The following is a 57671-nucleotide window of genomic DNA, read 5'->3' as shown; positions in this document are numbered from 1 at the left end:
ACCATCACCCTGCGTACGTTCCACCCAGGACTCCATCCAGGCACCGCCGCCCCAGCCATAGGAACCGAACAAGGCTACCGGCTTGCCGGACAAGTGCTTTTCGGCATCGGTGAAAACAGGTTCAAAGGAACCTTCCTCCAGCACCTCGTCCCCCATAGCCGGACAGCCGAACAACAGGCCGTCATATTCCGGCGTGGTGGACGCCCTAAAGGATTCCACTTCCAGCAGGCTCACCTCAGCCCCGGCAGCTTTAGCGCCCTCTTCAATGGCCTTGGCCATAGCCTCAGTATTTCCCGTACCTGACCAATAAACAATCGCAACTTTACTCACTGCATATTCCTCCTTATTCACACGGCCTTAACCAAATCCGGCAGGCGTTCCCCTGCCTCCAGCCGCAGACAAAAATCATGGGTGCATTCAGCATACAGTTCAAACAGGGCCCGTGTTTCCCGTTCATTGGCATAAACTTTCCAATAGCCGCTGCACACGAAGTCCTGTCCCTTATGCTGGATAAAACCGGCCACATCTTCCGGCGGATAGCCCAGAAACAGCCCCACCTCGTGCGGAAAGGATTTTCGCAGCTGCATACGCATTTTCAGATACTCCAACTTCCCCATTAAAGTATCATCATCACGATAGCCCAATCTGCCTAAAATCTTCTTCGCCGCCGGCTGTGCCAAATCCTGCCGCAACGCCCCCTCGCGATAAAACAGCAGCAGCACATACTCCTCCCCTTCTGACAAGCGGAAAACAGATATGCCCTTGCAGGTAAAACACTGCTGATAACCGGCCAGCAAAGCCTCAAAATCATCAAACCGGCTCTTTTGAAAGGACAATAGACTCGCCGTCTTAAGCCCCATCAACATCGGCGCCGCATGAAAGCCCAACAGCTGCTCAAATCCCTCACGTCCCAATCACATCACCTCGCAAATGATAAGTATTATCATTAATCCAACAACGTTATTATATTATAAATGATAATCATTTGCAAGTCATAGATTACTGTTTATTTGTTAATGCTTGCTTTATTTTATTTGTGACAGCTCAGTGGGGTGGAGGTGGTAATATCCATATATAATGATTCTTTCGCAGTGACAGGGAACAAGTACATCGATGTTCTTGTTACGGGAGCAACGATTTCGTGGCAATTATCCAAGCCTTTGCTGGGGGCGAACGGGGGAGTGATTTTTCTGCGGGGAGCGACTGCCTGAGCGCAGCGAAGGCCGGCACACTGTAGGACGCAGCTAAGCAACTACACTGAAAGGAGCGCCGTTGGCCTGCCCGGCGCAGGTAACTGGACACTTCTATTTTCCGAGGTGTGTCGTTTAGCGGAGGCAGAAAAATTACTCCCCCGTGAACCCCGTGCACGCATGAACGGGATATTTTTAAGAACTCCTTGACCGTCAAACTGCAAAAAAAATCTGCTGACGCTTTAACATTACGTCAACAGATTTTCTTTTAATTATTTAGCTTTTATGCAGCAATTTCATCTTCACAATCCGTTTCACGGACTCGTTGATTCTCTCTTCGCTGATAACACCTTTTTCCGCCGCGTCCAGCAGCCCGAGATACACATCGGTTTCATGAGGATATTCGTGACACACCAGGGCGATATCGGCACCGGCCTGCACGGCCTGCACGCCGAGGCTGCGGAAGTCGCCGTACTTGGACACTGCCCCCATCTCCAGCGAGTCGGTGATAATTACCCCGTTAAAGCCCAATTCCTGTCGCAGCAGTTTGGTCTGAATCTCGGCTGACAGACTGGCTGTGTGCGTTTTATCCAAAGCCGGATATACCAGATGGGATATCATGACCATGAAATTCTCCGGGCTGTGATTAGCGATAATCTCCTTAAACGGCACTAAATCCTGTGCCAGCAGTTCGTCCTTCGTCGCCGGGATTTCCGAACGCTCAAAATGGGAATCAACCGTTCCCCGGCCAATGCCCGGGAAATGTTTCAAGGTATAGATTTCATGAGCTGACTCATAACCCTGCGCGGCCGCAGCGACAAATTTCGCCACTGTCTGACCATCAGCAGCATACTCGCGGGAATTAGTGCCCACATCAGCCACCGGCGCAAAATTCACATTTATGCCCAGCTCCTTTAAATAAGCCCCCGTCTTTTGCGCCCAGGCCTCGGCCTTGGTATTATCCCCGCCCTGGCCCAGACTTTGGGCCGCAGGCGGTACCTCAATAAAGTCACGGCCGCGGGCTACCGGGCCGCCCTCTTCGTCAATGGCGATGAACAGTGGCACCTTGCCGGCCTGCGCCTGCAGGTCAGCTGTGAATTTTTTTGTCTGTTCGGCTGACTGCAGGTTGCGGTCAAAGAAAATCACGCCGCCAATATGGTACTGATTGAGCATATAACGGCTGTCATCGTTGATTTCCGTGCCATGCACGCCAATCATCACCATCTGCCCCACCTTTTCCGCCAGGGACATGCTGTTTACGATGGCGTCCACCTTGTCATCAAATGTCTCCGGCTTGCTGCTGTCGGCCTCGGATGTTTTGCCGCAGCCGGCCAGCAGCGTGACAGCCAGTGTCAGCACTAAAAACCGTTTGAAAATCCCCATGTTTATCCCCCTTGTCACTCTGCCAGCATGGCCTGATATACATCACGCCGGGACAGGCCTAAAGCCTTGGCCGTCTCGCGCATAGCCGCTTTTTTGTCCAGCCCCTGCGCCATAAAATGCTCACAGCACGCCTTTGGTTCCGCCGGCAGGTCATTTTCCGCCGCCGTCACTTCCCCGGTAAAGCCGGCCGTCACAATCACATATTCTCCCCGCGGGTCATTTTCTGCATAGTGCGCCATGATTTCACTGAGGCTGCCACGCTGGAACTCCTCAAACTTCTTGGTCAGTTCCCGGCCCAAAGCCACCTGCCGGTCACCTAAGACAGCCCGCATGGCCTTTAAGGTTGCCTTCAAATGGTGCGGTGCCTCGTAGAAAATCAGCGTTTCGGGATAGTGTTTTACGCTCTCTAAGACCTCCTGCTGTTTTTTCGCCGTCTTGGGCAGAAAGCCGATAAAGGTAAAGCGCGTGGTATCCAGCCCCGAACAAATCAACGCCGACAGGCCGGCGTTAGCCCCGGGCAGGGGCGTGACCTTAAAGCCGGCCTCTATGGCCAGCTGTGCCAGATGGCTGCCGGGGTCACAAATACCGGGCAGACCGGCGTCGCTGACACAAATCAGGTCATGCCCTTCCTGCATATAGGCGATAAGCTCCGGCCCCTTGGTGAGCTTGTTGTGCTCATGATAACTTGTAAGTTTCGTATGGATATCAAAATGCGTCAGCAGCTGCCGGGTATGCCGGGTATCCTCCGCGGCAATCAGCTCCACTTCGCCGAGCAGCCGCACCGCCCGGTAGGTCATATCCTCCAGATTGCCGATTGGCGTGGCACAAAGGTATAAAGTTGGTATTTTATCGTTCATAATTCACATTCCGTAAATCCGTAAAATCTCATCGGTATAACTGCCGTCAGCACGGTGTACCACGAGCGGCGGCAATACTTTCAGACCGCCGGGGCTGGCACCCACCACGGCCTCGAGCAGCATCATGTTGGGGGCTTTGCCGTCCTTGGGCTGCACCATCTGCAGCCTTTTCACTTCCATCTGATGGTCGTGCAGCGCCACAATGATTTCCCCGAGCCGCTCCGGCAGGTGTACCATGCCGAAGTGGCCGCCAAAGCGCAGGGCAAAGCGCGCCGCCTGCACCACATCTTTGAGTGTAGCTGTAAATTCGTGCCGGGCTCTGGCCACGCCCGTGAGTTTATTGGCCTGCCCCTCGCCCACAGGACGGTAGGGAGGATTGGCCAGCACAACATCAAAAGACTCGGGCTTATAAAGTTCCCTTATAGCGCGGTAGTCCCCTTCCCGGACAAAGATTTTGTCCTCGAGCTCATTGAGCCGGACATTGCGCGCCGCCAGCTCTGCCATGACGGGATTCAGCTCCACCGCGTCCACCCTGGCTACCTCATCAGCGATAAGCAAGGGAATAACCCCGGTGCCGGTGCCCAGTTCCAGCACCTTCTGCCGGGACTTCAAGGACAAAAAATGAGCCAGCAGCACGGCATCCAGGGAAAAGCAGAATTCCTGCGTATTCTGGATGATATGCCGCCCGCTCTTCATCAAATCGTCCAGCCGTTCATTAGCGCCCAGGCTGACTTCTCTCACTGGTGACGCTCCCGGCGGTCACGGCCCTCACGGCGCTCCCGTTTCTCCCTGTTGTCCCGGTTATTGCGTGGCCGGGAATTATGGCGCTTGTCACGATGTTCGCGCCCCTCACGATTTTCCCGATTTTCGCGGTTATCCTTAGCAAACCGCCGGTTATTTTCGCGGCGCGGTCTTTCGTGGCGGGAACCGGACTCACGTGCATCCTCCGTGCTTTCTGCCGGGATATTGTCCTGCGCGTCCTCATAAGCCGCCGTCAGGCTGCTGGCCAGGCTGCTCTCGTCATCGTCCTTTTCGATGACATCTTCCCAGGAGGCCACAATAGTGCGGCCGGAATCCAGCAGAATTGTCGCCGACCGGCGCTGCTGATTGAGGGAAATGACCTTGCCTTCACCTTCCACCGATACTACCCGGCTGCCCTGTGCAGGCGGCTGGATTTTTTTCTGCTGATGGGGGCAGTCACCGCCGCAATAGCAGTCATTTTCATATTTCAGGCAGCACATCAGGCGGCCGCAAATACCGGAAATCTTCGTGGGATTAAGAGACAGATTCTGGTCCTTGGCCATGCGAATGGACACGGGCTCAAAGTCTCCTAAGAAGGAGGCACAGCACAGCGGACGGCCGCAGCCGCCGATACCGCCCATAAACTTGGCCTCGTCACGCACACCTATCTGCCGCAGTTCGATACGGGTACGGAACACCGCCGCCAGGTCCTTGACCAGTTCGCGGAAGTCAATGCGCCCGTCAGCCGTGAAGTAGAAAATGATTTTATTCATGTCGAAGGTGTATTCGACTTCCACCAGTTTCATCGGCAGGCCATGGGCTGCGATTTTTTCCTCGCAGATACCATAGGCCTCCTTTTCCTTCTCCTTGTTGTCGGCCATGCGCTTGATATCCGACTCCGTGGCGATACGGTGTACTACCTTCAATGGGCTGACGATTTTATCGTCGTCCTCCTCACGCGGACCGATAACCGCCTCGCCGCATTCCATGCCCCGGGCAGTTTCCACAATGACCATATCACCTTTTTTTATCTCCAGTTTTCCCGGAGCAAAATAATATATTTTGCCTGCTTTTTTAAAGCGGACACCAATGATTGTCTGCATAAAAATCTCCTGTAAATATATATAAAGCCTTAACGGCAATCAAGCAAACGAATAAAAAAGCCTTCCAGCTGCAGGCGCAGGTTCACATTGCTCTGCAGGCGCCGTGTAAACTCCCGTGTCTCCGCCGCCATGGCAAACAGCTGCCGCTGGGTAAAGGCCGGCAAAAACTCTGCCAGCCGGCCGCGCAGGTCGCGATGATAGAGCAGCTGGCTGTCACCGGCACTGTAGAGAACGAGCAAATCACGCAGCAGCATATTAAAGTAAGCCGCCCATTCTGTCACCCGCTGCCTGTCCCATTCGCCCATGGCCGCCGCCTCCTGCCACAACTGTGTAAGCTGCAGCTCCGGCAGGCTGAGCAAAAAGGCCAGCGCCTTATCTCTAAGTTCCAGACCGCCATCAGCATGCAGTTTCAACGCCCGGCCGATACTGCCGTCCGCCAGGGAGGCCAGTTTCCCGGCCATATCCGGCGCGATTCCCTGCTTTTGCAGCACCGCTGCGACCGTTTCCGCCGGCAGCATGCCAAAACTCAGCGGTATACACCGCGAAACGATGGTATCGAGCAAGGCACTTCTGGCCCGGGCTATCAGGATAAAGGTAACGTCCCCGGCCGGTTCCTCCAGCGTCTTCAGCAGGCTGTTGGCCGCCGCCTCATTCATGGTCTCGGCGTCATCAATCAGCACCACCCGCCGCCCGGCCTGTACTGCTGACCGTGATACCATAACCTGCATGCTGCGCATTTCCTCAATGTGAATAATAGGAGCAGCTTTGCCCTTGGCCTCCGGCACCAGCTCAAAATAATCCGGGTGCGAGCCTAAGTTCACGCCTCGGCAGTTTTCGCAGTGACCGCAGGGTGATTCCTGGCCGCAGAGTATGGCTGCCGCCAGTACCCGGCCGCAGAGTTTTTTGCCTATGCCCTTTTCGCCCACAAAAAGAAGCGCATGGGGCAGGCGTCTCTCCCGGAGCATGGCCCTAAGTTCTGCCTGCTGCGCTTCGTGACCGGCGATTATATCCCAGTTTAACTTTTCCATCACATGTATAAATCCACCAGCATGCCCCGAATGGCGTCATGGCTGGCGATGATATCCAGCTGGTCAGACTGCCCCAGCCGGATTTTTTCTGCCATTTCCTCCAGCTTTTTGTCAATCCTGCGCACCGTCGTGTAGACCTTCTGCCGGCCCATACGGTCCCAGCCGGCCTGGCTGTGCAGCTCATACATGCGGTTGACTGCTTCACCCACAAAATTCTTAATCAAAGTGCGGTAGGATTTCAATTCATCATAGGTGGGAGTTTTGGACAATCTGGCTCCCTGTTCGTCAATTTGCTTTAAGAGTTTATCCAGCTGTTCTGTCGACAGGCTGTCCTCCTGTTCCAACAGTTCCGTGCTAAAATCCGTATCACTTTCTGTGACACGTTCATCCCTGCCCACCAGGCGCGTAAAAGCGGCCTCCTGCGTGCTACGGCTATCAACTTTTAACGGCATATCCTCACCTGCTTTGCAAAATCCACGCCCATTTTCCCATACTTTCTTACTCTAAATTATACCGTTTCGGACGGCTTTATGCAACACAAAAACCGCCTCTGACGAGACGGCTTTCCTGTGTATTGTATGATTAGTTGTTATGACGGAATTTGTGTTTTTCATAATCGGCTTTGATATCCTTCACAGCCTGGTCATGACGTTCCTGTTCCTTCTTCATCTGCTTGTCATATTCCTCGTCGGAAATCTGGCCATATCTTTTCTTATAGCGCAGCGACAGCACATTCTGGCGGTGATTGCGGTCTTCTTCCTGCAGGCGGTGGCTGTACTTGTTGTGCGTGCCATCTTCATAAGCCGCCTCATGCTCAGCAGCCTCAGCAGCCGCTGTAAAAGCTGCCCCTGTGAAACCAAAACTGATTACGCCGGCCAGTGCCATGGCCAAAACTTTTTTGCGGTTTACCATCATTGAAATTCCCCTTCTCCATGCGATTTCTATCTACAGCCTAAATATACAAGCCGTTTACAAGAATCTCATTAAAGACAGGTTAAACTTTGATTAAAAATCAGCAGCGAGCTTGCAGAGGCGGTAACCTGACCCCCACACTGTTTCAATATGTGACATGCCGCCCGTTTCGATTTTCTCGCGCAGCCGTTTTATATGCACCGTCACCGTGGAAATATCCCCGACAGCCTCCTGCCCCCAGAGGGATTCAAAGATTTCCTCCTTGGACAGCACCCTGTCCGGATTGCGCAGCAAAAATTCCAGCAGGTCAAATTCCCGGTTGGGCAGGTGGACTTCCTCACTACCGACAAACACGCGCCGTGCCTGCGGCAGCAGCCGCAAATCACCATGCCGCAGGGCCTCATTCTCCGCCAGCTCATTGTGGCAGCCGGCCAGCCGCCGGTATCTTGCTAAATGTGCCCTGACGCGGGCCACCAGTTCCCCGGGCGAAAACGGCTTGACAATGTAATCATCGGCCCCCATGCCCAGCCCTCTGATAATATCGATATCGTCCTTCCGGGCCGTCACCAGCAAAATGGGAATTTCCTTTTGCTCCCGCACCTGCCGGCAGATGGACAGGCCGTCTACCTCCGGCAGCATTACGTCCAGAATCAGCAGGTCATAATCTCCGGTCAGAGCCTTTTTCAGCCCCGCATTTCCCCGGCCTTCCATATCCACGGCAAAGCCGTTCAGTTCCAGATAGTCCCGTTCCAGCTCGGCAATATCCCGGTCATCTTCCACCAGCAAAATCTTTTCCATGTCCGTCACCTGTTTTAGTCACCTGTCTTATTCACCACCGGCAGTACGATACAAACCACCAGCCCCGTACTGCCTGCTGACCTGCCGTCCTCTGCCCAAATCCGGCCGCCGTGAGCCTCAATAATGCGCTTGCAGATAGCCAGCCCCAGACCGCTGCCCTGCTTGGTTTCCGAACGGGCCATATCCGTACGGTAAAACTCCTGGAACAACCGCGGCAGATTCTCCGCCTGCACCCCGGGGCCATTGTCGGCCAGCCGCAAATGCAGCTCACCCTGCTGGCATTCAGCCTCTATGCGTATTTTCAGCTGTGCCGGCTCAGGGTGATACTTCACCGCATTTTCGATAAGATTTGTCAGGACGCGCTGAATTTCCGTACTGTCTATCTGTACCCATACGCCACCATTTTCCCTAAGCTCCGACTGTAAAGCCAGGACCAGCTCGCCGGCCGGCAAAAGCTGGCGCAGTTCCCCCTCTTTCTGCCGCAGCCAGCCGCCAAATTCCACCTGCCGGAAATTAAAGGGATAGGCCTCCATATTGAGCTTGGAATAAAGGAACAGCCGTTCCAGCAGCCGGCTTATCTGCGCCGTGCCCTCAGCGATTTTACCCAGATAACGTGCGGCCATGGCCTGGTCCTTGGCCACCCCGTCCTGCAATCCTTCCACATAACCGCGGATTACCGTCAGCGGCGTGCGGATATCATGGGAAAGCCCCGCAATCAGCGTGCGCCGTTCCTGCTCGCTTTCCTGCCGGGCCTGTTCCAGTTTCCCCAGCTTGGCCGTCATATCATTGATATTCTGACACAAGGACGCAAATTCCTCATCGCCCACAGGCTTGATACGGTAGTCGTAATTGCGCTGCTCCACCGCCCGGGCTGCTTTTTGCAGGGCCGCGATGGGCTGCAGAATCGTTTGCGACAGCCGGTGCGCCAGCCACATATTTATCAGCAGAAACACCACGAGCCCGGCCAGCAGCAGGCCGCCCAGATAACTGCGGTACAAGCCGCCCAACAGACCGCGCCCCGTCTGAATATCAAAGCTCAGTATGCCCACGACATGATACTCGCGCCCCTCGCGCTGAAACATGTATTTGACAATATTGCTGTCGCGGAAGATAAACACCGCCGAATCATCGACAAAGGCCGCCGGCCGCAGTTCTTCCGCAATCTGCATTTCCTCAAGCTCCGTCAGATTATTGTAGATGGTCACGCCCTTGCCTTCCACCACGGCCAGATGGTAATTATCCCTGGCCATACGTCCGGCCAGCTCCGCAAAATTCTGATACCAGGCCGCGGAATCCCCTACGGGCAGCTGCTCCACCGTCTGCCGGATATCCGCCTGCACCTGGTGAACAACCTGCTTGTCATGGGCCAGATTTCCCAAAGCGCCGAGCTTGGCCTCCTGATAAGATAAATATAAAGCCCCTGCCATCAACAGAATGATGACAAAGGGCAACGCAAACATCATGAAATTAGAAAGAAACAGCCGCCTTCTTATCTGCATGGAAATACTTTTCCTCCACTTTGCCTTTTTTCCCCACAGGCATTTTTACCACGTTATCCCGGGTTTTCAGCTCCGTCAGCACTTCAAAGGCACGCAGGGCTGCAAATAAATCAGCCCGCATGGCCAGACTCTCGTCCATGTCCAGAATCTGCCGTATCTTCTCGTAGCGATAACGCAGGGTGTTCACATGTACATACAGCCGCGCTGCCGTCCGCGTCCAGTTGAAGTCCTCGTCCAGAAGGGCGCGCAAGGTATCCACGAGCTGCGTGTTGAAATTCTTGTCATACTCCATCAGCGGCCCGATGGTCTGACGGCAAAAGCCGGCCAGTTCGGCGCTGCTCTGCCGGAACAGGCTGGTAAAAAGCCCCATGCGGTTAAAGTTCTGCACAAAAGCCTGTTTTCCTGTCACCTGCTGAAAAAAACCTGCCATGCGGGCCTCCCGCAGGCTTTTATAAATATCGCAGAGGCTGTAAGCGCCGCCAATCGCCACGGCCAGGTCACCGCCGCCGATATCGGCAAAATCAGCCTGCCATTCACGCAGCAGTTCCTCCACCTGCCGGTCATGCCCCATAGCCACCAGCATACAGCCCTGACGGTAAGCCACTGGCTGGCTGATAAACAAATGCGCCTCCCGGCGCTGGCGCAGAAACTTTTCCAGCTGCGGCACACTCCCCTGCCCCAACAGCTGACACAGCACCACACAGTAATTTTCCTGCCCCCGGGGCATGCCGGCAACCCTGTCATGTTCATCCTGCAGCAACATCCGATTCAGAAAATTTTCCCACGCCTGCGTTTTCATATATGTCCCTACGCCCTTTCCATAAATATATTTTATCATCGACCACTGTTATATTTATTCTATCAGTTATCTTGCGTGATTCAATAAACAGGTTGGGAAGAATTTATGAACTTTTTATGAACAAAAACCAGGCCCTCCACAGAGAGCCTGGTTTTTGACTGTGTATGATAACTATATATGGAATAAGCTTAGAAGAAGTATTTGAGTTCCGTACGGACAAAGGACTTCGTCGCGTTGGTGGCCTCATCTTTGCCCCAGAAATACTTGGCCCCCAGCTCCACATTTTTGATGGGCGCATAGCAGCCGCCGATTTCCGTGCCGCAGATATTGCCATGCGTATAAGCCTCATAACGGGAGGAAATCGCCGTGGCGTCCGTCACGCGCAGATGGCGCAGCATCAGCATAAAACTGCCGGGATTCTGCACCTGCATGCGCTTATAATCGAGCTCGAGCAGGAAACCGTTGCGGTGAATGTTCTGCGTCACCGAGGCATTGCTCTGCGAGTAGAGGGCAATAAAGCGGAAGTTCTTGCCGAGCAGGGTGTCAAAACCGATATTGGCCAGACCGTAATTGCCTTCCTCAATGGCCTTGAATCCTCGCTTGCCGCTTTTCAGATAATAATAACCAGCATACAGATTGGTGCGCTTGCCCAGCGGATACGTGAATATCCCCGATACGACATCGGCGTCAAAATTATTGTTCGGATTGGCAATTCTGCCGGCCGACAGCTTGGCTTTCAGCTTTTTGCCGAAAGTCACCTGCACACCGCGCATGGGGTCTTCGTGCGTGTAAGCGTAACCGTCCACGGTATCAAACTTACCCACTTTAGCCGTAAAGTTGTCATACTTGCCGTAAGCGTAAATATTCGTGGTCTTTACATAGCCGTCATCACCCGTGTCCTTCTTCATATCCAGGGTGATTTTATGCTTGGTTTCCCCCGTCCAATGGTCATTGACCTGTGCATGGGAGTACAGTTCCAGATAAGCCTTGGAAGTATCGTCGATATTGTTGTCATCGCCGAAATGCTCCTGACGCAGACGGAAGAAACCGTCAAAACGTACCTTGTCCGCATTGCGTTCCAAAGCTGCTACGCGCACGCCTAGATTATTCAGCTCAGCGCCGAACTCTGCGGCCAGCTTGTCCACCAGTGCCTTGTCGGCACCGGTGGGATTCTTGGCCATGGCCTTGGCCGTAATCTGGGCCATTTCGTAACGAGTAATGGCTCTTTCCCCACGGAAGGAGCCATCACCATAACCCTCGACAATGCCGTCAGCCGCCAGCTGGCTTACGGCGTCATAAGCCCAGGAATCTTTAGGCACATCGGCAAAGGGATTGGCGGCAGCACTTGCTGCCGCAGCCGCCCCCCATAAACAAGTTGCTGCTAAAACTGCTGCTAATTTTTTCATTCCCTAATTCTCCCCCTGTTTACGCTTTTGCCTCAGCCGCACTCTTGCCGGCCAGATAACCAAATGTATAGGCACGGCCATGACTGCAGCCGGTAACGACGATAGGATAATCCGTGGCAAAGAAACTGCCGGAGGCATTGCCGGCGGCGTAAAGTCCCGGAATGACATTGCGTTCCTTGTCCAGCACTTCCAGCTTGTCGTTGATGGTCAGGCCGCCCAGGGTAACGAGCAGGGCCGTACCGATATGACCGGCATAGAACGGTGCTTTCTCCACAGTGGTCAGATATGTCTTATCCTTGCCGAAGTCATCATCTACACCTTTACGGGCCATTTCATTATAACGTTCTACCGTAGCCTTTAAGGTTTCATAGGGCAGATGGGCTTTCTGGGCCAGTTCTTCGAGGGTATCCGCCTTGACGATTACGCCTTTTTCCACCAGCTGCTCAAACTCGTTTTTACGATGATGGTATTTGAGCTTTTTGCAGGCACTCTGCTTGAAACGCGGTGCCTCTTCCTCCCATTTGGAATCAAAGATGGTCCAATGGGTAAGCCCCACCTGCTGACGGGCCTGATTACAGATATAGGCAAAAGGCAGGTCCTCGTTGGCATAACGTTCGCCGCGCTTGTTGACGGCCAGCCACGGCTGACGGGGAATAGCGTCCATACGGCCGCCGGAATTGCCCTCCGGGTCAAGCAGCGCATTATCAAAGAGCATGGGCGCATGCGGACCTTCATCAATACCGGCCCCAACCCAGAGCCCCATCTTCTGGCCGTCGCCAGTGTTGAAGGAGTTCGGGTACATGATCTTCTGCACCTTCGTCGCTGCCGGAATATAATAGCGCAGCATTTCCTCATCGTGGCCGTAGTCACCGGAGCAGAGGATAACACCTTTCTTCGCCAGGAACTTGATATACTTGCCGTCCTTATCCTTGGCGATTACGCCCTGTACCCGCCCCTCATTATTCGGACGAATCAGCTGCACGCCCGGCGTTTCGTAGAAAATTTCGCAGCCCAGCTTTTCGGCCGAAGTCTTTAACGTATAAGCCATGGCGATAACAGCGCTGCCGCCAATCATGCCTTTCGGCGTAGCCTCGGCTGCCCCCTCAGGCGGTTCGAGCACAAAGGACAGCGTCGGAATGTTGGGAATAGTCGCGTTCGGCGACATCTGGTCGTCCTTCGTCCAGACGGATTTCACCTTGCAGCCCAGCTTTTCGGCATGTTCCACAATCCAGTCATTGACCATGCCGCTCTTTTCCGAGAACAGCTTGACGACTTTCTGGTCAGCCTTATAGCCGCCCCAGCGCATGATTTCCCGCGTAACGTCCAGCGGATTAAGCTGGTTGCCCACAGACAGCTGCAGCTTGGAGTTTACCGCACCATAGTCATAGCTGCGGAAGTTAATCGTCGGGCCTTTTTCGATAACCATAACCTTGGCCCCGGATTCAGCTGCGGATACAGCCGCACACAGACCGCTCATGCCGGCGCCGACAACCACGACATCAGTTTCCTTCGTTTCCTTGATGGCGCTGTCAGCAATGGGTTCCGGTGCCTTCATAAACGCCGGTTCTTCCCCGGCCCCCAGACCGCCTTCCTTATCCTTGCGCACATTGGCGGTACGGCCTTTGCCACACCCGGACATAACCCCGGCCGTCATCACCCCGGCCATGGCAAACACGCCGGTTTTCAGGAAATTACGACGGGACATGCCGTCATTTTCTTTGTTAGCCATTTTTATCCCCCATTCACAAATTACAAAATTTCACTTGCTATAATTGTAAACCGAAAGCTGCGCTCTCCGCTTGTATAAACCTACAAAAGGCAGCGGCTCTTTTTCGTTTATTCCCTTAAAGTCAAAGACCGGTCATCTTTCTATAATAGAAAGAGATATCAAATTTATGCAGAAAGGAGCGCTCTTATATGAAGGATATTCTCTCGCGGAGTCTGGCTTTTGTCCGGCAAAAACCGCTGCTGGCCGTGGTGGGGCTTTTCGTTCTGGGTGCCATTGGCATGCTGGTCATGCACCAGGTAGAAAAGATTCCCGAAGTAGCCTGCTCACCCTGCCATGTGATGCAGCCCTACGTTGACGGCTATCACAAGGACGATTTGCTGGCACATTCCCATGAAAAAGCCGGCGTCGCCTGCATTGACTGCCATGACAACGGTATCGAGGACAAGGTGATGGAAACCGTCTGGTATGTCACCGATGACTTCGATGACCCGCCGCTGAAACGGGCCTTTGACAACAAAATGTGTGTGAAATGCCACAAGGTTGACGAAATCATCGCCAAGACCAACTACAAAGACGGCAACCCCCATGATTCCCATTTAGGTGATTTGGTCTGCTCCGACTGCCATTACAGTCATGAGAAGTCCCAAGCCGCCTGCCAAAAATGCCATAATTTTGAATTTCTCCAAAACCTCCCCCCGGAATGGGCTGGCAAAGGAGAAAAAAAAGCAGGCAAAAGCCTGTAAACAAAAACTCCCAGCGCTGCTGCGCCGGGAGTTTTTTCATATTATTTATGCTGTTTTTTGTGTTGCAGCGGTACCGATTAACGCCTTTATCGCCCCGGTCGGGCACTTGGCCAGGCAGGTGGGTTCCGGACAGTCTTGGCATTTGCTGCTGTCAACCACGGCCACGAAGTTGTCAATCTTAATCGCACCCTGGCTGCAGTTCCGCAGGCAGAGGCCGCAGCCAATGCAGGCATTCTGGCAGAGTTTTTTAGCCGCCGGCCCTTTGTCGTGGGAGCTGCAGAGCACCTCTACGGGGTCGTTAAAGCCCTTCAGCGTCAGTATGGCCTGCGGACAAGTGCTGACACATTTGCCGCAGCCGGTGCAGATATCCTCATCCACCACCGGCAGGCCGTCCGCGCCCATGCTCATCGCCCCAAACGGGCAGGCCTTGACGCAGTTGCCAAAACCGATACAGCCGTACTTGCAGCCCTTAGGGCCGCCCTGTATGAGTTTGGCGGCCGCACAATCCGGCACGCCCTCGTATTTGGCCGCCATTATCGCTGCCGTCTGTGTGCCCCGGCATTTTAAAGCCGCATACTTTGGTTCCGTGACTTCGGCCTTTTTCCCCGTGAGTTCTGCGACCTTGGCCGCCACCGCCGCTTTCCCCGGCACACAGAGATTCGGTGCCACCGTGGGGTCCTCCACCACGGCCTCGGCGTACTTGGCACACCCGGCAAAACCACAGGCTCCGCACTGCCCCTTGGGCAGAATTTCTTCCACTTCGTTAATCAACGGATTGACCGCCATATAAAACTTTTTATCCGCCAGCGCCAGTACAATGCCGAAGAACAGGCCGACACCTACCAGCACGACGATAATCATCATTGCTTTTTCCATCATCAGCCCTCCTTACAGCATTCCGGCAAAGCCTAAAAAGGCCAGCGACAGCATGCCTGCCAGAATAAAGGCAATGCCAATCCCCTGCAGCGGTTTGGGCACGTTGGCATAAACGAGCTTTTCCCGCAGGGAGGCCATCAGGATAATGGCCAGGGCAAAGCCCAGACCGGAGCCGATGGCAAAGACAATGCTCTTTAAGAGGCTGTAATTGCTCTCCACGTTCAGCAGTGGCACCGCCAGTACGATACAGTTCGTCGCGATAAGCAGCAGGTAAATGCCCCACATATTGTAGAGGGCCGGCGCCTGTTTCTTGATGACGAGCTCCAAAAGCTGCACAAAACTGGCCGTCAGCACCACGAACACGATGGTTGTAAGGAACGTCAGCCCCAACGGTTCCAGCACGAAGAAATACACAATCCAGGCCAGAATGGAACTCATGGTCATGACCGAAGTCACCGCCATGCCCATACCCACCGAGGCGCTCAAATTCTTGGAGATACCGAAGAAGATACAGAGGCCTAAAAATTTCGTCAGCACGAAGTTATTGACTACTACCGCGCCGATAAATAATGTTAAATACTCTCCCATGATTTAGGCCTCCTTTCCTGCTTTTAATTCAGCAATTCGGGCCTTTTCCTCCTGCCTGGCGTTCCACGTCTTGCAGGCCGCCACCAGGTACCCAATCAGAATAAAGGCTCCCGGCGGCAGAATCATCATCAGCATGGGCTCATAGCCCTCACCAAACACCGGCACACCTAAAATAGTACCTGCCCCAAAGAGTTCGCGAATCACCGCAATCGTCAGCATGGCCAGCGTAAAACCGCAGCCCATGCCAAAACCGTCGAGGAATGACTTGAGCACGCCATTTTTCGAGGCAAAAACCTCGGCCCGGGCCAGAATGATGGCAAACACCACCACGAGCGCCAGGTAAATGCCCATCGCCTTGTAAAGTACGGGGAAATAAGCCTGCAGCACCAGCTGGGCCACGGTAACAATCGTCGCGATGGACGTAATATAAACCGGCACACGCACCTTGGGGTTAACCCACTTGCGCACGATGGACACCACTACGTTGTTAGTCGTGATAACAAACGTCACCGTCAGCCCCATCGTCAGGCCGTTAATCACTGTAGTCGTAACCGCCAGAGCCGGACACAGGGACAGCGCCAAAATGAAAATCGGATTTTCGGCAATCAGTCCCTTACTGAAAATCTGCCAAAGTTCCTTCATCACTTAGCACCTCCCTCAGCCTGGTAGGCCGCAACGGCCTCCACCGCCTCCCGGACACCTTTCGTCACAGCCCGGGAAGAAATCGTCGCCCCGGTCATAGCCTGAATATTGTCCTTATTGCCCGGGTCCTTCGTCACCTCAAGGAGGCTGGCCCCCTTCCCGGCAAACTGCTGCCGGAACGCCGGCTTTTGCGCATTATCCCCGAGTCCCGGGGTTTCATTATGTTCGAGAATCGAGTAGTCAATCACCTTGTCATCAGCAGAAACAGCCACGAGCATTTTGATTTTACCGCCGTAGCCCTTGCTTTCCGCCGGCACGATATAAGCCGTGGTTTTGCCGTTTTTCACCGCGGCAAACCAGCCCTCATGCCCGGCCACTTCCGTAAAACGCTCCGCCTCCGGCACGAGCGACTTCATGGACTCCTGTTTCATTTCCTCCGCTTTTTGCGCCGCCACCGGTGCCGTCACAAAATAAACCGAGCCGATAACAATGCCGGAAATAAAGCAGGCCGCCGCCAGATTAAAGGCAATCTTAAACGTGGAATGTTCATTAGCCATTGTCAGCACCCCCTGCCCCAAAAATCCGCGGTTTGCAGAACCGGTCAATCAGCGGCGTTACGGCATTCATGAGCAGCAGGGAATAGCATACACCCTCGGGATAGCCGCCCACCAGACGAATCAGCACCGTAAGTGCCCCGGCGCCCACGGCAAAGATAAGCTGCCCCTTCACCGTCATCGGAATGGTCACCATATCCGTAGCCATGAAAAACGCCCCCAGCATCAGGCCGCCGGCCATCACATGGAATAACGGGTCACCGGTGAACAGCCCGGCCGGCCCAAAAATCCAGGTCAGCACGGCCACCGTGCCAATCATGGCTGCCGGAACAAACCAGTTCACATAGCCTTTGTAAATCAGATACAAACCGCCGAGCAGCAGTAAAATAGTACTGGTCTCGCCCAGCGAGCCGTTGCGCGTACCAATCAACATATTCCAATATAATTCCGACTGACTGCCAAACGTGGCCACCAGTGCGTCATAGCCCTGCATTTTCAAAATGTTCAAGGGAGTAGCTGACGTCATGGCGTCCACGCCGCCGCTCATATCCTGCATTTTCGTCCAGGTGGTCATGGCTACCGGCCAGGACACCATCAGCGCCGCGCGGCCGATATGCGCCGGATTGAAGATATTAAATCCCAGGCCGCCCATGGACTGCTTGGCCACAATAATGGCGATGAACGAACCCACCGCCACCATATAAGGCGGCAGCAGCGGCGACATCGACATCGCCAACAGCAGCCCCGTAATGCAGGCACTGCCGTCAAAGGCCGTAACCGGCTGGTGCATGCCCTTCTGCCAGAGATATTCCCCAAGCACCGCAAACACCACGCCCACCAGCATATTTATAAGGGCCGGCACACCAAACCACCAGACAGCAAACAAAGCCGCCGGCAGGAGTGCCGCGTTGACCTGCCACATGATATGGCTGATGGTTTCATCATCACGGATATGCGGTGACACAGAAATCGTAAACACTTCCGGTGCAGCCGCTTGAGAATTTTTCATTACCTCTTCACTCATTTTGCCGCCCCCTTCTGCTCTTCATTTTCCTGTGCCTTTTTCGCTGCCGCCGCTTTGGCCCTGGCCATCTCCGCCCGGACAAAGCCCTTGGCATTCTTGATATACTGTACAATATTGCGCTTGGCCGGACACACAAAGGTGCAGCAGCCGCATTCCACGCAATTCATCAGCCCGTAATCATCACGGCAGGCCGCAAAATCCTGCCGCTCCGACAAAATCGAAAGCATTGACGGCACGAGTCCCATAGGACAGGCCTTGACACAACGGCCGCAGCGAATGCAGTTCATCTCCGGGCCATGCTCCGTCATTTTTCGCGTCAGCGCCAAAATTCCCGACGAGCCTTTCATCACCGGCACCTGCGCCGTCGTCTGCGCCATGCCCATCATCGGGCCGCCGGCAATCAGTTTATCCGCCGGCTCCTTAAAACCGCCGCAATAGTCAATAGCCACCTGATATGGCGTACCAATGCGGATACGCAGGTTCTTAGGCTCTGCAATCGCGTCCCCCGTCACCGTCGTAATACGCTCCGTCAGCGGCAGGCCGTGCTCCACAGCGTCGGCAATCGCCGCCACCGTGCCCACATTCTGTACCACCGCGCCCACGTCCATCGGCAGACCGCCCATCGGCACCTCCCGGCCGGAGATAACCTTAATCAGCATTTTTTCCGCGCCCTGCGGATACTTCGTTTTCAGCGCTGCCACTTCAATATTCGTTCCCTGCGCCGCCTGCGTCATCGCCTTGATGGCCTCAGGCTTATTGTCCTCAATGCCAATTACCGTACGCTTGACGCCCAGAATTTTTTGCAGAATCTGCGTGCCCGTGATGATTTTCGCGCCTTCCTCCAGCATCAGCCGGTAGTCAGCAGTCAGATACGGCTCACACTCCGCACCGTTTAAAATCAGTATATCCACGGGCTTGCTCGGCTTTAACTTCACATGCGCGGGAAAAGTCGCACCGCCCATGCCCACAATGCCGGCACTCTGAATGGCTGTCAGAATCTCCTCATTCTCCATAGCCTGCCAGTTGCGCGTCAGCGGCAGCCCATCAGCCCACTCGTCCAGACCGTCATTTTCAATGACCACCGCCATACAGCTGCCCATGCCCGAATGCGGCCGTGGCTCGATTTTAACGACCTTACCAGATACGGGGCTATGAATATCCGCATGCATAAAAGCCGGACTCGTGCCAATAAGCTGGCCGCGCTTTACCATATCCCCCACCTTTACCGTGGGATTGCACGGCGCTCCGATATGCTGCCCCATCGGCACCACCAGTTCCTGGGGCACCGGCATGGTTTCAATCGGCTTGTCCATGGCCAGTTTCTTCCCGTCCTGAGGGTGTATGCCCCCCAGAAAACTCTTGAACATAAAACCACCTCGTAGCTATCCTAAAATATAAATATAGCAAGACTAACCGTCGATTATCTCGACAATAACAGGCTTGGCCTCCTGTTTATGTGCGGCCCGTTTATCAAACATTTTCACCAGCACCAGTGCCAGTAAAAAGAACACCAATGCCCCCAGCACATACGGCAGACTGCCACTCGCGTCCAACACCGGCGCCAAAAAATGACCGATAACCGCCCCGACGCCGCCCATAAGCAGCGGCAGAATAAAGACCACAAACGCCCCCGTGAGGACATTTGCCTCCCGGAACTCAAAAAGCACACGCTGCCCCGGCTGCGCCCCGACGTCATTCACCGCCTCAACTACAACCTGCTGCGCACCGCCACAAGCCCCGCAGGAACCGCACTCCTCATGCCGCCCTACACGCACCTTGGCCAGCCCGCCCTCCACGGACAAAACTATACCTTGTTCCTGTTTCATACACATCACCTCCACAGGCACACAATATTATTATTCGCTCTTATTTGGTAAAATCCTGTTTTATTTGTATAATGTTTCCTCTCATAAAAGAAAACGGCGGCCTCCGCCGCCTCATAAACACTCCTCTATAAATCATAAGCATACATAACCTTTACATCCCCTGAAGTTACACTGTCAATTATATCTATAGACTCTTCTTCCTTGGTTGTTACAATCACATCTACATCATTTATAATAGATGCCATAACATTTATATCTCCCTGATATGTATTGATAATTGGTGCCTCATCACCTTGCTGTTCCAGCATCATTTGCACCAAAGACAAACATTGCTCAGCGGCCTTTGAATCATCTACCCATAGCAATAATATGACTTTATCCCTTATTGTAAAATTTTTTATAAATCTAGGAATAAAATCCTGCCAAACACCTTCATCACTATGAAAATCCGGTAAAAAGTGATAAATTTTATAATTTGAGTGTAACTTAACAATTTCATTATACAATGAACATTGTTCGTTATTCTGCTTTATTATTCCGTACTGCTGCAGAAACTTATCAATATCTGAAAACAACGGTAATGCTGCCTTAATTCTATCTTGTGGCCAATTCCACCACTTTATTTGTTGTAACTGTTCTATAACATCCTGACTAAAACGATATTTTATAACTCTGGCCGGATTGCCTCCAACGATTGCATATGGCGGTACATCTTTAGATACCAATGCACCAGCAGCCACCACAGCACCATTTCCAATTCGCACTCCCCCCATAACAGTAACGTCTGCCCCAATCCATACATCATTGCCAATTATCACTTGCTTGCGGTTATACCTTCCCTCTATATGTGCTATTTGTTTAGATGAATCCCACCATTTATCCAAATATCTGGAATCAAAGGGGTATGTAGATACGCGTCTATAATCGTGATTTATGCCAATATAAAAATGTAAATCATGTGCCAGAGAAGAATATTTTCCTACTAACAAATGGGCCTCTTTATCATCACAAAGAGCCATTTCTGCACCAGCAATATAGGATCCTGCACCTAATGTAACGCTAGTAAAATCAAACTTCGCATCTAATTGCAGCTTACGCGTTTTAGGCTGAAAATCTCCAAAATCTATATTTTTTATCATACATAAACTCCCCTAATTTAAATCCTTAGCCGGCATACGATAAACACGCACTTCATCACCTTCACAGGCATACAATATTATTATTCGCTCTTATTTGGTAAAATCCTGCTATTGTTCCATAATGTTTGTACAAAAAAGGCGACCGCAGTCGCCTGATATAAGACTCATCTCAATATTTCCTGATAAAGCTCCTCTAAATCTTTCATATACCCCGCACTATCCATAAGAGGTGATTCTTCCATCATGCCGCGCAGTCTTTTCCGCAATTCCTGCAATAGTTGCACGTCACAACTTAACCCAACTGCCAAATTCACATAGCCTTCTTTTGTATCAGCAGCCAATTCTTCAAGCCCAATATTGGCAAGAAAGCTATACCCAAAATTCGCACCATGACGATTCCCCTTTAACGTCACTACCGGGATTCCCATATACAAAGCCTCACAAGTAGTCAGCCCACCTGGATAAGGTGATGTATCCAGCGCAATATCTATATCATTATACTGCTGCAAATAATCCTCAGAATAATCCCTAAACTCTATTCTGGATAAATCCATTCCTAAATCTGACATACGCTTTTTCGTATAGTTTAGGCCTTCCTCTGTTCCCAGCAGCATATGTTTTAGCACCAATCTGGAGTGGGGTACATGAGCCAATATTTCACGCCACAATGCTAACATACCATCATTCACCTTGGCAAAATTATTGAATGAGCCGAAGGTAATATATCCATTTTTCATACATGGAGGAGGTTTCACGTCTGGAAAAACTTTATATGGCTGATAACAAAAATGCGTATGTGGCAAGCGTAACAGCTTTTCCGTAAAGTACGGCGACGTTGTCGCAGATGCACAATATACATCCGATAAGAAACCATCACATTCGTCTATTCCTGTACTGTTAAAATAACCGATACCAGAAATCTGTTTTCTCGCTGGCCTATATGCCAAGACCGGCAAGGCATTTCCTGCCGTATGACCACCTAAGTCTACCAAAATATCAATCTCATCAGCCCGTATCTGTGCTGCAATATCTTCAAAACTAAAATCAGCTATCTCACGCCACTTAACGGAACTTTTATGCAAGTCGTTCGTTACAGCATCGCAAGACTTATTTAGCTGATATACAAATACCTCAAATTGCTCAGTATCATAATTGAATAATAATGGACGTACAAATTGCCCTACTGCATGATTACGCCAGTCGGCAGATATATAGCCAACACGAATTTTATCATGCTGCCAGTCAGGTGCGAGATATGCCTTCACACCTGCAAATTCTAACAGAGTTCGATACATGCCATACATAGCCTGCAATTCAGTAGCAGAAATATCTTCTATGGCATTGGCTGTAAATAAGGCATTGCTTACCTCAGGTAATTTTCGTTCAACCCTTGGCTCTGTTTCTGCTGACTTCAAAAAAGCCTCCATGGATAACCGGCTTTCCCCCAGCATACGCAAAGATGACCCCAAAAGACTATAGGCATCAGCTATACGTGATTTATCAGCATCATTGCCATATAGCTTAAGCAATTCCCCCAGCATTTCAACTTCCGATACATAACACTTCTTTTGCCTCAATATATATGCCTTAAGCAGCATAGATAATAAAGCATACGCACCTGTTTTTTTCTCCCAGAAAGTTATGCACTGCCAAGCCTCATCCAACTTATTATCTTTGTATAACTTCAAGGCAATTTCATATACCTGCAAAAAATCTTCCATCATCACACCATCAGTCACATCCTTTCCATTACATCAAGCCTTAGACCACTCTACAGTTTTTTCTACAGCTTTTGCAACATTACACACAAGTTACCATCTAAAAATATGCTTTATTGACTCGCAGTCAAGACGCAGAGTTCTGAAGTTGTGCAAATTATGGCAATCCAGTCCTTGCGGTTGTTCCGGTTGCGAACACAGACAATTTTAGCATCCAGTCCATTTTTTCCATTTTTGTCCTGTCCTACCTTTACGTTTACAGACAGGAGATAGTGGGAACGGCCGCGCCGCTTCTTGTAGGCGGCAAAAATCTTCTTGATATCCAGAGATTCGCCATTGTAGAAATAGCGTATCTTGATGCTGCGCTTTACCATGGCAATGGTGTCCAGACCTAAGGATTTGATATCCAGAATCTGCTGAGGATTGGAAAACCAGCTGTCAAAGAGGACATACTTCGCCTTGTGACCAGCTGCCAGAGCGGTTTTCAAGAGTTCTACCATAACCGTAGTCCCCTCTTGACGAGCCAAAAATCTGCGTTTTCCAGCAATAGTCCGCTTGTCTATCTTGTTGCAGGGGCCAAGAACTTTTTCTGCATCGCTGGATGCCAGCAGAGAATGGTTGATGGGCAAAAAGGTACAGCCATCCGTCCAGCCAAGTGTCAACAGGCGGAAGCCCTTTTTGCATCGCATGGAAACATGGTCGAAGACCCAGGAGGCCAATTCAGTACGTTTTACGCCTGCGCGCTCATACAGCGAATCGTCAATAACAAAGCAGTCATCGCGATTCTCAGATGTAAGAGGGCGAATATGCGCATTGATGATCCGCGCGGACAGCATTGCAAGCATGGCGGTTGCCCAACTTCAGGGAAATCCGCAAATGGCTGATAGCATAAATGGCTATGAGGTAACCGCAAAAGATTTTCCGTAAAATAAGGTGACGTATCAGCCTCAGAGCATTTCATCGAATCGTATCTGTTCAGCAATCTGTGGCCAGCGATCAGCAGAAACATCCCACCATAGTGCACCACCTTGCTGCAGTGCCTCCGTCACTTTATCAGGATGGCGCGTCACGGAGTAAACATACACTGCAAATTTTTCCTTATCATACTGACAAAGCATCGGCCTGACAAACTGTGCTACTGCATGGTCACGTAAATCTGCTGAAATATAACCCACACGAATTTTTTTATGCTTCCATACAGTGGGCGAATAAGGCCTCACAGACAAATTTCCCAAAAGCTCACGGTATAATACATAAAGCGATTGCATATAATCAGCTGTAACGCCAGCAATCGCATTTGCCGAAAATATCGCATTGCTGCATTCCACTAGTTTCTGCTCCAGAGCAGGCTCAACTTCCACAGCCTTCTTAAAAGCCTCTACCGACAGCTTACCTTCACCTAGACAACGCAGCGCATCCCCCATCATACTCCAAGCATCAGCTAAAAGTTTTACTTCACCCGAATCCCTAAAATGCTCAAACAATTCCTCAAGCACTTTGACTTCTGACACATACTTTTGTTGGTCGCGCAAAATATAGGCCATCAAAAGCATCCCCACAAAGACTTCGTACCATTCAACTGCCAAAATTGTTCAATTACCCTTCCAGCCTCAGTATATCTTTTCTGCTTCAAAAGTAAAAACGCCTTTTGATATGTTTTTACAATACGCTGTCTTTCCATCTATATTTCCATCCAGTTTAATTCAATAGATTCTCAAATATTTATCATCCATTTCGTATAAAGCTTGCTAATCTCTGATATAATCTATCATAGTTTTTCTCTATATATTTATACGTTGCTTCCGTAATGTACGAGTGGCACTGCTCAAGCCGTCCTGCCAAAATAGATTTTCGTACCAGGGTTGCATTTATTGGCTGATGCGTATCATCCTCAATTCGTGGTATTTCAACAAGCTCTATTCCATATTCAGGTAAAATTTCTTTCATTGCCATATTATATTGACGAGTTATTTTATCCAAAGGCTCCTCTCCAACAAAACGCTTACTTATGCCTAAATATGGAGCAATATATTTTCCGAATAACCTAACATCAGCAGCTGGAACAATAGTTGAATTTTGTAAGTCTTCCTTATTGAAATATGCACTAAATGTAATACGTGATATCATATATTGGCCAGAAGGAAGTACCACCACATTAGAAAAACAATTGCAATTAAGCTTTACCATCTCAAACCGATCTTGGAAACTAAATGCGGAGCTATCCTCTTCAACAACAAATATATACAAAAAATCAACTTGCTTTAACGCTTCCCTAATCAAAAACAGATGTCCACGGGTAAAAGGATTGCAATTCATTACTATCGCACCAATTTTATTAGACATCACTTTGTTTACCTTTAATGAAGCCAAATATTTCTTTAAGGCATCATCACATGATATATTTGTTCTCAAACCTTCAGCCAATGTTTTTACAATAACCGAATCTATTGATTTCTGCATATCATCATATAAAAAATAAAACAAATAATCTGCTAACAGTTTATTTCCCAACGGTGTTAAGTGTGGAGCTAAATCAAAAAAAACTTTTCCGCGACAGTACTTATCTGAATCAAATATGTCTTTGAATGAACTATTCTGAATAGCTGAAAACACTGGTATATCTTTATACAAATCTTGCCCAAACAACACCACAATATCACCAGTCATTATCAACGTATCCATTATACGATTAAGCGCTGAGATACTACTCTCACCAGGATTACCATTATTTACTACATTATATTGTATATTAGCGTCATTAATATAACTTTGTAAAAAACTTGCAATCGTATCTTCATCCTTAGCTGTAAAGCTTCCCACCACAGTGCATGGTCCGAACAAATGAATCGTTTTTTTATTTGCTGCGCTATTTCCTACAGTGACACGTCTCCCCCCCACGGTATGAAAGCCATCACTAGCAATACTGTCAGTATATACTGTATAAACGACCCGCTCACCTCCAACAACAATTGCTGGTTGTGTTGGTACAGGTACAATCTCTATTCTGCCATCAAGTGATACAGGTGTTTTTTCGATGTCAATATAATAAAACGCTACTCGATTTTTTCTCAAATAACTTTTTATTTCTTCAGCCAGCATATTAGCATATACTTTTCTAACATCAAAGGAGGGTATTACCTTTGGATTCCAGACATCGCTACCATAAATCAATAAGTCAAAGCATCCATTCAAAAAATCATTAATTAACGTATTTTCAAAAAAACATACAGATATTCCACACTCTGTTAATCTATCGCCCAAACTTTTTAAATCGCTTGCAGTTGACGACAATAATACATTATTATAATTAGAAAAAAAAGATAATATAATCTCATCACTTATCAAATTCCAGTAGAGCGGCTGTATTTCTTTTTCATATTTCAGACATCTACCAGCAAAGTGATTACCACGTATACATAGTCCCCATACCTTTTCATTAACTACAACAGGAATTTCTGAACCAACCTGTCTAAATAATTCAAACCACTTAGCTTTTATCTTATCTTCACTGACTAAAAATGGAATATAATTGTTTTGTATAGCTATATTCGTACATGGAAATACATTTCGCACATCATCCGCAGTAATAATCCCACAAAAAACTTCTGTGTCAGATATAACATTAATAACTTGATGACCTTGATCTAACAAATATATTATTCGTGCCAAATCATTAACATACGTTTTTCCCAAGAATGCTATATTAGAATGTTCAATATACAATTCATTATATATAATCTTACTTGCTTGAGAATTAATACTATTAAATAATGATTTTATATTTATTTTATTGCTGGATTCCGGATAAACATCAACACTATATATTAAGAGATTATCATATCCATATAATGCGTCATTTATATTATCTGCCGAGAGTAGCTCTAGCGATAAACATGTACTATAATATCGATGAAAGCTTCTCACATTAACATCGTCTAACGAAGAAATATATATTTTTTGGTAATTCAGTAAAAAAGTTAATGGAACGTGCCAATTTGTCCAAACTTCCCAAGGCATACAAGTATTATTATCTACCTTATTATCTTTTGAACCAAGACATACCAAACTACGAATAACCCCTTCACAAGTAACCAAAGGGAACTCCGTCAATCCTTCATTAGCACTACAATAGGCTATTAGTTGTGAGCTAATTTTGTCATTATAGGGTAATTCTTCATATTCTTGCATTTCTGTGCCAGGCACATTTACCACAGCATTTCCCTTTGGCTCCCATAATTTATGAAAAGACTTTCTAGATATCGCATACCCAGAATAGGTTCCATTTTCATTAACGAGATAGACATTGTTACAGCCTCGTTCAAATGCAGAAATACACGCTATAATATCGCATTCATTTTGTGACATGATAGCTATTGGTCTATTTTTTATCTTTATTTCCAAGGGTGTAGATTTATTATACATATGTTGCATAGTCATCACCTTAGATACTGTTTCAAACTTTGTACTTCTGTAGCTTTTCTCATATGTAAATAATTATTTTCACTATATCCTATATACACGTCAAATCCGAACCTATTATCCAGTACGCTTTTATCTACTTTAGACACCCATAATATCTCATCTGCATTTTTTTGTACTTGCTTAGTATGCAACAACACACCTTCATTCCCATCCTGAACTAATAAAAGCACGCACTCTCTTTTATTCCACATACCAGCACTATATTGATAACTTCCATAAAATGTAAAGAATTCTTCATCATAAATAATCATTTGGGTAAGTTCGCAAGGTAACATACTCTCAGCATGCAATACTACATCGTAAGGACTTTCACCATTGATAATATATTGTATAGCCTCTTTTTTTTGTAGTTCACGTAATTTCTCTGACCAAAATAAAGTTGCATCTTCAATATTGTTCAGATTAAAACATTCATCAGTATCATTAAAATATCCTGTTCCATCAGAATTAATCCTTACGCGATAAGTAAAAGATTTTGTATCTTTTCTTCTGCTATTTACATCAATTTTTTCTAACCCATTTGGTTCTATCCGCACCCTATAAGCAGGATTTTCCGTTTCTGTATTACCTACATATGCATATTCAGTTTTGTCTTTTATATGTTGTTCAAAAATTTCTTTATCTCGGCCCAGATCAAGGACAACTTCTTTGTAGCCTAACGCGTTTATTTTTTTGTATAACTCTACTAGCTCTTCGCGAGATAACATTTCTCTCTCCAGTACGTTTTCAATCGGCGAAGATATATACGGTGTACGTAATTCATGCATAACAGGTGATAAATCCTTGTGCACACGTTTAATAAGGGAAATTATTTCATCCTTATTACTTTGCAATATCATTGTAATAATTCGTATTTTATTATTTTTCCTTAGCGCCTTAGCAATCATGCCTAATCTCGAGAGATTATCAAAAAAAGCACTTTGTTTTGTTCCACTGAGAATAGCATATTTTTCCCTATCATATGTTTCTAAAGAAATATTAAAATACTTTACAGGTGCATTACATAGCTCAAGCAGCTCTGTATCAGACATTTTTTTTACTAAATTAGTGGTAAAAAAAACTTTATCCCGAAACTTATAGGGTATCATATACAAAAGCTTCATAAAATCTGGATGCAACGTGGGTTCAAACAAACAAGAAAACAAAAATAGTTCTTGATTACAAAAAGGAATAATACTACGAGCTTTCATGAATACTTCTTGATTCATAATGTGGGGATGGATTTTATTCCAATCATTAAAACAAAATTTACAACGAGCATTACAATGATTTGTTATATCATGCGATACCATTCCATACTTTTGTGATGAAAAATAAATATCCATTCCGTTTCTCCCTTTCCACACCTACATTATTATATAATCTTGCTTTCCCCAATATTCACATCGCCAGCATATACAATACGTACATCTGTTTCCGATAGCAAATCTATCGCTTCTGAGTCCTCTACTTGACAGCCTGAAATATAACAATCTATATTTTGTAATATACACTTGATGTCTTTATTTTCTATATCACAACAAACAACTGCCGGTGCATCATCGCCATATCTGTTCACTAACTCTAATAATTCTGCCTGTCTTGAATCATTATTATGCGTGCCAACAAACCCTAACAATAAAAGTTGTTTTTTATCACCATACTCCAGGAATGATTTAACAACTTTTTGCCAAGAAGGCTTGGTCTGAGAAAAATCAAGCCGGAAATAAGAAATTTTATAGCCATCACAACGCAGTTCTGCTAATTGAGATCCCGTTTGATTTTCAATCCTTGCTTCCATTTCAGGACTGTAATACTTATCACAGGACTTAACAACGTCCTTCATTTCGGCTTGAATATTACGTATCTTTTCATCCGGCTAATTCCACCAGCGAATACATTGTAACTTATGTATAATATCTGCAGAAAAACGATACTTTATCACCTTGGCTGGATTTCCCACCACAATTGCATATGGCGGAATATCTTTAGCAACCACTGCATGTGAACCAATCACCGTACCATTCCCTATACGAACTCCGCCTAATATCGTATCATCACTGCCTATCCATACATCATTGCCGATAACTATTTGATTATGATTGATGCTGCTAGGAATAACATCTGCCAAATATTTTTGCTGATAAGATTCGTCTAATTCCGCAAACGGATAGGTGGATACTCTCTCTATAATCATGATTCAATCCTATTAAAAATACCAGTCTATGTGCTAACGAAGAATATTTCCCCACCAACACATGCACTTGAAGACTACCTGCCTCAAAAGTGGATGATACAAGATACGATGCTCTTCCCAATGTTAAAGCAATATTTCCCGTTGAAAGATACGCATATTTTTCAACGGGATAAAAGTCTGTAACTCAAACTTCGCAGTTGTAAAACTGTCCAATAATTATTAAATCAAATTTTCCAAAATAAAATAGCATAAGCCATCTCCATTTTGTATAATGAAAGTGACTAAACTATCACAACATAAACGGAGGGCTTATGCCATGAATATTGTAGCACAAAATCATCAGTCTCGTGAACTACTTTCCTCGAAAATTTCTCATTTTCTTGAAGAATTCCATGCGGGGCGGATTCTCAAAGCCTGCAATGCGTACAAAGTACGCGGCTTTTCGGTCAAAGATGTATTCCAAGTAGCCTTTGAAAATGCTTTCAGCAATAAATCGTTCTTCCAGAAGCAGAGGGAGTATTCAAACTGCCTCCCTTTTGCTAAGGACACCTTTTATCGCTTTATGAATTCCAGCAGCATCAATTGGCGCAAATTTACACTTCAGCTCGCTTCCTCTGTTATTGGGAAAATCGAACCGCTTACCCATGAGAAACTCCGCAATGTACTTATCATCGATGATTCTCTTTTTAGCCAGGCACGCTCGAAAAAAGTAGAACTGCTGGCTAAAGTTTTTGACCATGTAGAGCATAAGTACACCAAAGGGTTCCGCATGCTGACTCTTGGCTGGAGCGATGGAAATTCCTTCCTGCCATTGAGTCAGTGCCTGCTATCCTCTACCGAGCGTGAAAACCGGCTACAGGAAGCATCCGCATCTATTGATGCCAGAAACAATGGCGGCAAGCTGCGCAAGCTGGCGCAGACCAAGGCTACCAGCGTGATGCTGACCTTGCTGAAAGATGCAAAAGCCGCTGAGATTCCGGCAAAGTATGTTCTTTTTGACACATGGTTCTGTTCGCCATCTTCATTGCTGCAAGTCAAGGATATTGGCTACGATGTCATTGGCATGGTCAAGAATAGTGAAAAATTCATTTTCGCTACAGCGGACGGATGCAATGCGCGCCTGCAATTTTCCGAGCAGCAAAGAAGCGCCGCGGCCGTTCCCCATATCTTCTTTCCGTGGAGGCGGAAGTCGTAAAAGGAAAACAATCCATTCCGGTAAAACTGGTCTTTGTAAGAAACAGGAACAAACGACAGGATTATCTGATTTTGGTTTCTACAGATGTCAATCTGTCTGAAGAAGAAATCATCCAAACCTATGGCAAACGCTGGAATATAGAAGTCTTCTTCAAAATGTGCAAATCGTATCTGAAGCTTGGCAAAAAGAGCAGAACCATGTCCTATGATGCAATGACCGCTCATGTTTCCATTGTCTTGGCCAGATATATGCTGTTATCTCTGGAACAACGCAGAAAAGTCGATAAACGGAGTATTGGCGAGTTGTTCTATATTTCGTGCGATGAATTGCAGGATTTACAGTACATGGATGCATTGATTATGGTTTTGAAAAAGCTTGTATCCATGATAACAGAAAAATGGCTTTTCCTTGAAAAGGAACTAATTGCCATGCTGGATTCCTTCTTGGAAAATCTGCCCGATTTATGGCAAAGCTGCCTGAAACGGTGTGCATGAAGTTGCTGTTTTAGCACTTCAGCCCCTATGTTACGCCTAATATAGGGCTTGTTTCAGATGTGCGAAGTTTGAGTCATTTATACATTCTGATTACAATTTGCAAGTGAAATTTTTCTTACTTGCAGCTGAAAACCAGGTAAACTTATTGACACAAGCATTTTATACTCCTCTTAATTAATATAACCATGTCAATGTGAATAGCCCTCTTAAAATAATTCATCCGCATAAATCCGTTAATTTTACGTCCTTATTTCATCAACAAACCAGTGTATATTTATTATTGTTCGAATACATTTTTTCTCACAGTTAATTCAAATCCCGGCAAAGTTATACATGTAACCATATTACAATTATTAGTTTTATTAAAGTACAATATACAATCTAAAAACCATCACAACAAGCAATATTCCTATAAAAAATATTATAATTCTATTATTTTGCAAAATTTCATTTCTCCGACCTCCATAACTATCGCTCCCCATGTCAGCCCCACACCAAATCCAGCAAAACAAATATTATAATTATTTTTTTCCAACATATCCCCTAAATTGTACGCCATATTGGTAGGAATTGTTACACCACTAGCGTTACCAAAATAAGTAACAATATTACTAGGCATTTTCTCATAAGGCACATCAAGTGCCTCTGCTAACTTATCAACCATGAACTTATTAGGCTGATGGAACATCCACCAGTCGATTTCTTCCTTTGAAATCTTGATACGTTCCAGCATTCCTTCAATAAGCTTCGGCACCTCAGTTTGGACGAAGTAGAATACTTCCCGACCTCCCATGACAAGGTTATCCAGACTACGACTGTTGCCTTCCTCATCCTCGTGCATGATGGCAGTCTCTGGGGACGATGGCCTGCGAAAGCCTCCTGCGGGGATAATCAGCATATCCGAACGACTCCCGTCCATGCGGATTTCTCCCTGCACCAGATTTTCCTCCTCACAGCCTTCCACAATAGTAATGGAAGCTGCATCTCCCACCAAGGGATAACTATTCCTGTCTGCCTTGGAAACTTTACGGCTAAGAACATCAGCATTTATCAGCACCACCTTGTTCACAGTTGTCTGCTCAAGAAGCGAAAAGGCCTGCATCAACCCCACCAAGAAACCTGCGCAACCTTGGTTGATATCAACGCAGAAAACATCCTCGGCAAGCCCCAATCTACCATGTATGATATTGCTGGTGGCTGGCATAAAGTAGTCCGGTGACTGGGTGACCAGCACCAAGGCATCAATCTCATCTTTTTTCAAAAGACCTTCTTTAAAAAGATATTCCATGCCAGTTACTGCCAAATCCGAAACACAAACAACATCATCAAACATACGATGTTGCTCATATCCCATGACCATTTTCAAACGCTTGTTGCGAGCTTTATCTGCCTTGAATTTCTCCATTTCCTCATCAAAGGTGCGGATATTCTTGGGGACGATGGTCAAAAGTCCCGTGATTTTCTTGTTGCGGTATTCAAATATCATTCTCTACCCCATACCCCTTCATCAGCTTGCGGATTTCCTCCAGATTACAAAAATGCTCCGGTACTATATCCGTGCCCTTGATTTTCATGTGGTACTCCTTGTCCAAGGCTGCTACCAAAGTTATTAGATCAAAGGAATCAAGATAACCATCCTCAAAAAAATCACTACTGCCTGCAAAGTCATACTCTGGGCGTATCTCTGACAAAATATCACTAATCTTCTTCATATTCCCCTCCGCTTTACGATTTTCTTCTCATTTTTTGAACCGCTCGCCAAATATCAGACGAACGGAAATAATGAAACAAATAGAAGTTTCCTCTCTGTCGAATCATGAAAACTATCTGATTGTTCTCATAAATCTTCAATTGTCTCTTTTTTAATCCAGCTTGCTGCAATTTCATCGGCGATATAATAGTTCGTATACCATTCATCCCCCGTTCCTTCACCTGAGTGATAGATTCCTTGATTTCCTGTATATTCACTACTCATCTGTCAATGGAATTTCTTTTATCTCCCTCAGGTTGCACACAAGTTCCAGACTACCGTCCCATGCTTGTATTTTGAGAGAGTCCCGTTCCCCCTTCCGAAACATTTGCCTTTTTTGTAAATTATATCCTTCAATTCCATAAACCTTATCTCCTAACCTCACCCTAGGTAAAGGCAATATATTCATAGGACTGTAATCCATAGACCTTAAGAAGCGATATGCCTGTTCCATGTCCCATGTTGTATCAAGGTAGCCACCATTTGGCAGTTCCTTTGCCAAGTATAGCCTGCCTTTTTTCTCTGCCGACCGTGCCAGATAATCCCCCCCAAGGAACTCACCAACGTTCTCTCGCATAAGCTTTATTCCAGCTTTGGCACATTTCATCAAAAGAGACAGCGCCGTTTCAACATTCTCAATAGGCACCCTTTCCTGCACAATGATGCCACCAGTGTCAATGGATGCTTCCACTTCATGCCAGGTAGCACCACCATAAGCAGCTCCCTCATAAATCTCCCAAGTAGGGGCATTACGCCCTCTATAATTAGGCAGATAGGCATTGTGAAAGTTGATGAGTCTTACATTATGCTGCTTCACAACTTCTTTTGGGAAAATGTACTCGTTATGTGCGCTGATGATAAGTGTTTCCAATTCCTGCTGCATAAGCAAATTTTTCACTTCTATAGACGACAAGTTTCTGCATAGTATCCCAAGTTTCCTGCAAAGCGGCTCCATGGTGGGAATAGGCTCGCTTTCCACAGTCAAGTACTCGATTGGAACATCCGTGGCATTTTTTAGGATTTTCAAGCACTCTCTGCCCACCGTGCCTGTTCCCATAAAAAAAATCTGCTTTGGTTTCATGATTTCCTCACATACTCATCCTGCAGCCTTTTCCTGTCTATCTTCCCATTAGGATTTCTGGGCATTTTCTCTACCTTATGACAGATATTAGGCAGCATATACTTGGGTAGCACTTTACCGATGCCTTCACGGATATCCCTGAAGGAGATTTCCTCCCTGCCCTCATAGATGAGGACTATTTTCTTCTCCCCATGGTCATAAAGCACGCAGGCATTGTCTATCTCCGTCATGCTCACCGCCACGGCTTCGATTTCTCCCAGCTCGATACGATAGCCCAGATGCTTCACCTGAAAATCTCTTCGACCTAGGAAGATAATTTCTCCATCATCCCTGCGGCGTACCATGTCGCCAGTGCGGTAGATAATCTCTATGTAGGCTTTATTCAAGGGATTCTGCACGAAAGCCCGTTCAGTCTTTTCCTTGTCACGATAGTAGCCCATGGCTAGGGATGTGCCGCTAACGCAAAGCTCGCCGGTTTCTCCTATCTGGCATTCTTTGTCATCCTCATCCAGAATATAGACCTCGGTATTGGGGAATACTTCGCCAATGGGTAGCTCGCCCTTCTCGATATCTTCCTTAGTCACCTTGTGATAGAGGCAATCCACGGTGATCTCGATAGGGCCATACATATTGATGAACTCCGCTTGTGGTAAGTGCTCCATCCAGTAGGCCAGATGCTTGATAGGAAAAACCTCCCCAGCAAAAAGCACCTTTTTCATATCCTTCAGAGGATGACCAGACAAAATATCCAAATTGGCCATATTCACCATCACCGTTGGTACCCAAAAGATAAAGTCTATCTGCTTTTCCTCCAAAAACTCCGCCAGTCTCTCCGGGAAGATGGCGAGATTCTCGGGAATGCAGACAAACACAGCCTGTTTCCAAAGGGTCAGGTAAAACTCCAAGGTGAAGATATCGAAGTAAACCGGTGAAAGACTGCCAATGCGCTCCCCATGGCCGATATCCAGCACCCTGCATCCCTGATCGAGGAAATCAATGATGCTCCTGTGGTTCATGACTACCCCTTTTGGGGTGCCTGTGGAACCGGAAGTGTTGATGATGCAGAGTGGGTCAGTGTCCACGATACCTGCCAGTCTCTCCTTGATAACCTCAAGGTCATAGGCCTCACCTTGAATATTCTCAAGGCAGATGACCGGCACGCCCCCGGCCTGCTCCAGTTTGGCAGTAAAGTTCCTGGTTGTCAGAATACATAAGGGCTGCAACTGCTCGATAATCCGCTTGGTGCGCTCTTCCGGCTGGCGGATGTCCAGATTGCTATAGGCATTGCCACTATAGAGAACAGCCATATCCGCAGCCATCTGATCCGCGCATTTCGGCAGGAATATCGCCATGGGACGGCCGGTGTCCGAAAAGTTCTTTATCAGATGCTCTCCTAGCACTCCGGCTCTGTCGAAAATCTCACCAAAGGAAGTTTCCTTTTCTTCCTCAACCACCGCAATCTTATTACGTATGGCTTCATCCGAAACATAATTTAGCCAGTATTCCACCACATTTATCTGCATAGCAACGCCCCCGTTAAGCCGGGCAAAACATCGCTTTCAGCTTCACCCGGTCAATTTTTCCATTTTGATTCAGCGGCATGCTGCCCAGCTGATGGCAGAGCCTTGGCGCCATATAATCAGGCAGGAGGTCAAGGAGGCTTTTCCTCAGTTCCTTTTCCTCAAAATCTCCCGTATAGCAAAGAATCAACCTGTCCTTTGTGCCATCAAAGAGACAACAGCAACTATCAATCCCATCAAGGGACGAGGCTGCCGTCTCAATCTCCCCCAGCTCAATGCGGTGGCCCATATGCTTCACCTGGAAATCCTTCCTGCCGTCATACATGAGCTCTCCCCACTCATTGTAGTGAACCAGGTCGCCTGTGCGGTAGATGATTTCAGGATAATCAGGATTTAAGGGATTTTGCACAAAGGCCTCGGCTGTCTTCCCTGGGTTGTTGTAATAGCCATACGCAAGGGATGTACCCCTGACGCAAAGCTCCCCCTGCTCCTGTCCCGTCACCAGTCTGTCATTTTCATCCAGCACCAGCACCGTAGAATTCCGACAAGAAACGCCGATGGGCAACGGCTCAGAATCTGCAAACTCCCTATCCACCATATAGTAGGTGCAATCCACGGTAATCTCCGTAGGACCATAGAGATTGGCAAAAAGTGCCTCCGGCAAAGCCTTGCGCCAAACATTCAGCTGTTTATTTTGCATGACTTCACCGGCAAATAGCACCTTCCTCAGACAGGAAACATCGCAGGCCTCCAGCACCTCAAAATTAGCAATGGTGCAAAGTACCGAAGGCACCCAAAATACCATGTTGATGCCATGATCCCGCACATATTCAAGCAATCGCAAAGGAAAAGCAAACAACTTCCGAGGAATGATGTGCAATGTCGCACCTGTGCACACCATCTGATAGATGTCCAACACGGAATTATCGAAGTAAAAGGGAGCCTGATTCCCTATGACATCATGCTCATCTACTCGAAAAGTCTCAGTCACCCACTCCGTATAATCCATGACTGACCGTTGTCCAATGGTGACTCCCTTGGGAATACCCGTAGAGCCGGAGGTAAAGAGCACATACAGCACATCCATCGCACTGATTCTGCCAGCTACTTCCGCTAACTTGCCCTCATTGGCATCAGCTTGCAAAAGGTTTGAGAGGAGGAGTATTTCTCGTCCCCCCCCCCGCGAATATTTGTGCATCAGCAAAGTGCTTCTCATCAGTCAAAATAACTGCCGGCTCCAGCACCTCAACAATCTTTCGCAATCTCTCGGTCGGCATTTTGCTGTCCAGCACTGTGTAAAAATTCCCGGAATAAGCAGCTCCCAAAAAGGAAACAACTGACTCAGCACTTTGCTCCAGATACACAGCCACAGGCTGATGGAAGATTCCCAAGCCAGCAAGTTCTGAAGCTACCCGACGAACACTATCACGCAGCTGGACAAAGGTGAGCATTTTCTCCCCGTCAACTATGGCAGTTTTGTCAGGGAATCTTTCTGCGGTTGTGTCAAGATAGTCTGTAATAATCCTGGGCATCAGCTTCACCTCTCCTTCTAGCAATGCGTAATCCTCCCCGCGGATGCATCATAGGTATATTCATGCTTCAAATCTTCCTTGCGATAAGGCTCCGCAAGGAAATACGTTGGGTCATTTTCTATAGCCCTGACTATTTCTCGATAGGCATCCTCTTCACTTATGCAACTGACAAAGGAATTGCCCAAAGGCACTTTTTTCAAAAAACCATGTTCTGTCAGGTAGTCCTCGAATCGTGTATCTTCCCTAAGCTTCACACCTTTGCAGGCGGTGTGGATATACTGAGTCCGCTCAGTAGTATTGCCATTTTCATCTATGACCGTCCCCGTAAAGGGCTGGTCATAACGGTAAGGAACATCCAATATCTTCTCCACATAATGCAGATAAGTGAAGCAGTCATGAAGTCTTGCCCCCAGGAAGAGGAACTTTACCTCCTTCATGTGATGCAAGGCATCCAGGCTACTGCCAATACCTAGTGAATGCTCACTTGGATTGAAAAACTTTGTTTTTATATCATCAGGTACAGACAAAGAAAGCAGCGGGTCTTCTGTGCGATAGCGTCCTTCTTCCTTGCGCAGAAATTCATTCAAGGCTCCCATAGATGTCCTACTTTTCTGCACATCATATTCTTCGTTATTACAAAAGCTATAAGTAAAAGTAGGGACAATCAGATAATGCACACTTAAACGTTGTATAGCACGAGACAAAGCCGCTAAATACTCTTTCCTCCTAAACTGCTCAGATACCCGCCCAAGCATTATATCAGAATGCAGGAACAAAATTTCACAATCCCCTGCTCCCACATCTATCAAAGCTTGATAAACGCTGTCCTCCGTGTATGCATTTTCTTTATCATCCCAAAACAAAACATCCATAATTAATACAACTCCATCAACAATAGCAATAAAGTACAGTCTCTGTAAAGTCCGTAGAATGATGGCGAACTTTCATTTTATACTCAGGCACCAAGCTTTTTATGTATAGTGGAATCTCATAGTAACCGGTCAATTTATGATAAAGAGATATTGCCAAGCAGGGCTTGTACTCCTTGATTATTCTTTCTGCCCCTCTTAACATGTCCATTTCATAGCCTTCCACATCTGCCTTTATAAACCGGATATTCTCGCCTTTACAAACTTCATCCAAAGCATATATATCTATTACTTCTTCACCATTCTCAACAGAAGTTTCATTCGCTTCCACCAATCTTGTGCTTATTATATGCTGGTTCAACTCACCGAACTTAGCCACAGCCTTCATTGTATGACTCCCAACGCCCGAACGGTAGCAAATGATCTGATTCTCATCCAGAGCCCATTCATCCACCAACCGTCTCTTTCGTCTTCGCAACGAGTAAAACTGTCTGGGTAGTGGCTCGAATGCGTATATTTTTTTAAGACACCTTGACCCCGCTGAATAAAAAGTTCTACTGTATCTCCCACAAAAGCACCGCAATCTATAAATACTCCATCAAGATCTATTATATTCATTTCCGGTATAGCAAAATACTGGTTCGAATCAAAGAAATCATACAATACTTCAGCGAGTTTTATCTTATATCTGACATTTAATGACTCGGTAAAAATCTCCCTTGAACCGTCATCCTCCAGAATTTCATGTGTTTCCCAAAGACCTAGTTTCATAACATCAAAAAACGAACGCATTATAGAAGTGATTTGACATCTAAGATTATATTTCCTGAAAATGTCTTTATATTTTCGCCAAAATTTGGCACGTTCAATAACAAGAACTGTATTTTCCGCTCCCTCATATCTCGCAGCATTGACATCTACTGACTCACTACTGTCATCTACAATACATACTTCCAAACGAGTTAATCCATTAGATAAGAGCATTTGTTCCGAAATTTCTCCCCCCCGGAACTCTGAATATTACGAATTTAGTATTAGGGGAACATGGGCTGACTGGTGCCTGCAAGTCCACCTCATTTCCATCGAAAATCATACCATAAATTCCTTTATCCCAAATGCTTATTTCTGACATAATCATCACCTACTGCCCCAACCAACCACTATCTATAAACATGGCACGTCCCGTTATTTTTCTTGAAGCAGTACTCAAAAGAAAAACTATCATATTTGCCACATCCTCAGGTTCACTCATGCCCAACAAAGATTTTTTTTCAAGATATTGCTGTGTTTTTTCAAAACAGCATTGTGTCATAGGAGTATTAACAGCTCCTGGTACAACACAATTTATGCGAATCCCCTTTTCAGCCATTTCTAAAGACATTGTTTTAACAGATGCTTCAATAGCAAACTTAGAAGCCGCATACACACTCATACATTTCTGCGGATAATGAGAATTGATAGAAGAAATTGCTACAATACTCCCACCGTTACTATACTTTCTTTTTATATACCGTTGAACAAGCATCATAAAAGAAACATAATTGACATCCAATATATTATGTACAACATCTTCACTCATAATACGTAACGGAGTAGGGATAGCCACCCCCGCGCAATGAACTAATCCATCAAGTTTCCTCCCATCCGCAACGGCATCATTAAATACTAAATCGTACTTGGAAAAATCTTTAACATCAAATGAAATAATTTTGTGTGCTGTTCCAGCCATTGCTCTGTTTGTTTCCATCAATCTATCATAATCTCTCCCACAAGCTACTACAGATGCCCCCATTTTAGATATCTGTAGTGCTACAGCACGACCAATTCCCGATGACGCTCCAGTCACTAAAATTTTTTTTCTTTGAAGATCAACCATTTCAATTTACTCCATAAGTTTCAGTGCATCTGCAACAGTATTAAGCTCCTTTATCTCCAGGGGAGTAATTTTCTTATTCATCTTGCCATTTAGTACAGCCATTAATGATAGTGCAGCTAAAGAATCCCACTCATCTAAAGATGATAAAACTGTATCATCTAGCAAAACATCTATCCCAACATCCATTGCCTCAGCTAGAATATTTAACCTTTCTACTTTTGTCATAACTATACCTCCTACCTATCGTTTTTAATATCCAAAATATTTTTTAGTGCATTAATATTCATATTACTTTTACATCAGCACCATCTTTATGTATAGTAACAATATTACCATAAAGCAATTTTTGCAAACGTATACTAGCTTTATGAAAAGATTCTTGTGTAAGTAATACCCATTTCTTCAATTCTTCGTTGTCCGCATTTTTCATCTTACTTGCTACAAATCCAAACTGACTATTGAATCTTTCAGCTCTTTTATTCTCATCATTTGTATAACCTGTTATCATTTTCAAGCCAAGAACATCAAAAGCAAATATAAACAGTAGCAATACTGCTTCTGTATTCTGAAAAGGATCTCCTAGTAAAACCAACCGTCCCGCCTCTGATGTATCTCCACTGATATTATATATACTCACAGTTCCTATCGGCTTATTGTCAATAGTATTTACCAAAAAAAAGTAATCATCACTTTTTTCTTGTTGTGATACAATCCATAGTTTTTGTTGCTCCAAGGATATATTTAATTTAGGTAAATACTTAGTCAATTTATGGTCTTGACGCAAGGATAATGTAAACATTGCATCATCAGTCATAACTGATCTTAAATATACATATTTCCCCTTAATTTTCCCATCAATTATCATTTAATATTTTCTCCTCTTTCATAAATATTCACTTCAATCTTTCACCACCTCTAATATCCATTAAATACTTCACAACCAGTTTTGCAATGTATTTCACATCCTTATGTGATATTTCCATATGCATGGGTAAAGAAATAATATGATTACTTGCAAAATCAGCATTTACGCAAGACCCTTTTGCATAGGAATACATACTATATTCAGTATTAGACATATAATGTACTCCTGGATAAACATCATTAGCATTCAAATACATCATAAGTCCGTCTCTATCGTTCACAAAAATCTGATACAAATGACGGGATGATATACAATCGTCAAGTACTGTTACTAATCCTATTTGATTTGGATATTGAGCGAATTCATCCGTATACCACTGAGCTAATGTTCTACGATAGGCATTATCACGATCAAGAAATGGTAACTGTGCCAATGCTATTCCCGCCATTATTGAATTACCATTATATTTATCACCCACATACTCAACATTATACTTCCATTTATATGTACCTTCTTTATTCATCGCACGGGTATAGGTATCCTTATTGATTCCCAGCCACGCTTTTTTGCGGAATATTTCATCAAGTTCGGCATCATCAGTGCAAATCATTCCGCTATCACCAGTAGGTAAGTTTTTTACAGCTTGAAATGAATATACAGTAATATCAGCTTCTCCATTTGCACCAGGAATACTTCCATCCCTATATCTTGTACCGGCCATATGTGCTGCATCTATAATCAATTTTAGTCCATAATTTTTACAAATTTTTTTCACTTCGCCTAATCTGCCTGTATTCCCCCCCAACCCCACAAAAATAACTGCTCGTGTTTTATCGGTTATATGTTCTTCTACTGACTGTGGATCCAAACACAAAGTATCATCCACATCTGCAAAAACAGCATTCATATTATTTTTCGCAATTGCATGATTGGTTGAAATAAATGTAAGTGGTGTGGAAATTATTTCATCCCCATTATCCCAGCCGCATACCTCTTTAAGCGTGTCAACTGCCATATAAAGTCCTGCTGTATTTGAATTTAAATAATATGCATATTTATGCCCAGTATACTCTTTCCATGCCTCTTCTAATTCAACAGTCTTAAACCCCATTCCTGTCCAACCTTTTTCAAGGCATTCTCTTACTTGTTTCAAACACGCCTCCACTGCAAAGTTTGCTTTAAATAGTTGTATTCCCACAATGCCCCCCCCTTGTTTAGATATAACATTTTAAGATACTGTATTTCATCAATGCTAAAACCGCCATTAATTTATAATAACATAAATCAATTTTAATTACTTAAATATAGCAAATCTTATTATATCTTGGTATTTCCCACATAAATCACAAATTTCATCTTTTAATATTGCTTCAGCTTTAAATCCAACATTTTTTAACAATGCTGCTTCATCAATAAACTCATATATAACATAAGTATATATTTTATGCATACCAAGTTTACTAAATGCTTTTTCTAAAAGCATTTTTATAGCGATAGTCTGACTTTCTGTATTCCATTCTTGATCATCACTGGTAAAAATACACAATTCACATCTTTTGTTATTATAATCAATATCCTTCAAATAAACCGTTGCTATCGGATATGTGCAAACACCAAATTCTTCTTCTATTCGTTCAACAATGTATTGCTTATAATATCCTGTCTCGACATTAGCATGAAAAAACTCCTCATTAGATTGTAAAGTTATTCTATTTTTATTTAAGCAATGCGCCGCAACAGATGGTGTATTTCTCCATCTAACTATAAGTGGACCATCCTCTATCTTTATTGGTCGTAAATATATCTTCATAACCTCTCCTCCATTCACATCAACTGCATCTAGAAGCTATCATTAAGATACCATGCAGTATTTTTATCATAATTTTAGCACTCAATCAATCCATCTATCAAGTCAAATTTTATGCAATAGTTATTATTTAACGATTTAGACATTTGTATATATATTTTTATCAGATTTTCATAATCTTTTTTTTCATCCTGTATGAATTCCGGACTCATATAGTGCAAAAGTCCGCTAGTTTTTTGCATCCACAATAATATCGCTTTTCTACATTCTTCATCATTGGTTAGGAAGATCCTATTGTTGGCTGCTTCTTGTATTTCAAGCGCCCAACAAATACTCCCAACTAAATTGACATGAAGTGAATATTGACTTTGATTATTATGTATTCTAAAGCAACTCAAAGGTTCTCTTATATATATTAAATTTCCTCCTGTCATCATTTTTAGCCACGTGGAAAAATCAGCTATAAAATAACGTCCCTCACGTCCTGTCCAACCTAATTTATTATTATTTAAAAACTCCTTTTTTATAAGTGCTGTTGTAAGCTCACCAATAAAATTTTTTTGTTTTAACAAAATATTTTTCCCTATTGTTTCGCCTAAAAATTTAGTTGTTGATTCCGCTATAGGCTCAGAAAAATCTGCATCCGGTAACTCATTTCCGTTAATATCAATCAATTTACGATATGATGTAACTAAAGATACATCATCATTTGCTAAGAAATAATCTATCATAGTTGATATTTTATTGGGTAAAAATTTATCATCATCCATCAGCCAATTTACATATTCAGCTTTGGGATTATTATAATTAATCGCCATCTCCCAATTACCAAATTCATCCAGGTTTGGATTATGAACATATTTTATTCTACTATCACGCAAATATTTTTGCATCACCTTCTCAGTTCTATTATCTTTACTATTATCCGTGATAAATATATCCAAATTCTTGTAATCTTGTGCCAAAACACTTTCTAGAGCTATTTCAAATAATTTAGGGCGTTGAAATGTAGGAATCAAAATTGTTACTAAAGGATATATTAACTCCGAATATTCATTCAAAAATGTTTCTTTTTCCTTATCATCAATTTCATTACATTTATTAGTAACCACCCAAAAATCATTCTGTTTTGGAACTACGCACCTATAATTATTTTTTTTAAATTCCAAACTTTGTGATGCTCCGATAAAATCTTCGCCTTCAAAAATATCTTCCCTCCAAGAAAGATCATATTGCGTTACGATAACATCATCAGTCACCAACATCACATCTTTTACATTTTCCGGAAAATCTCCTTCTTCTTTTTCTCCATCACTATACAGTAACCTGCCAAATAAATTTGTTGAATTTTCAATAATTGCATCTGTAGATAACTGTGTAGTACCTCTAACCCCTAACAATCCAATATCTATGTTTTTTTTAAAAACACCTAAAACGTCGTACAAAAAATATTTATTCACAATAACTGCTCTTTTTTTTAGGTATATTTTATACTTTGCATTGCTTTTTATCATTGCATGCTGGTATGCCGAAAAAATATTTTTTCCAGCATCAACAACCATTATGTCAACAATATATCCCGTTGGAACAGCTAGTTCTTTTAAGTACCTAATTTGTTCCTTATAGTAAGCAAAATAATCTTTTAATAATATCACACAAATCTTTTTACTATCCATATTCCACTATCCTTTTTTTACTATAAAAAAATGTATCCGTTCACCGACACTAATCCAACTTTTACATTTTTTGCATATAAACGACTTCATCATATCCATTCACATACACAGGCCAACGCTTTATAAGCGCTTTAACAATTTTCCATTAACAATTCTTTGTCCGTGATAGTATGCCAATCTTTAGGAACAACTATACATGTATACCTTCCTTTTAGGGATGATAAAAATTCATCTCAACTAGCAACATATGACAACGGAAACGATGAACAAATAAAATTAGATCCAACCTCTCAGCCTAAAATATATCAATCGTCTGCAAATATCCAATCCACTTCACTATTTTTAGACTCAATTATGTCTAAACTTACCATTTCCTTTGTTGTAACTATGACTTCCGCATAATTAATTATCGAATGCATCACATTATCATCACCATTGTAGCTCATAATTTTAGGTGCATTTTGCCCTACCTTTACCAGCAATTCACTTATTTCCTTCATACACATCTTTGCCTCTGTTGTATCTTTCAACCACACTAATAATATTCTGTTCGCTTCAAAACTATTTTCCTTTACAAATTTCTCTAGGAATATGCGCCACAACGCTTCTCCGCTATGCCAATCAGGACGCAGATGGTATATTTTATATTTATTATGTAATTCCGCAAGTTGTTTCTGTAATTCTCCGCCAACGTTGTCTACTGAGGGGGGGCAATAATACATCCGAAGGAATTTTTCCATATTAACCATAAAAGGTAAGGCCTCTTTAATTTTTTCTTCCGACCAATCCCACCATTTAATCACCTGCAATTGGGAAATAGTATCTGAATCAAATCTATATTTTATGATTTTTGCTGGATTACCTACCGCAATTGCATAAGGAGGTATATCCTTTGCTACTACTGCATTAGCACCGATTACAGCACCATTGCCGATACGTACACCGCCCATAATTGTCACATTTTCACCTATCCATACATCGTGGCCAATTATTATCTGGTGACGATTACACTGACTTGCTTTCTCAGCAATAACATTTGCCGTATCCCCCCATATTCCTGTAGCAGCAAATGGATAAGTACTGACCACATGATAAGGATGATTTAAACCGATAATAAAATTTATGTTATGTGCCAGAGACAAATACTTACCTATCAATAAATGATCATTGCTGCTGCCAACGTCTAAAACGCCTTGTACTATATAAGAACCAGGCCCTAAAGTTATCAAGGTATGACCTTCAATTTTCGTTCTGCAATGGTAAAATCAGCAAATTCTATGTTATGGCTCGGCATTTTTTACTCCTTTTGCATATATGTCACTTCTTCATTTTCATTCATATACACCAGCCAACCATTCGGTAAAAGAAAATCCTCAATATCTTCTATAAACTTATTTTTATCTGCGATCTTAGTCCAATCATCGGCTATAATTATACATACATACTTTCCTTTTAATACAGATAAAAAATCATTTATATCTGCAACGTATAATAAAGGGAACGACGAGCCTATCTGTAAATCATACTTATTTTTTGTTGTCCCATATATCTGCATCCCAGAATTGTTCGAGGCCAGATTATATAAATCCACAGAACTGCCACTATTATACATAAGAACAGCACCATTCATGCCTTCCAGTTTCATATCAGCAATAAAGCTATGATAATTTCCATACGACTCATCTAAATTGTACTTTAATAAAAATTTTTGACGATTTACATATTGTAACTTCATATATTCATCTCTCTTCTTTGCTGACATTACACCAAATGATATGCTGCCAAAGTGATGAATAAATGTGTCCTTACACAGTAACAATTCGTAACCGGCTTGGCGTATTCTCATTGAATAGTCATCATCTTCATAATTGCCAGGAGAAAATATTTCATCCATATCGCCAATTTTATCGTATACCTCACGGCGCATAAGCATACAATAGCCCACCAATTTCATCCACTTGTGCCATTTTGAAGAATCACTTACATTATATCTGCCTGCAAATTCCTCCATTTCTTTCATAGATTGCACATCTAATTTATTATCATATGGCACCTCTATTTGCTGGCAATTGCTACAATAATTAGTCATAGGGCCCACTGCACCGATATGGCTATCTGAATACAACGCATTTCGTAAGTTACTTAACCAGTTAGGAGTGACCAAAGTGTCATTATTCAACAGAAGTATTTCATTTCCACGAGCAGCCTTCATTCCTTGATTGCACCCCATAGGAAAACCTTTGTTTTCTTCATTGACAATTACTTTTACATCATTTTGTTGCATCAAATATGGTAGTGATGCATCCGTTGAACCATTATCCACTACTATTATTTCATAAGTATACGCAGGAGTAAATTGGCGAATACTGTTTATTAAATTTTTGGTGTATTCATATAGATTATGATTAATTATTACAATACTGGTGAAATGCTGTATGCGTTGTGCTTTTGCAATATACTGAAAACTCTCAAATTCTTTTTGGATTTGAGGATGGGCTGATAGTTGCGTCAGGGTATCACGCAAAAAAACTTCACGTTCATCTAACGGTATTACATTCTGTCGCAAGTTTGTTATTTCTAATCCCGCATTACCTAGCATCATTTCAACGCCTTCTCTGGTAAAGAAACGCAAATGTGTTCTGTCTAAAATACCTGCATCTTCATATGGGAAACGACCATCAATCATATACTTTAGTATGGATATATGATTGATATTGGGCAGACTGATTATTATTTCTCCTGTTGGTTTCAAATACTTTACTATTTTACCAAGCACATTCCATGGATCATGCAAGTGTTCTAAGCAGTCACCAATCAGAATAATATCAAATTTATTCTGCCAATCTTTTCTGTCTAGTTTCTCTACATCCTCACATAGTACATTACCAAACGAATTTGCTACATCTGCTGCAACAGGATTTATCTCTATCCCATAAAGTTCTGTCTGTCGCAGAAATGTACGCAACAGCATCAAATTTCCACCGCATGAGCAGCCTACATCGAGAATAATCGCTTTAGGGTTGTCAACGGCCACCATTTTTAATATATCGGTTCTTATCAGACTGGAATATGCTATAGATATATCATATTCTTTCTGAAAATTCGCTTTATCCCTCGAAGCCATATACATCATGTCTTCCTTGCCCGATGATGCGTGTTCAACAATTGTATCAGCAATCGCCAGCAAATAGCCTTGCTTCATTATTTCCCATGACAACAAAATACTGACAAAAAGCGAAGAATTATATTTTCTTTGCTCCAGTTTTTTCAAAGCTTGCAGCAAAACATCACGTCTCGCCAATATGCAAAAATCATGGAGTTGCATTGTCGTATTGGGAATATCATTTTTCTTTAAGGAGATATTTTTAACTTCAGATTTAATATCATAACTAATGGCATTGGAATGAAACGTATTATTATTGGTTTTTGGATTTACAGCTCCGACCATGTCGTCCAATTCCATTATGGAACACATTTGCTTTAGAGACTGCCTTGATAATTCCACATCATCATGTAACAGGCATACATACTCGTTTTTAGCAAATTCCATCCCTTTAAGCCACATCGACAAGCGTGTCTCATCAGATTCTGATACAATACAGTTCCACGCTTTATCATTAATTGCAACAGATGAAATAATTATCCGTCGTTCTTCCTTAAAAATATTTTTTAAATACTTGATTTTTTCTTGCAATTTTCTATTATCCGTCTCTGTTGCCAATACAATTAAATCAAGCATTTTTTATCCCCTTTACTCTCATACACACTATCTGACAAGCTCTATATATTCCCGTTTAAAAGCATCCATCTCTGCATGATAATCTTCGCCTAAATGTTTAAAACTTGTGCAATGTATTACCCATGGTTCCTCCTGTTTGGGAATAATAATCTTATACCCATGACGCCGATATTCCAAGCTGATAGATATATCATAAAAGTGCCAGCCTTTTAGCAAATCTGCCCGCCATGGTATGTCATACTGTGTCGCAATCAATACACCATCTATCGCCTCAACTTCACATTCCGGAACCGAAGCCGGCGGCACTTCTATATGTTCAGCCCGTAAAGCATGCGCAATCTTACCATATTTTTCTTCGGCTTCCCACCATTTACAGCTGGTTGGCAGCTTCTTACAGCCTGCCAAGCCAATCATACCTACCTCATTATTCTCTCGGAAACGCCATAATATTTGCTGAATGAAATCTTTACGAATCAGTAACACATCCTGATGAAGATAAACTTTATACTTGGCATTTGTGCTACATCTTCCTTTCTCATAACCCGCACACATGGATTCAGCTCCCCAAACAGGGATAATTTCCATCTTAATGTCTTCAGGCAGCCACAAATTTTCTAAATACAATTCCATTTCTGCATACATTGCTTCATTATTTGCACAGGTAATGAAAGCTACTTTTTGCTCATCCATTATTAGACTCCTGTAATATACGAGCTACTGTTTTCATTGTCTTTGCCGGTCTTAACAGTGCATGCTGCATGAATGCCTGTATGTATTCAAAGGAAATACGTTCATTTGCACATAATGCCAGTAATTTGTTTGTATTTTCCCTGATATCAATATCATTTTCAATCCGGCGCAAGATTTTCACCAATTCTAAACGGACAGACTCCGTATAATGTTGGCGTAAACACACACCATCCTCATCATACCGAGTGGCATCTATCAACCAATACACCGCATTGAAATCTTCATCCGTTAAATCTTCGAACACTTCTTGAAACATCTTTCTCAAGGAAGGAGAAACATTTCTAGCTACCAAATCTACAATAATATTCTCATAGCCACTAGCAACCAACAATTCTACTGCATCTTGTGGGGTAAAAAATCGGTTAATATTCGGTGTAAATACCGCTCGTACCACTTCAGACTGTCCCGGCCAATGATTTGTTCCCAGCTGGCTGATAATTTCTCCATGATGGATGTTGCCAAGCAAAAACAAAACATGCCCCTCATTCTTAAGCATTCTTCGTAACTTTACGGCCACTAATTCAGCATCCGCTGCGCTTTCCAACAGTCTGCCTGCATATATGTAATCGTAAGATTCATTCTTTGTCTCATATCTGTCCTTTAGGAAGGCTTCTTTTTCGGTTGTACTCCAAATCTCTAATTCTATGCAAGGGTTAATTGCGTGAATCGTCCTGGCGACAATATCCTTATTTTCACAAATCAGCATCTTCCTTGACAATGACAGACTATCTATGTACTGTTTCATGCATTCAGAAAATGCTTTCTCTTCTAAGAGGGCCTCCATATTTTCTAACTCCTTTGCAGGCAGTCAAGTAAAACAAAGTCAGGCATGTCCATCATAGACATAAATTCCTGCGCCCTGTCTTTATCCCCCTTGGCTATTTGTAACATTACCATGTTACGCAAGGTCCCCTGATGTCCGCAATCAAGCTTTAATGCTTCTGCCAAAAGATATTCCGCCGCTTCTTTATTGTCAGACACATAGTAGCCTGCTGCAAACGTGTTTAACATCCTCATCTTTTCCAGTAAGGGCTTCGCACTAGCCAGTACCTGCCCGCAACTGTCCTTCGCGTTTGACATTCCCACATCCGAATCAGCAGCCTGAGTTACTGCCGCATCACCTGCCTCCAGATGCAAAAGTCTTCTCACAGCAGGATAATCCGAAGTTTCTGTTATTGCTCCCATCTCTGCATAAGGTGTCAAAATTTCACGCAATTCTGACAGATGGTTATCTTTAAGAAAACCTTTGCCATGTTCCAAAACATATTCAGCAACCTGCAAAGCCTCGTCAATCCTATTGTCCTGCAAGCAAAGCCGTACCAAAAGTATACGTACTGCCAAATGCTGAGGAGCATATGCCAATGTATTATTCACCCAATCAGTTGCTCGCTTGTAATCCCCAAGCTTGTAATAACTGTAAGCACCGGCATACATAGATTCCTCATGATAACACTTCTGCTGAATCAGCTCGGCCAACTTATTGATTACTTCGCTATATTCTTCCTCATGCAAAAATTTTTGAATATCTTCCTGAATCATTTCCTGCTGCTTCCTCAATTCACTGACCTGACGAACTTTCTGTGTTTTCTTTATCGACTTGCTCCTTTTCCCCATGACATTCCCTCCTCACCACTTACTATATGTGTTTAGTATTACGACATTTATCAGAAAAATCCTGCCAGATTTGCCTATATTTAGCTTCTATTGCTTTTGTGTAACCTTTTCCATCCATCAGCGGCGACTTCTGCATCATGATTCGCAGGTTATTGTGTAATAATTTCAGCAATTCTCTGTCATTTGCCAAGGAAACTGCTCTTTCCACATAGCCTTGGCGGGTTTCTGCTGCCAGTTCTCCTAATCCGATATTGCTGAGGATGCTTAAGCCAAAACGGCTGCCATGCCGCCTTCCATATTGTGTTATAACTGGGCATCCCATAAAAATGGCTTCGCAGGTAGTCCCCCCGCCGGGATAAGGATATGTGTCCAACGCAATATCCACTTCCAGATACTTTTCCAAATAGTTCTCCTCACCAGCTTCTATAATGCACCGCGCCAGTGGAAAATCAAGCATCTGCAAACGCTGATACATTTTGTCAACATGAAACTTATCTCTGCTGACATTTTTCAAATACAACTTTGCCTCAGACACCTTTTCCAAGATTTCCCGCCAACTAAGCAGCATACTGTCTGTTATTTTGGCAAAGTTATTGAAGCATCCAAAGACAAGGCTGTCATGTTCCTGACGAATATTGTCACAGGACAACACGGCTTCCCCCGGCGTGTAACAAAAATGTGACTCTGGCAGGCAAAGCATCTTTTCCGTGAAATCAGCCGCATTCTCCTGCGTATGACAATACTTATCCGTCAAAAAATAATCCATAGCCGCAAGGCCCGTTGTATCAAACCAGCCAATACCACATATCTGTATAGGTGCCGGGTGATATGCCGCTATCTGCAAGGTGCGGCCTCCTCTTGTATGCCCTGATAAATCCACCAAAATGTCAATGGAATCAGCATGTATACGGGCAGCAGCTTCCTGTGCACTGCACGCTGATAGATCACACCACACATCTACCATGTTTTTCAGCCAGTTAGTAACCTCATCTTTTTCTCCAGCTGCCTGATATACAAATATCTCAAACCTCTGACGATTATGGTGGAGGAAAAGCTGCAGGATAAAATTGGTAACAATATGCCCAAAGAAATCAGTCGATAGATAACCTAGCTTTATTTTTACTTTTGCTGATTCCACAGCAGGTTGTGTTAATACATAGCTATGATAGGGCTGTATATCAGCAAACAGCGAATTATAGCCTTTATGCCAATAATTCATTTCTTCATTGCCAAGTTCCAGATAATGAAGATACATCAGTAAATTGCTATACGACATCAACCGGACATCGTGAGGAATCAGTTCAGCATGTTCCATTTCTTGCTTATAGTGCTGCACACTGCGGCTCATCTCCCCCAATTGTGCATAAATATTAGCCAGAACATCATCATAAAACCATTTTTTTGACTCTGGGAAATTTTTGCGTCCCGTATCCATGAGCAGTTTTTTTATCGTCTCCGGCTTTCCTCCTTCATCTGCTTTTGCTATCTGTTTCACTAATCTGACAAAGCCAGCTTCAGTCAGCAATTTTCTCCCTCCACTCCTGCCATGCTTGCAGATATTGTTCTTCAACATCTGCCATATAGGCGGTTTCATCCATCAAATACGATTTTTGCATCATTCTTCTCAGTTGCTTATGCAATACATCCAGCAATTCCTTGTCCCTTGCCAAACTAATTGCCAGACTGACATATTGTTCCGTATCGGCAGCTGCCAATGACTCCATACCTATGGTCTTTAAAATACCATAACTGAACCTCGTGCTATACCTGCCTGAGTACATAGTAACCACAGGAACCCCCATATAAAGGGCGTCACAAGTTGTCCCACCACCTGGATAGGGAAACGTATCTAACGCAATATCCACATCCAGATAGCGTTCCATGTAATTTGTCGTGCCATGTTCCAACAGCACCCTGTCCATATCAAAACCCAGTGACCGCAAGCGTTCATAGGCTTTGTCCGCTATAGACAAGTCGATAAACATCTGGTTCTTTAACAAAATGCGGGAATGGGGCACAGCTTCAAGAATTTTTTTCCAGACCAGCAGCATTTCATCCGTTATCTTACTGTAACGATTGAATACACCGAATAACACCCAGCCCCGTTGTATTGATGGCGCTCCTGCTGATACAGGTAAACCAGATTGTGGATGATAACAAAACTGACTATGCAAAAAAAGAAGTCTTTCCGTAAAATACTTAGCAGCATTCTCACCTACATTTCTATCCGTAAGAAAATAATCCATCTCCTTTAACCCCGTTGTTGCCATATATCCAATACCAGAAACCTGTACAGGAGCCGGCTTATATGCAAAAATGGGCAATCCATTATCAGCGGTATGACCAGCCAAGTCTACCAAAATATCTATTTCATCCTGATAGATTATGTCTGCAGCATCATTTATTGGTAACTTTCTTATATCACGCCAGCATACAGCCAAACTTTTAAGCATCGCTGTGTAATCATCATCTTCCCTGTTAAGACTATAACAATAAACATCATATTTCTCATTATCATAACATGTAAGGAATGACATGTAAAAGCGGAACATGACATGGTTACGAAAATCCGGTGAAACATATCCAACACGTATTTTTTTATGTGCATGCCGGTGTTTATCATGCTGATATCGTGGGATATCGACAAAAAAATTGTTATACCTCTTGTGCTGTACCAAAAGTTCATCCGATTTCATATTACACGCATTATATGTAAGTAAAACCGAACCATACAACATTGCCTTCATGTATAAATCTGCTTTATACTCACCCATCGTTTTTGTATAATATATCGCAGCTTCCCTATGATAACCACACTTCTCTAACAGCTGTGCAAAAAAGTTTAACAATACGGTTTTTAACTCCTGATCCATCTCTACAGCCGTATTTTCCAAAGCCTTTTTTACTACGCCCATTGCCTCTATGGTACGGCTTATAAAATGCAGACTTTTTCCCAATACGTAATACAATCTTACATTAGTACTTTCATCAATCTTCAGAGCTTGTTCAGCGCAGTATGCGGCTCGACAATAATCTTTTTGACGGAAATAAGCTATAGCCAGACTTTCCCAGCTATTAAAACCAGCAGTATTATGCCATACACGCAACCGTCCCTGCCAGATTATTTCTTCCCATTCTTCAGTTTGTATTTTTTTCTTCAGTAAAGCAATATCTGGATTATCTAATCCTGCATATGCTGTCCAAATCTCACCATATTTTTTTTCTAAATCTTCTATATACAATGCGCGATTCATCAAAGCAGATTTACGCATTCGTCGAGGGAGTATCTGATGATATTCACGCAAACGTTCTTTGTCTTCGGCTAGTTTTACTGCTATATTCAGGTACTCCTCCTTGGTATGAGCGCACAACTCCGACAATGACACATTGGCCAACAAACTGTACCCGAAACGTTCATGATGGGTTCTACCGGCCAATGCTATTACTGGTACTCCCATATAAAGCGCATCACAGGTTGTTCCCCCGCCAGGATATGGAAAGGTATCCAAGGCAATGTCAACATCAGCATATGCATCTATATAATTTTCACTATAGCCAGCTATAATTAATCGTTCCCTAGGAATTCCCGCTTGCTGCAGCCTCATCAATGCACTACGCTTTCCATATGGCCGTGAAAATATCTGCGCTTTCAATAATAATTTTGCACCTTGAACACGATGTAAGATCTCCCCCCATAAAGCCATAACTTCGTCTGTAACTTTAGCGAAATTATTAAAACTGCCAAAGGTTATATAGCCATTATAAGTAAACGGAGCCACATTACCATGAATACGTTCATACATAGGTAAAGGCGTATAACACAAATGCGAATGAGATAAAACTAATAATTTTTCTGTAAAAAAATTTATTTGAGTTTCGTCTGTACTATATTTATCTGTCAGAAAATAATCTATAGCTTTTAGTCCGGTTGTTGCGAAATATCCTATGCCAGAAATTTGAATTGGTGCCGGTTTCAACGCTAATACAGGCAAGGAATTATTTGCTGTATGTCCTGCCAAATCCATCAAAATGTCAATTTCATCCTGGTAAATTTGTTCTGCTATCTGCTCAACTGTCCAACCTCTAAAATTGCACCATTTAACTACTTTTCTTTTTAACCATTTGCTAACATCATCCTCCATACAATTCGTATATACATATACAGAGAAAACTCTTTCATCATAATTTGCTAACAAAACATCGGCAAAAGATGCAACAACATGTCTATTAAAATCAGGCGATATATATCCTACACGAATTTTTTTGTGCTTTCTATGAATGTTGACATCGTGATGAAAGCGCCCCCCAGGCATCAGCTGCTGATAATGACTGGCAGCGGCAAATCGCTGTATATCTGCCACAGAATAAAAGTGGCTATGTAATAAATAGTTGCTATATTCCAGCCACTTTTCCATTGCTGTTTCTTTACATTGGCTGGAGTAAAAGTATTCCTGTGCAGCCCGAGACAAATTTCCAGCTTCTTTGTAAACTTCTGCCAGCAAATGATGGACAGCCCCTTTTTGCATTCTGGTAAGTTTGCCACTCTTTAGGGCAATATTTGCCAATGATAAGGCCTCATCGCCCTTGCCATCGTTAATGGCTGCATATGCAGCCAAATAATGCCCCCACGGACTAAGGCTGCCATTCCTTTGTATTCGTTCCAAAGTCTTATGCGCCATGTACATATCATTGCCATCCAAATAAGCCACCATTGCTTGCTCCAGCAATGCTGTGTCTGTCTGTTCCGTACATAAAATTCTGTCCGCTGCCGCCATAGCCTGCCGGTACTCCCCAGCAGCCAAAAGATCACTTAGCATATACCGATATGTATCTCTATCACTCGTAAATGATAAATTTTCATTGCTTCGATATTTCTTCCAAATCTTTTCCCATACCTCCTCTATTTGTTGCTGATAAGCTGTTCTATCCATAAGCGGTGACTTTGCCAATATATGACGCAAATCCCGATGCAATACGGCCAAAAGCTCTTTATCCTCTGCTAACGATACCGCCAGGCGAATATAATCCGATTCACTATCCGCCACCAGCTCTTTCATTCCCAGATTACACATTATGCTATAACCAAACCGGCTGCCATGGTGCTCACCGCAAAGAGTTATTACCGGTCTGCCCATATACAATGCATCGCACGTAGTTCCACCTCCAGGATATGGAAACGTATCTAATACAATGTCAATGTCCCCATACTCCGGCAAGTACTCTTTTGTTATGCCCCGAATCTCGATACGATCCATGGGCAGCCCAGCTTGTTCCATCTTCTTCATTGCATATTCCGCGGTTTCTTCCCTGTTAAAAATATCTGCTTTCAACAGAAGATGCGCCTCTGCACATTGCATCAATATTTCCCGCCACACCGATAAGACATTTCCATTTACTTTGGTAAAATTATTAAAAGAACCAAATGTTATATATCCATTTCGCTTAAACGCCGATAACTTAGGAAGTTCATAATAGGTAAGCGGCATGTAGCAAAAGTGCGTTTGCGGCAACCGCAGAATATTTTCGGTGAAAAAATCCTGTTCCTCAATTTTATCTAAATAAACATCGCCCATGAAGTAATCTATTTGCGGCACTCCCGTAGAGGCCCAATATCCAATTCCTGACACTTCAACAGGTGCCGGTTTTAGCGCCATTACTTCGAGGCAATTATTCTTGGTATGTCCGCCTAAATCCATCAGGATATCAATCTTGTCATTGTAAATAATTTTTGCTTTTTCCACATTTGAAACTTTTGCTATATTTTGCCATTTATCAACACATTTTGCCAATTTATCACTGTAATCATCATCTTGACCAACAGAATATACATATACAACAAACTTATTCTTATCATAATTTGCAATCAGGCTATAAGCAAAACACAAAACCACGTGACGATGCAAATCAGCAGACAAAAAACCAATTCTTATTTTTCTTTCATTACTAGCATAACATGGCAGACGATGCATAAATTCCTGTTTTTTGTACAACGATGCATATCCTGCCAACATTTCTTTATATTGGTTTGCAGGTGGCATATTCACATAATGACTATTAAATAAATAATTACTATAATTCATACGTTTTTCATGTAAATCATTTTCATAAGCACCAGCTTTTTTATAGGCCTCTATACATTTTTCTGGCTCACCAAGCTGACGCCAGCATTGTCCGAGTAAATTATACAATTTTCCCTTATAATCCGACATTAAATCGTCCGCTATCAAGGAAGTGATATCACCAATAAGATTTACCCTTTGTCCTTCATTATATGCAATATATACGGATAAAAAACGAACCTGTGCATCCTGCGGAGCTATCCTATTAACTTGGCTCCAACACTCTCTGGCTTTCGTCACTTGCTCTTGCTCTAAATACAGCGATATTTCCCACATTTGACCTTGTAAGCGATTTATTTTTTTTAACTCATTTATGACTGAATTCGCCAATGAATAATCATGTGCCTCCAAGGCAGCTATAATCTTATCTTGAAAATACACTTCGCTGCTTCGCATAATTATCTCCTTATTCCCTGTTATCTGATAACGATGATTTTAATTCAGCTATGCTATCAATCATTCTCAACTGTTTCAATGTTAGATTTACTTTATCCTCTTTTTCCCCATCATACCATCTATAAACATTCCTAGCCTTCGCGGATAACAATATATTCACATTAGATTCTCTTTCTGCCGGTATCTGCAAACGACATGACAACCAAATTGCCAACTGTTCAATACAAACTGACTCATGCAAAACCTGTTCAGCAGCCGCTCTGATATTTCCTGCAAATAAATAGGTATCTGCCGCTGTCATATTATGTCCATGTCCGTAAAAAATCGCCAATTGAGGACGAACTGTTTTATACAATGCCTTACTAAGAAATTCTGCGTCTTTTTCCTTATTATACATAGTATTTAACACTTGAATTACATCTTCCATATCCAAATTTATCGTTGTACTAATCAAGGCTCCCAACAGCATTTCATCATACAGATTTCTTTTTAAGCCTTCTAAATAGTATTCCAGTTCCTTAGTATATTCATTTTGCATATGTAATAACCGTCCTATATATAAACATATACGCGGCACCATTGCTTCAGTATGATTCGTCATAAATTTCACACTGGTATCTGCTTTTTCCTTATTAAATATATCCCATCCTTTCATCAGCCACATTTCCGCTTCTACGTATCGCTTATGGTCAAACAGATAAATTCCGGCTAAAAATGGGAATTCAGCCGCCATGGGGTATCTCTCCATTGCACTATTTATTACACTTAATATATCCTCCCAAGGATATTTTTGCATAATAAGAGCACTAATTAATCTTTCATGAATATGCCCCTTTACCCCCATAATATCAATATTTTCCTCTAAAGCTTTTCTCGCATAATAAATTGTCTTCTCATAATCTCCCAAACCATAATAGCAATCCATCAAATAAAAATAATCAACAGGTCGTTCTCCTCGATTGGAAATTTCTTCCAATATCAGTTGAAGGTTGCGTTCTGTTTTTTTTCTGATAATACTATAGGAATATCCCGTATGATATATCGTAATCTCCGGAAAGTATTCCATTTTTAAATTCTTTTCTGTCGGATTAAATAACCCTTCATGTATCTTGCCACGAAATCGCAGAAATGGCTTGTTGCGAAATATACGTATTTGATACACACTATCAATTATA

Annotated in this window: 55 protein-coding genes (2 of these 55 cut by a window edge); 3 read left to right on the top strand and 52 right to left on the bottom strand. The window is 44.0% G+C overall.

Features of this window, described 5'->3' with window-relative positions:
• The 14 genes from DL94_RS0107460 to DL94_RS0107395 form a co-directional block, all read right to left on the bottom strand.
• Positions 1 to 330: the 5' portion of a flavodoxin gene (locus DL94_RS0107460; protein WP_028129619.1), read on the bottom strand. 102 nt of this gene lie to the left of the window's left edge; the window shows 330 of its 432 coding nt (coding positions 1–330); it begins with the start codon at positions 328 to 330; its stop codon lies off the left edge, out of view.
• Positions 331 to 347: 17 nt separating this feature from the next.
• Entirely contained in the window at positions 348 to 866 is a 519-nt protein-coding gene (locus tag DL94_RS0107455; protein ID WP_051586381.1) for a DUF3793 family protein, read from the bottom strand.
• Positions 867 to 1466: 600 nt separating this feature from the next.
• Positions 1467 to 2573: a glycoside hydrolase family 3 N-terminal domain-containing protein gene (locus tag DL94_RS0107450; protein ID WP_051586378.1), complete on the bottom strand. Its 1107-nt coding sequence runs from the start codon at positions 2571 to 2573 to the stop codon at positions 1467 to 1469.
• Between the two features lie 14 nt (positions 2574 to 2587).
• Positions 2588 to 3430, bottom strand: a complete 843-nt coding sequence (gene rsmI / locus DL94_RS0107445; protein ID WP_028129616.1) for a 16S rRNA (cytidine(1402)-2'-O)-methyltransferase — start codon at positions 3428 to 3430, stop codon at positions 2588 to 2590.
• A 3-nt stretch (positions 3431 to 3433) separates the two neighbouring features.
• Positions 3434 to 4171, bottom strand: coding sequence for a tRNA1(Val) (adenine(37)-N6)-methyltransferase (locus DL94_RS0107440; RefSeq protein WP_028129615.1), 738 nt, complete (start codon positions 4169 to 4171; stop codon positions 3434 to 3436).
• Positions 4168 to 5274, bottom strand: coding sequence for a PSP1 domain-containing protein (locus DL94_RS14535; RefSeq protein ID WP_037371525.1), 1107 nt, complete (start codon positions 5272 to 5274; stop codon positions 4168 to 4170). Before DL94_RS14535 ends, DL94_RS0107440 begins: the two co-directional genes overlap by 4 nt.
• Before the next feature lie 29 nt (positions 5275 to 5303).
• Positions 5304 to 6302 (bottom strand): DNA polymerase III subunit delta', encoded by a 999-nt coding sequence (gene holB, locus DL94_RS0107430; RefSeq protein WP_051586377.1) that lies wholly within the window; start codon positions 6300 to 6302, stop codon positions 5304 to 5306.
• Positions 6302 to 6754 carry a YaaR family protein gene (locus DL94_RS0107425; protein WP_028129613.1) on the bottom strand — a complete coding sequence of 151 codons (453 nt, stop codon included), beginning with the start codon at positions 6752 to 6754 and terminating at the stop codon, positions 6302 to 6304. Before DL94_RS0107425 ends, holB begins: the two co-directional genes overlap by 1 nt.
• A gap of 130 nt (positions 6755 to 6884) precedes the next feature.
• A complete protein-coding gene (locus DL94_RS0107420; protein ID WP_037371524.1) occupies positions 6885 to 7217 on the bottom strand; it encodes a hypothetical protein in 333 nt (110 codons plus the stop codon).
• A 90-nt stretch (positions 7218 to 7307) separates the two neighbouring features.
• Positions 7308 to 8012: a response regulator transcription factor gene (locus DL94_RS0107415; RefSeq protein WP_028129611.1), complete on the bottom strand. Its 705-nt coding sequence runs from the start codon at positions 8010 to 8012 to the stop codon at positions 7308 to 7310.
• A gap of 14 nt (positions 8013 to 8026) precedes the next feature.
• Positions 8027 to 9511 carry a sensor histidine kinase gene (locus DL94_RS0107410; protein ID WP_081798785.1) on the bottom strand — a complete coding sequence of 495 codons (1485 nt, stop codon included), beginning with the start codon at positions 9509 to 9511 and terminating at the stop codon, positions 8027 to 8029.
• The gene (locus DL94_RS15310; protein ID WP_197020728.1) at positions 9480 to 10310 is read right to left on the bottom strand and encodes a PucR family transcriptional regulator; all 831 of its coding nucleotides are present in this window, start codon (positions 10308 to 10310) and stop codon (positions 9480 to 9482) included. Before DL94_RS15310 ends, DL94_RS0107410 begins: the two co-directional genes overlap by 32 nt.
• A gap of 188 nt (positions 10311 to 10498) precedes the next feature.
• A complete protein-coding gene (locus DL94_RS14525) occupies positions 10499 to 11716 on the bottom strand; it encodes an S-layer homology domain-containing protein (protein WP_051586376.1) in 1218 nt (405 codons plus the stop codon).
• Positions 11717 to 11735: 19 nt separating this feature from the next.
• Positions 11736 to 13445, bottom strand: coding sequence for an FAD-dependent oxidoreductase (locus DL94_RS0107395; RefSeq protein ID WP_037371522.1), 1710 nt, complete (start codon positions 13443 to 13445; stop codon positions 11736 to 11738).
• 188 nt (positions 13446 to 13633) lie between these two features.
• On the opposite strand from DL94_RS0107395, the gene DL94_RS15305 reads away from it, so the two are divergent.
• Positions 13634 to 14188 carry a cytochrome c3 family protein gene (locus DL94_RS15305; protein ID WP_051586375.1) on the top strand — a complete coding sequence of 185 codons (555 nt, stop codon included), beginning with the start codon at positions 13634 to 13636 and terminating at the stop codon, positions 14186 to 14188.
• Positions 14189 to 14233: 45 nt separating this feature from the next.
• Here DL94_RS15305 and rnfB read toward each other — a convergent pair whose 3' ends face one another.
• The 15 genes from rnfB to DL94_RS15850 all read right to left on the bottom strand — a co-directional run bounded on the left by rnfB (position 14234) and on the right by DL94_RS15850 (position 29213).
• Positions 14234 to 15067 (bottom strand): RnfABCDGE type electron transport complex subunit B, encoded by an 834-nt coding sequence (gene rnfB / locus DL94_RS0107385; RefSeq protein WP_231464601.1) that lies wholly within the window; start codon positions 15065 to 15067, stop codon positions 14234 to 14236.
• A 9-nt stretch (positions 15068 to 15076) separates the two neighbouring features.
• Complete coding sequence (locus DL94_RS0107380; RefSeq protein WP_028129606.1) at positions 15077 to 15652, bottom strand: electron transport complex protein RnfA; 576 nt, start codon at positions 15650 to 15652, stop codon at positions 15077 to 15079.
• A 3-nt stretch (positions 15653 to 15655) separates the two neighbouring features.
• A complete protein-coding gene (rsxE, locus tag DL94_RS0107375; protein WP_028129605.1) occupies positions 15656 to 16294 on the bottom strand; it encodes an electron transport complex subunit RsxE in 639 nt (212 codons plus the stop codon).
• Positions 16294 to 16851, bottom strand: a complete 558-nt coding sequence (locus DL94_RS0107370) for an RnfABCDGE type electron transport complex subunit G (RefSeq protein WP_028129604.1) — start codon at positions 16849 to 16851, stop codon at positions 16294 to 16296. Before DL94_RS0107370 ends, rsxE begins: the two co-directional genes overlap by 1 nt.
• Positions 16844 to 17872, bottom strand: coding sequence for an RnfABCDGE type electron transport complex subunit D (locus DL94_RS0107365; protein ID WP_156031736.1), 1029 nt, complete (start codon positions 17870 to 17872; stop codon positions 16844 to 16846). The genes DL94_RS0107370 and DL94_RS0107365 overlap by 8 nt, the downstream gene beginning before the upstream one ends.
• Positions 17869 to 19239, bottom strand: coding sequence for an electron transport complex subunit RsxC (gene rsxC / locus DL94_RS0107360; RefSeq protein WP_028129602.1), 1371 nt, complete (start codon positions 19237 to 19239; stop codon positions 17869 to 17871). Before rsxC ends, DL94_RS0107365 begins: the two co-directional genes overlap by 4 nt.
• Positions 19240 to 19281: 42 nt before the next feature.
• Complete coding sequence (locus tag DL94_RS0107355; RefSeq protein WP_028129601.1) at positions 19282 to 19698, bottom strand: SoxR reducing system RseC family protein; 417 nt, start codon at positions 19696 to 19698, stop codon at positions 19282 to 19284.
• Between the two features lie 125 nt (positions 19699 to 19823).
• The gene (locus tag DL94_RS14515; protein ID WP_051586374.1) at positions 19824 to 20837 is read right to left on the bottom strand and encodes a CatB-related O-acetyltransferase; all 1014 of its coding nucleotides are present in this window, start codon (positions 20835 to 20837) and stop codon (positions 19824 to 19826) included.
• A 164-nt stretch (positions 20838 to 21001) separates the two neighbouring features.
• Positions 21002 to 22561 (bottom strand): O-linked N-acetylglucosamine transferase, SPINDLY family protein, encoded by a 1560-nt coding sequence (locus DL94_RS14510; RefSeq protein ID WP_051586373.1) that lies wholly within the window; start codon positions 22559 to 22561, stop codon positions 21002 to 21004.
• Between the two features lie 107 nt (positions 22562 to 22668).
• Positions 22669 to 23400, bottom strand: a complete 732-nt coding sequence (locus tag DL94_RS14505) for an IS4 family transposase (protein WP_051586372.1) — start codon at positions 23398 to 23400, stop codon at positions 22669 to 22671.
• A gap of 102 nt (positions 23401 to 23502) precedes the next feature.
• Positions 23503 to 24141, bottom strand: a complete 639-nt coding sequence (locus DL94_RS0107335) for a tetratricopeptide repeat protein (RefSeq protein ID WP_156031732.1) — start codon at positions 24139 to 24141, stop codon at positions 23503 to 23505.
• A 139-nt stretch (positions 24142 to 24280) separates the two neighbouring features.
• A complete protein-coding gene (locus tag DL94_RS15300; protein WP_197020727.1) occupies positions 24281 to 26986 on the bottom strand; it encodes an adenylyltransferase/cytidyltransferase family protein in 2706 nt (901 codons plus the stop codon).
• Between the two features lie 5 nt (positions 26987 to 26991).
• Positions 26992 to 28362 (bottom strand): radical SAM protein, encoded by a 1371-nt coding sequence (locus tag DL94_RS0107320; protein ID WP_028129599.1) that lies wholly within the window; start codon positions 28360 to 28362, stop codon positions 26992 to 26994.
• Between the two features lie 29 nt (positions 28363 to 28391).
• Positions 28392 to 28817 carry a hypothetical protein gene (locus DL94_RS15855; RefSeq protein WP_156031728.1) on the bottom strand — a complete coding sequence of 142 codons (426 nt, stop codon included), beginning with the start codon at positions 28815 to 28817 and terminating at the stop codon, positions 28392 to 28394.
• A gap of 78 nt (positions 28818 to 28895) precedes the next feature.
• A complete protein-coding gene (locus tag DL94_RS15850) occupies positions 28896 to 29213 on the bottom strand; it encodes a CatB-related O-acetyltransferase (RefSeq protein WP_051586369.1) in 318 nt (105 codons plus the stop codon).
• A gap of 316 nt (positions 29214 to 29529) precedes the next feature.
• Between DL94_RS15850 and DL94_RS16460 the strand changes: the two genes are divergently transcribed.
• The gene (locus tag DL94_RS16460; RefSeq protein WP_231464598.1) at positions 29530 to 30408 is read left to right on the top strand and encodes an IS4 family transposase; all 879 of its coding nucleotides are present in this window, start codon (positions 29530 to 29532) and stop codon (positions 30406 to 30408) included.
• A gap of 71 nt (positions 30409 to 30479) precedes the next feature.
• Positions 30480 to 30902 (top strand): hypothetical protein, encoded by a 423-nt coding sequence (locus DL94_RS16455; RefSeq protein ID WP_369793717.1) that lies wholly within the window; start codon positions 30480 to 30482, stop codon positions 30900 to 30902.
• 421 nt (positions 30903 to 31323) lie between these two features.
• On the opposite strand, the gene DL94_RS0107305 is transcribed toward DL94_RS16455, so the two are convergent.
• From DL94_RS0107305 to DL94_RS14455, 23 genes are all read right to left on the bottom strand, one after another.
• Entirely contained in the window at positions 31324 to 32388 is a 1065-nt protein-coding gene (locus DL94_RS0107305) for a 3-oxoacyl-ACP synthase III family protein (RefSeq protein WP_028129598.1), read from the bottom strand.
• Positions 32378 to 32614, bottom strand: a complete 237-nt coding sequence (locus tag DL94_RS0107300; RefSeq protein WP_028129597.1) for an acyl carrier protein — start codon at positions 32612 to 32614, stop codon at positions 32378 to 32380. Before DL94_RS0107300 ends, DL94_RS0107305 begins: the two co-directional genes overlap by 11 nt.
• Positions 32615 to 32739: 125 nt before the next feature.
• The gene (locus DL94_RS16045) at positions 32740 to 32877 is read right to left on the bottom strand and encodes a hypothetical protein (protein ID WP_156031726.1); all 138 of its coding nucleotides are present in this window, start codon (positions 32875 to 32877) and stop codon (positions 32740 to 32742) included.
• Complete coding sequence (locus tag DL94_RS15285; RefSeq protein WP_051586368.1) at positions 32870 to 33733, bottom strand: formyltransferase family protein; 864 nt, start codon at positions 33731 to 33733, stop codon at positions 32870 to 32872. Before DL94_RS15285 ends, DL94_RS16045 begins: the two co-directional genes overlap by 8 nt.
• Entirely contained in the window at positions 33730 to 35256 is a 1527-nt protein-coding gene (locus DL94_RS0107285; RefSeq protein ID WP_028129595.1) for an amino acid adenylation domain-containing protein, read from the bottom strand. The genes DL94_RS15285 and DL94_RS0107285 overlap by 4 nt, the downstream gene beginning before the upstream one ends.
• A gap of 13 nt (positions 35257 to 35269) precedes the next feature.
• Positions 35270 to 36340: an amino acid adenylation domain-containing protein gene (locus DL94_RS14480; protein WP_197020726.1), complete on the bottom strand. Its 1071-nt coding sequence runs from the start codon at positions 36338 to 36340 to the stop codon at positions 35270 to 35272.
• A 46-nt stretch (positions 36341 to 36386) separates the two neighbouring features.
• A complete protein-coding gene (locus tag DL94_RS16530; protein WP_197020725.1) occupies positions 36387 to 36809 on the bottom strand; it encodes an AMP-binding protein in 423 nt (140 codons plus the stop codon).
• Entirely contained in the window at positions 36803 to 37657 is an 855-nt protein-coding gene (locus DL94_RS15280) for an AAC(3) family N-acetyltransferase (protein ID WP_051586367.1), read from the bottom strand. Before DL94_RS15280 ends, DL94_RS16530 begins: the two co-directional genes overlap by 7 nt.
• 16 nt (positions 37658 to 37673) lie before the next feature.
• Entirely contained in the window at positions 37674 to 38237 is a 564-nt protein-coding gene (locus DL94_RS15625; RefSeq protein ID WP_072023105.1) for an FkbM family methyltransferase, read from the bottom strand.
• Positions 38238 to 38795: 558 nt separating this feature from the next.
• Complete coding sequence (locus tag DL94_RS0107260; protein ID WP_037371518.1) at positions 38796 to 39530, bottom strand: SDR family NAD(P)-dependent oxidoreductase; 735 nt, start codon at positions 39528 to 39530, stop codon at positions 38796 to 38798.
• A gap of 6 nt (positions 39531 to 39536) precedes the next feature.
• Complete coding sequence (locus tag DL94_RS0107255) at positions 39537 to 39755, bottom strand: phosphopantetheine-binding protein (RefSeq protein ID WP_028129591.1); 219 nt, start codon at positions 39753 to 39755, stop codon at positions 39537 to 39539.
• A gap of 58 nt (positions 39756 to 39813) precedes the next feature.
• The gene (locus DL94_RS0107250; protein WP_028129590.1) at positions 39814 to 40395 is read right to left on the bottom strand and encodes a GNAT family N-acetyltransferase; all 582 of its coding nucleotides are present in this window, start codon (positions 40393 to 40395) and stop codon (positions 39814 to 39816) included.
• 28 nt (positions 40396 to 40423) lie between these two features.
• Positions 40424 to 41593, bottom strand: a complete 1170-nt coding sequence (locus DL94_RS0107245; protein WP_028129589.1) for a DegT/DnrJ/EryC1/StrS family aminotransferase — start codon at positions 41591 to 41593, stop codon at positions 40424 to 40426.
• Between the two features lie 96 nt (positions 41594 to 41689).
• Positions 41690 to 42205: a GNAT family N-acetyltransferase gene (locus DL94_RS0107240; protein ID WP_028129588.1), complete on the bottom strand. Its 516-nt coding sequence runs from the start codon at positions 42203 to 42205 to the stop codon at positions 41690 to 41692.
• A 74-nt stretch (positions 42206 to 42279) separates the two neighbouring features.
• Positions 42280 to 43878, bottom strand: coding sequence for a glycosyltransferase (locus tag DL94_RS0107235; RefSeq protein WP_028129587.1), 1599 nt, complete (start codon positions 43876 to 43878; stop codon positions 42280 to 42282).
• 305 nt (positions 43879 to 44183) lie between these two features.
• Positions 44184 to 45107: a CatB-related O-acetyltransferase gene (locus DL94_RS0107230; RefSeq protein ID WP_051586366.1), complete on the bottom strand. Its 924-nt coding sequence runs from the start codon at positions 45105 to 45107 to the stop codon at positions 44184 to 44186.
• A 68-nt stretch (positions 45108 to 45175) separates the two neighbouring features.
• Complete coding sequence (locus DL94_RS15275; RefSeq protein WP_051586365.1) at positions 45176 to 47617, bottom strand: glycosyltransferase; 2442 nt, start codon at positions 47615 to 47617, stop codon at positions 45176 to 45178.
• A gap of 27 nt (positions 47618 to 47644) precedes the next feature.
• Entirely contained in the window at positions 47645 to 48307 is a 663-nt protein-coding gene (locus tag DL94_RS14465; protein WP_037371515.1) for a glycosyltransferase family protein, read from the bottom strand.
• Complete coding sequence (locus tag DL94_RS0107215; protein ID WP_028129585.1) at positions 48300 to 49151, bottom strand: hypothetical protein; 852 nt, start codon at positions 49149 to 49151, stop codon at positions 48300 to 48302. The genes DL94_RS14465 and DL94_RS0107215 overlap by 8 nt, the downstream gene beginning before the upstream one ends.
• Positions 49152 to 49156: 5 nt before the next feature.
• The gene (locus DL94_RS0107210; protein WP_197020724.1) at positions 49157 to 49906 is read right to left on the bottom strand and encodes a tetratricopeptide repeat protein; all 750 of its coding nucleotides are present in this window, start codon (positions 49904 to 49906) and stop codon (positions 49157 to 49159) included.
• A 97-nt stretch (positions 49907 to 50003) separates the two neighbouring features.
• Positions 50004 to 51506 (bottom strand): O-linked N-acetylglucosamine transferase, SPINDLY family protein, encoded by a 1503-nt coding sequence (locus tag DL94_RS0107205; protein WP_051586364.1) that lies wholly within the window; start codon positions 51504 to 51506, stop codon positions 50004 to 50006.
• A complete protein-coding gene (locus tag DL94_RS15270; protein ID WP_051586363.1) occupies positions 51496 to 56496 on the bottom strand; it encodes an O-linked N-acetylglucosamine transferase, SPINDLY family protein in 5001 nt (1666 codons plus the stop codon). Before DL94_RS15270 ends, DL94_RS0107205 begins: the two co-directional genes overlap by 11 nt.
• A 10-nt stretch (positions 56497 to 56506) precedes the next feature.
• Positions 56507 to 57671, bottom strand: partial view of a glycosyltransferase family 2 protein gene (locus tag DL94_RS14455; protein WP_051586362.1) — the 3' portion only. It continues 377 nt past the right edge of the window; the window shows 1165 of its 1542 coding nt (coding positions 378–1542); its start codon lies off the right edge, out of view — the gene reads right to left on this strand; its stop codon occupies positions 56507 to 56509.

This window comes from Selenomonas sp. AE3005, from assembly GCF_000686945.1.
Lineage (GTDB): Bacteria > Bacillota > Negativicutes > Selenomonadales > Selenomonadaceae > Selenomonas_A.
This window is presented reverse-complemented; position numbering and strand designations above follow the sequence as displayed.

What these genes read in the sequence shown, in the direction of transcription:
- DL94_RS0107365 (WP_156031736.1), bottom strand. Translation starts at nt 17,872, where the DNA reads ATGAGTGAAGAGGTAATGAAAAATTCTCAAGCGGCTGCACCGGAAGTG.
- DL94_RS14525 (WP_051586376.1), bottom strand. Translation starts at nt 11,716, where the DNA reads ATGAAAAAATTAGCAGCAGTTTTAGCAGCAACTTGTTTATGGGGGGCG.
- DL94_RS15305 (WP_051586375.1), top strand. Translation starts at nt 13,634, where the DNA reads ATGAAGGATATTCTCTCGCGGAGTCTGGCTTTTGTCCGGCAAAAACCG.
- DL94_RS0107235 (WP_028129587.1), bottom strand. Translation starts at nt 43,878, where the DNA reads ATGGATAGTAAAAAGATTTGTGTGATATTATTAAAAGATTATTTTGCT.
- DL94_RS15300 (WP_197020727.1), bottom strand. Translation starts at nt 26,986, where the DNA reads ATGCAACATATGTATAATAAATCTACACCCTTGGAAATAAAGATAAAA.
- rsmI (WP_028129616.1), bottom strand. Translation starts at nt 3,430, where the DNA reads ATGAACGATAAAATACCAACTTTATACCTTTGTGCCACGCCAATCGGC.
- DL94_RS0107455 (WP_051586381.1), bottom strand. Translation starts at nt 866, where the DNA reads ATGTTGATGGGGCTTAAGACGGCGAGTCTATTGTCCTTTCAAAAGAGC.
- DL94_RS0107380 (WP_028129606.1), bottom strand. Translation starts at nt 15,652, where the DNA reads ATGGGAGAGTATTTAACATTATTTATCGGCGCGGTAGTAGTCAATAAC.
- DL94_RS0107450 (WP_051586378.1), bottom strand. Translation starts at nt 2,573, where the DNA reads ATGGGGATTTTCAAACGGTTTTTAGTGCTGACACTGGCTGTCACGCTG.
- DL94_RS0107285 (WP_028129595.1), bottom strand. Translation starts at nt 35,256, where the DNA reads ATGCAGATAAATGTGGTGGAATACTGGCTAAATTATGTTTCGGATGAA.
- DL94_RS15285 (WP_051586368.1), bottom strand. Translation starts at nt 33,733, where the DNA reads ATGAAACCAAAGCAGATTTTTTTTATGGGAACAGGCACGGTGGGCAGA.
- DL94_RS15310 (WP_197020728.1), bottom strand. Translation starts at nt 10,310, where the DNA reads ATGAAAACGCAGGCGTGGGAAAATTTTCTGAATCGGATGTTGCTGCAG.
- DL94_RS0107415 (WP_028129611.1), bottom strand. Translation starts at nt 8,012, where the DNA reads ATGGAAAAGATTTTGCTGGTGGAAGATGACCGGGATATTGCCGAGCTG.
- DL94_RS0107425 (WP_028129613.1), bottom strand. Translation starts at nt 6,754, where the DNA reads ATGCCGTTAAAAGTTGATAGCCGTAGCACGCAGGAGGCCGCTTTTACG.
- DL94_RS0107240 (WP_028129588.1), bottom strand. Translation starts at nt 42,205, where the DNA reads ATGAAGATATATTTACGACCAATAAAGATAGAGGATGGTCCACTTATA.
- DL94_RS15280 (WP_051586367.1), bottom strand. Translation starts at nt 37,657, where the DNA reads ATGGATGTTTTGTTTTGGGATGATAAAGAAAATGCATACACGGAGGAC.
- DL94_RS15270 (WP_051586363.1), bottom strand. Translation starts at nt 56,496, where the DNA reads ATGCGAAGCAGCGAAGTGTATTTTCAAGATAAGATTATAGCTGCCTTG.
- rsxE (WP_028129605.1), bottom strand. Translation starts at nt 16,294, where the DNA reads ATGAAGGAACTTTGGCAGATTTTCAGTAAGGGACTGATTGCCGAAAAT.
- DL94_RS0107260 (WP_037371518.1), bottom strand. Translation starts at nt 39,530, where the DNA reads ATGGTTGATCTTCAAAGAAAAAAAATTTTAGTGACTGGAGCGTCATCG.
- DL94_RS16460 (WP_231464598.1), top strand. Translation starts at nt 29,530, where the DNA reads ATGAATATTGTAGCACAAAATCATCAGTCTCGTGAACTACTTTCCTCG.
- DL94_RS14510 (WP_051586373.1), bottom strand. Translation starts at nt 22,561, where the DNA reads ATGATGGAAGATTTTTTGCAGGTATATGAAATTGCCTTGAAGTTATAC.
- DL94_RS0107215 (WP_028129585.1), bottom strand. Translation starts at nt 49,151, where the DNA reads ATGGAGGCCCTCTTAGAAGAGAAAGCATTTTCTGAATGCATGAAACAG.
- rsxC (WP_028129602.1), bottom strand. Translation starts at nt 19,239, where the DNA reads ATGTTCAAGAGTTTTCTGGGGGGCATACACCCTCAGGACGGGAAGAAA.
- rnfB (WP_231464601.1), bottom strand. Translation starts at nt 15,067, where the DNA reads ATGATGGAAAAAGCAATGATGATTATCGTCGTGCTGGTAGGTGTCGGC.
- DL94_RS15850 (WP_051586369.1), bottom strand. Translation starts at nt 29,213, where the DNA reads ATGATTATAGAGAGAGTATCCACCTATCCGTTTGCGGAATTAGACGAA.
- DL94_RS0107210 (WP_197020724.1), bottom strand. Translation starts at nt 49,906, where the DNA reads ATGATTCAGGAAGATATTCAAAAATTTTTGCATGAGGAAGAATATAGC.
- DL94_RS0107355 (WP_028129601.1), bottom strand. Translation starts at nt 19,698, where the DNA reads ATGAAACAGGAACAAGGTATAGTTTTGTCCGTGGAGGGCGGGCTGGCC.
- DL94_RS15855 (WP_156031728.1), bottom strand. Translation starts at nt 28,817, where the DNA reads ATGGAAGCAAGGATTGAAAATCAAACGGGATCTCAATTAGCAGAACTG.
- DL94_RS0107420 (WP_037371524.1), bottom strand. Translation starts at nt 7,217, where the DNA reads ATGATGGTAAACCGCAAAAAAGTTTTGGCCATGGCACTGGCCGGCGTA.
- DL94_RS0107410 (WP_081798785.1), bottom strand. Translation starts at nt 9,511, where the DNA reads ATGCAGATAAGAAGGCGGCTGTTTCTTTCTAATTTCATGATGTTTGCG.
- DL94_RS14465 (WP_037371515.1), bottom strand. Translation starts at nt 48,307, where the DNA reads ATGGATGAGCAAAAAGTAGCTTTCATTACCTGTGCAAATAATGAAGCA.
- DL94_RS0107250 (WP_028129590.1), bottom strand. Translation starts at nt 40,395, where the DNA reads ATGATAATTGATGGGAAAATTAAGGGGAAATATGTATATTTAAGATCA.
- DL94_RS16045 (WP_156031726.1), bottom strand. Translation starts at nt 32,877, where the DNA reads ATGAGTAGTGAATATACAGGAAATCAAGGAATCTATCACTCAGGTGAA.
- DL94_RS14505 (WP_051586372.1), bottom strand. Translation starts at nt 23,400, where the DNA reads ATGCTTGCAATGCTGTCCGCGCGGATCATCAATGCGCATATTCGCCCT.
- holB (WP_051586377.1), bottom strand. Translation starts at nt 6,302, where the DNA reads ATGGAAAAGTTAAACTGGGATATAATCGCCGGTCACGAAGCGCAGCAG.
- DL94_RS0107305 (WP_028129598.1), bottom strand. Translation starts at nt 32,388, where the DNA reads ATGATATTTGAATACCGCAACAAGAAAATCACGGGACTTTTGACCATC.
- DL94_RS0107255 (WP_028129591.1), bottom strand. Translation starts at nt 39,755, where the DNA reads ATGACAAAAGTAGAAAGGTTAAATATTCTAGCTGAGGCAATGGATGTT.
- DL94_RS14480 (WP_197020726.1), bottom strand. Translation starts at nt 36,340, where the DNA reads ATGGATGTGCTGTATGTGCTCTTTACCTCCGGCTCTACGGGTATTCCC.
- DL94_RS0107395 (WP_037371522.1), bottom strand. Translation starts at nt 13,445, where the DNA reads ATGGCTAACAAAGAAAATGACGGCATGTCCCGTCGTAATTTCCTGAAA.
- DL94_RS0107370 (WP_028129604.1), bottom strand. Translation starts at nt 16,851, where the DNA reads ATGGCTAATGAACATTCCACGTTTAAGATTGCCTTTAATCTGGCGGCG.
- DL94_RS0107300 (WP_028129597.1), bottom strand. Translation starts at nt 32,614, where the DNA reads ATGAAGAAGATTAGTGATATTTTGTCAGAGATACGCCCAGAGTATGAC.
- DL94_RS0107320 (WP_028129599.1), bottom strand. Translation starts at nt 28,362, where the DNA reads ATGGATATTTATTTTTCATCACAAAAGTATGGAATGGTATCGCATGAT.
- DL94_RS14535 (WP_037371525.1), bottom strand. Translation starts at nt 5,274, where the DNA reads ATGCAGACAATCATTGGTGTCCGCTTTAAAAAAGCAGGCAAAATATAT.
- DL94_RS15275 (WP_051586365.1), bottom strand. Translation starts at nt 47,617, where the DNA reads ATGCTTGATTTAATTGTATTGGCAACAGAGACGGATAATAGAAAATTG.
- DL94_RS14515 (WP_051586374.1), bottom strand. Translation starts at nt 20,837, where the DNA reads ATGATAAAAAATATAGATTTTGGAGATTTTCAGCCTAAAACGCGTAAG.